Origin of the sequence: Streptomyces sp. NBC_00076 (genome assembly GCF_045041235.1) — a bacterium.
In the GTDB taxonomy this organism is placed as follows: Bacteria; Actinomycetota; Actinomycetes; order Streptomycetales; family Streptomycetaceae; genus Streptomyces.
The window spans coordinates 1,777,082-1,817,500 of sequence record NZ_CP108242.1; the positions used below are offsets into that span (position 1 = coordinate 1,777,082).

The window sequence follows — 40,419 nt, forward strand, 5'->3', positions numbered from 1 at the left end:
ACGATCAGATAGGAAAGGCCTCGCCCGATGGGCAGGCCGACAGTGGCATTCGACACGCGTTCTCTCCGCAGACGCGCCCGAGCGCGGTGGCCAGGGCGCGGAAGTTCGGGAAGGACGCCCGCTCGGCGGGGTCCACGGACTTCGTCCGCGGGCAGCACCGTGACGCCCGGCAGGACGGCCGGGCGTGCTTTTCGGAGGCCCGCCTCAGGCGGCGGGCGGCGGCAGGACGAGTGCGCGGGAATGCATGATCGGCAGCCTAGGCCGCGGTACCGCGGGCCGACCATTCCTTTTCGCCGCCACCGCCGGCCACCGGTTCGGCGGAGTTCTTGGCGGGCGCGGACGACTGCGCGATGAACGCGCCGGCCAGCACGACCGCGCCACCGACGATCTGCGGCACCGAGAGGTGCTCGCCGAGCAGGATCCAGGCGAGCACGGTCGCGACGACCGCTTCGAGGCAGGCCACGACGCCGGCGACCTGCGGAGAGAGCCGGCGCACCGACAACACCCCGGTGACGTACGCGAGGACCGTGGCGACGAGCACGATCCAGCCCAGCAGCACACCGGCCGCGACCGGGGTGCCGTCCATGTCCGTGGTGCGCGCGAGGACGGACCAGTCCATGGTCCAGGGTCGCGCGACGACGGTCAGCACGGCGGTGCCGACGAGGAGGCCGTACGCGATGACCCCGAGCGGGTCGGGTGCCTGGTCGCCGGAATCGCCGCCCTGGTCGGACAGCACGAAGTAACCGACCTGGCAACATGCGGCCCCGAGCGCGAACAGCAGGCCGAGGGCGTCGAAGCTCAGGCCGGACCAGACCTCGACGACACAGGCGAGCCCGCCGACCGCGAGGACCACCCCGAGCGCGGCGGCCCGCGTCACCGGACGCCGCTGCACGAGCCGCACCCAGCCGAGCACGAGCGCCGGCGCGAGGTACTCGACCAACAGCGCGACCCCCACGGGGATCCGGGACAGCGCGGCGAAATAGCAGGCCTGGACACCGGCCACGGCGAGCAGACCGAACCCGGCGAGCAGGGCGGGACGGCGACGCGGCAGCGCGCGGTGGCGGACGGCGACCGGCAGCATCAGCACAGCGGCACCCGCCACCCGCAGCCACACCACGTGGAGCGGGTCGAGCCCCGCTTCGATCAACGGTTTGGCCGCGACTCCGGATCCGCCGAAGGCGAGGGCGGACGCCACCGCGAGACCGAGACCGACGCCCCGGCCTCGGTGGCCCTGACTGCTCCCAGACGTGTGCACCGGCACATGATGGCAGGCGATGACATGAGCGTCACACTCGTTGACACCTGTCTCACCGACTGGAACGGGACATGCCCCGGTCGGCCGGTCGCGCAACGGATCCGCTCAGACGGTCCGCCTCAACTGTCCGCTCAGAGGGTCCGCCGCAAGCGACTGTCGACCCGGAGGAACACTCCGTACGGGTCGATCCCGGCGCGGTTCAGCACCTCGACGGCCCGCGCCTGCGGGTCGACGAGGATCGCGGCGAGCAGGTCGACACCGAGGGCGGGGCCGCCGCGGCGGCCGGCCAGCGCACAGGCGTACTCCATGGCTCGGCCGGCCAGCGGCGAGTAGCCGTCCGCGCGGGTCACCACGGGTACGGCACCGGAGTCCTCGACGCTGCCCTGCCAGCGCAGCCCGTAGCCGATGCTGCGCTGCACGAGGTAGCCCATCAGGCGGGCGAGTCGCGGTTCACCGTCGAAGACGGACCGCACCTCGGGGTCCGACTCCAGGAGCGAGTGCAGCAGATGGGCGGTGTCGATCTGTCGGTCCCCGCACCTGACCGCCCTCCGGCGGGCGCCGGAGACCACCGCCGCCAGCTCGGCACTGAGCCTGACGTCGTCGTCCGGGTGGGCCCGGGACCGGCTGTCGGGCTCGTGGGCCGTCAGCCGGGGGATACGGGGTTGCACATCCCCATCCCATCAGTCGCCCCCTGCCGGGACATCCGCGAAAGGAAGCATCTTCGTGTCCCACGGGAAGGGGACGCCGCGCGCCGGAATCTCCTCCTCACGGATGAGATCCGAATTTCCTGACGGTTCATCAGTATTGAATGTTCCAGGCCCTGCGGCTACGTTCCGCGACACCGTAGCCCGACACGAAGAGGTGGTCGCATGGCCGAAGTCAGCGCGGAGGCACGTATCGAGGCACCTGCGGAGAAGGTCTGGGCCCGGCTGACCGACTGGTCCGCGTACGGCGAGTGGAACGCGACCCACACCAGCTTCCCCAAGGGCGGCCCGGAGACCCTCGCCGTGGGCGGGACGTTCGAGGAGAACATGAAGCTCATGGGGTTCCCGGCCGAGATCGAGTGGACCATCGAGGAACTGGAGCCTGCCCGGCTGTTCGCCGTCCGCGGCAAGGGACCGATGGCGGTGACCGTGGCCAACCGCTACACCCTGACCCCCGAGGGCGACGCCACGACCGTGCGCATCGACGGCGAGTTCACCGGTGCCGCGGTCTCACTGATGGCGGGCAAGCTCAAGGACTCGGCCACGGCCGCCCTGAACGAGTCGTTGCGCAAGCTGGCAGGCCTGGTGACCTGAACTGCGAACCGGCGCCTGACGGCAGGATCGGCGCCTGACGGCCGCGCCTTTCGGGAACGCGAAGGCGCCCCGCGGATTCCTCCACGGGGCGCCCCCTGCTTCGCCGTACGACGTCAGTCCTCGTCGGCGAGGATCAGATACAGCTTCTTGCGGGACTCGTTGATGACGGCGAGCGCCTTCTCGCGCTGCTCCTTGCTGCCCGTCTTCCAGACCTGCCCGAAGGCCTCCATCAGACCGAAGCCGGCCTGACGGATCTCACCGAGCGCCTCCCAGTCGACACCGCGGGAGGCTTCCTCCCAGGGCGCGTCGGGGCCCTCGTCGGCCGCGGTGCGACCGGCGTCGGTGAGGGCGAACAGCTTCTTGCCGCCCTCCGACTCACTGACGATCAGCCCCTCGTCCTCCAGCAACTGGAGGGTGGGGTACACCGAGCCCGGGCTCGGCTTCCACGCCCCGCCGCTGCGTTCGGCGATCTCCTGGATCATCTCGTAACCGTGCATCGGCCGGTCCCTCAGCAGGGCGAGGATCGACGCGCGCACATCACCGCGCCGCGCCCTCCCCCTCGGTCCGCCGCGGCCCCTGTGCCCCCAGGGGCCCGGTCCGAAGCCCGGACCGCCGAAGCCGGGGCCACCCGGGCCACCCGGCCCGAAGGGCCCGAAAGCCGCCCGCCGCCCGTCGAAGTCGTCCCGGCCACGGCGGCCCGGACCATCCTGTCGACGTCCATGTCCACGCTCGTATCCGTGGGTACGCATCGCAATCACTCCATTCCATCGTTGATCTGTCGCGATGCCTCAACGATATATCGGGAGTGTTCGCATGACAACCCCTCCACGCAACGCACCCCGGGCGTAACGCGTCAGGTGGACTAGTAGGGCCTGGTCAGGTTCGTATGGGGGTGGGTATGTCGCGGTGGCAGGTGGGGCAGGCACCGTTCCAGGTGGCGAGGAGTGTCTGGAGGTCGCGGACGACCTGGTAGAGGCTCAGACCTGCACGGCGTCTTTTGGGTCTCGTGCCAGTCGTTGCAGGGTGCAGAAGGCGTGGGCGGCGGAGACGAGGGTGACGTGGTGGTGCCAGCCGTTCCAGGTGCGGCCCTCGAAGTGGGCAAGTCCCAGGGCCTGTTTCATCTCGCGGTAGTCGTGCTCGATGCGCCAGCGCAGCTTGGCCAGCCGCACCAAAGTGGCCAGCGGCATCCCGGAGGGCAGGTCTGAGAGCCAGAACTGCACCGGTTCGGGTTCGGTGGCGGGCCACTCGGCCAGCAGCCAGCGTTCGGGCAGTTCAGGACCGTCGCTGGTCTTGCGGACGCCTCGTCCGGCGGGTCGCACGCGTAGGGCCACGAACCGCGAGTACATGCGTTTGAAGGCGCTGATCCCCTTGCCGGGCCGGGAGCCTTCCCTCCAGGACACCGGCCTGGCAGCTGCCCGCCCGGCTGCGATGACCAGCTCTTTCATGGTCTGCGCAGGCTCGGGGTACTGCATTGCCGGTGGCCGGCCGGTGCCCGCGTAAGCGGGCTGGACGGGCCGGGCGTCGGCCGGATGAGCGGTGTGGCGGGAGGAAATGCCCACCACATAGGACAGGTTGCGTTCTTCCAGGCCGTGGCGGAAAGCGGCGGCATCCCCGTAACCGGCGTCCGTGACGACCAGGGGAATGTCGATGCCCCACGACCGGGTCTCGTCGATCATGTCCAGGGCCAGCTGCCACTTCTCCACATGCCCCACCCGGTCGGGGATGCCGCAGCGGGTGCGGCGGGCGACCTTGTCCGGGTCCGCCTCCGCAGAGGCCGGATCCCAGGACGCGGGCATAAACAGCCGCCAGTTCACCGCGGCCGAGGCATGATCCCGGGCCAGATGCAGCGACACCCCGACCTGGCATTTGGTGACCTTGCCCGCGGTGCCGGTGTACTGCCGCGACACACACGCCGAGGCGTCCCCGTCCTTCAAGAAGCCGGTGTCGTCGACGATCAACGCCTCCGCCCCGATCGCCTCCTGCATTCTCCAGGCCGTCCGGGCCCGCACATGCGCCGGATCCCACGGGCTCGTCGTCACAAAGTGGGCCAGCGCCTGCCGGTTGCCGTCCTCACCGAGGCGGGCCGCCATCGGCTCCACCGACTTGCGCCGGCCGTCCAGTAGCAGCCCGCGCACATACGCCTGCCCCCACCGCCTCTGGTCCGCACGGAAGAACCCGTCGAACAACTCCGCCGCGAATGCCTCCAGGTCCTCCCGGACCGAGGCCATCTCCTCAGGTGTCACACCACCCCAACGACCCTCATGGACCAGCGGACACTCCACCCACGAGTGAAGGTGACCAAGCCCTACTAGGGTCCGCCCTAGATCCGCGCTCGGCGGCGGGCGCCGGGAGGACGGGTCGCTCATCCGCCTGACGGAGGCCGTGAATCGGGCCAGTGTCCGGGAATTGGCCTTGGTCCGGGGAGCCGCCCGGCCTCTAGCGTCGAGGCATGCGCATCCGAATCGTCGACGCCTTCACCGACCGCCCCTTCACCGGCAACCCGGCCGGGGTCATGCTCCTCGACACCTTCCCGGACGACGACCGGCTTCAGCAGGTGGCCCTGGAGGTCAATCACGCCGAGACCGCGTTCGCCCACCGACTGCCCGAGGACGGCCCGGCCGACTGGGCGCTGCGCTGGTTCACCCCGGCGGCAGAGGTCAACATGTGCGGCCATGCCACGCTCGCCACGGCCCACGTCCTGCACACCACCGGCGCCCACGAGGGTCCGGTGCGGTTCGCCACCCGCAGTGGCGTCCTGATCGCCACGCCTCGCGAGGACGGCTCGATCACCATGGACTTCCCGACGGCGCCGCTCACCCGTGTAGAGCTCCCGGGCAAAGTGGCCGAGGCCCTCGGCACCGAGCCACTCGCCGTCTTCGACACCGGCCCCAACATCGGGGACCTGCTGGTCGAGGTCGCCGACGAGGAGACGGTCCACGCCCTGAGGCCGGACATCAGGTCACTGGGTGCCCTCTCCGAGCGCGGCGTCATCGCCACCGCCCGTGCCGAAGACCCCGCCCGAGGCTACGACTTCGTCTCCCGCTGTTTCTTCCCGAACCTCGGCATCGACGAGGACCCCGTCACCGGAAGCGCCCACACCGCCCTCGCCCCGTACTGGTCCGAGCGCCTCGGCCGCGCCGAGCTCACCGGCCTGCAGGCCTCCCCCCGCTCCGGCCGCGTCCACACCGAACTGCGTGGCGAGCGCACACTGCTGAGCGGCCACGCGGTCACCGTCATTGAGGGGGACCTGCTCCCCTGACGCCTCACCCCGTCGGCAGCCAGCCCACCTTCCCGGCCAGCAGGGCGTAGCCGACGAACGCGCCGATGTCGAGCAGGGAGTGCGCCACCACCAGTGGGCCCACCCGGCCCCAGCGGCGGTACAGGTACACGAACACCACGCCCATCACCATGTTGCCGATGAAGCCGCCGATGCCCTGGTAGAGGTGGTAGGAGCCGCGGAGCACGGAACTGGCCACCAGGGCCGTGCCCGGCGTCCAGCCCAACTGGCCCAGGCGGCGCAGGAGATAGCCGACGACGATGACCTCTTCGACGATCGCGTTCTGCATCGCCGACAGGATCAGCACCGGGTACTTCCACCACACGTCGGGCAGCGCCTCCGGCACCACCGTGAGGTTGAAGCCGAGACCGCGCGCGGCCAGGTAAAAGGCGATCCCGCTACCGCCGATCACCGCCGCGACCGCGGCCCCTCGGCCCAGGTCCGGCCATGGCCGCGTACGGTCGAAGCCGAGGGTTCTGAGGCCATGCCCCTCGCGCAGCAGCAAGTGCGCGACCAGCGCCACGGGCACCAGTGCCGAGGCGATCCCGAACAACTGCCAGGCGAGATCGAGCCAGGGACGACCCGGCGCGGCCGAGGCGTTGAGGGTGGCCGCCTGGTCCTTCAGACCTCCCGGTTTGGTGACCGATCCGACAAAGCTGATCAGCGCGGACACACCACTCGCACCGAGCGAGAGCCCCAGAACGAGCAGGGTCTCATCGCGGAAGATCCGTCGTGAGAGCCGCTCCGGGGGAAAAGAATCGGCCACCGGGCCCGCCTCCGACTGCACGCCTGCCTCCAGTTGAGTGTCTCCCGCCGCATCCCCACCGCCGCCCCACTGCGGCGCCCGCCCCCGACGGCGTACTTCCCTTTCCGTCTGCAGTACGGCCGGATTCCGGCACGTGACTCAGCAGGACGGCAGGGAGAGGCGCCACCGTCATGGGACGTCACAGCTTGCCTGATCAGTATGGGGCGGGCGGCAGCGACCCCCCGCGCGCACGCCCGCCGCCGGACGGCGGCCGGACGCGTACAAGGTCACGAACCGACTGTCGGCGGGCGAGAAGCCCGGCCGTGCGGTGAGTATGCCGAACTCGGACCCGTGGGCCTGACGCCGACAGCCGGCAGTGGCGCGGCCGATCTGCCCCGGTGGGCAGGTGTCGGTGGCCCCACGGCGTCACTGGGGTGGCCGCGGCAGACGTACGCCGGCCGGCCCCCGGACCGGCGTCTCGCCCTCAGCCCAGCGGCGCCGGCTCCGGCAGTCCCACCGGCCAGGCGTGCACCGGCTCACCTTCGTGCATCAGCTCACGGTACCGGCGGGTCGTGGCGGCCAGCGCCGCCTCCCTCGACAGCCCGCCCTCCATGGCCCGGTGGAAGGTCGCGGACTGCCAGGACGCGCCGTTCACCCGGCGCCGGCACCGCTCCTCGATCACCCCGAGATACAGGTCGCGGTCGGCGGGTTCAACCCCCCACGCCTCCAGCCCGGCCTCGGCGAGCGGCAGCAGTTCGTCGCGTACGAGGCTCACCGCGTCGATCTCTGTCGTACCGCCGTAGCGGCCGCGCCTGGGCCACGTGAAGCGGGCGTCGATGCCGTGCCGGCACGCGGCGTCGAAGTTGGCGGCGGCGTCCTCGAACGGCAGCCTGGTCCACACCGGCCGGGACTCCTCGGCAAGGGCGCGGACCACGCCGTAGTAGAAGGCCGCGTTGGCGATGACGTCGGTGATCGTGGGGCCGGCGGGCAGCACGCGGTTCTCGACGCGCAGGTGCGGGACCCCGTCGGCGATGCCGTAGACCGGGCGGTTCCAGCGGTAGACGGTGCCGTTGTGCAGGACGAGCTCGGCGAGTTTCGGGACACCGCCCCCGTCGACGACGGCGAGCGGGTCCTCCTCGTCGCAGATCGGCAGCAGGGCCGGGTAGTAGCGCAGGTTCTCCTCGAAGAGGTCGTAGGCGGAGGAGATCCACCGCTCACCGAACCAGGTGCGCGGGCGCACGCCCTGGGCCTGGAGTTCGGGCGGGCGGGTGTCGGTGGACTGCTGGAACAGCGGCGGGCGGGACTCTCGCCACAGTTCGCGGCCGAACAGGAACGGCGAGTTGGCGCCCACGGCGATCTGCGCGGCGGTGACGGCCTGGGCGGCGTTCCACACGTCGGCGAAGCGATCCGGGGTGACCTGGAGGTGGAGTTGTACGGAGGTGCAGGCGGCTTCGGGTGCGATGGACTTCGAGGTGCAGGTCAGACGCTCCACGCCGTCGATGTCGAGGGTGAAGTCCTCACCGCGGGCGGCCACGATCTGGTCGTTGAGCAGGGCGTAGCGGTCGACGTCGGAGAGGTTGGAGGAGACCAGGTCGTCCCGGTCCAGAGTCGGCAGAATGCCGATCATCACGATTCCGGCGTCGAGCTCGCCCGCTTTTCGGTCGGCATATGCCAGAGAAGTTCGGAGCTCTTCGGCGAGCTGGTCGAATACCCGCCCACCCAAACGGTGTGGGGCAATGTTGACTTCCAGGTTGAACATGGCGAGTTCTGTTTGGAAATCTCGACTTGCGATACGTTCGAGCACCTGCGCATTGAGCATTTTCGGCATGCCATCCGAACCCGTGAGATTCAATTCGATCTCGAGCCCCATGAGGTTCTTCGGGCGATCGAACCGCTTCTCGGCCAGGAGTCGCTCGAGTCCCGTCAGGCACTGACGGAGCTTGTCGCGGTAGCGCTGGCGATCGGACAGGTCGAACTGGCCTGCCACGACCTTCTCCCCCATCGAAGCGTCCCTCCTCGATTGGGCGGGCCGACGAGCCGGCCGCCGGTGTCCGGGTCAGGTGAGATGATGCCCAGCCAAGACGATCGATAACGTCCCGGACGGGCCTGACAGCCGCTACTCTTGCGGGATGTGACCGGTGGCACATTCGCCAGGCATGGTTACAGTGCAGTTTCGAGTTCCCTGAGAAACTCGTGAAAAACGCCGACGACAATGAGCCGTCCGCCGTCCGGGCATTTCCCGAGGTCACCGTCGTGCAGTCATCCGGGAATCGGGATGTTTCCCGCGAATCGCCGACCGGATGAGCCCTTGCCGTACTCCCGGGAAACAGCTAGATGAAACACCGTAGGAACATATGTCGTATAAACTCGCGAACAAGGCAGAAGGCTGGCGCCCGCGGCCCTCGACCCTGCCGTCAGGTGATGTGCGGCAGGCCTCAGCCCCGGTTTCACCGGACCGGGACCCCCGCCTCTCCTGCCTCGCGAGCTGACAGCGCCGTCCGCCACGCCACGCCCCGCCCTCGCGCCACTGTGCCTGTCGAATGAGAGGCGACCCACCATGCCGCTGAATGTCCCTCCGGCTCCCGCGCCAGCCCTTCGTTCCGTTCTCACCGCCCTCGGTTCTCCCACCGCGGTCCGCGAGGCCCGCACTCCCTCGCTGCTGCACGCCCAGGGAACTGTCACGCCCGAGCTGCCGCTACCCGTACACGTTCTGGAGGGGATCGACTCCGCGGGCGCCCCCGCCACCCGGCTGGCCGGCTGGCGTTTCCTGATCCGCTGCGGCGACCGCGCGGTCGCCGCGGCCGAGACCATGCTGACGCCCGACGGATGGGCGTTCTCCCGCTTCTTCGAAGGCCCGTACATCGCCTCCACCGAACAGGCGCTGCGCCAGGCGGAGAGCATCAAGCAGCCCTACCAGGCGCGCCTGCTGTCGATCCCCGGCCTCTACATGCTCACGCTCTGGCTGCACGGCGACTGCACCGCCGACGGCGCGACCGGTCACCCCGCCGCCGACGATCTGCTGGTCCCGCTGGCGCCCGCCCCGCCCGGCATCGCGGCCCACCGCCCGCACCGGGTGGCCGACCTGCTCCCGGTCCTCACCCATCGGGTGACTCCCGCACCACTGCTCAGCTCTCCCGCCTGACATTCCACGCCTCGGCGACCTTCGTACCCCGCCCCGAATTCCGGGTAGCGGGGTACGACGCCGTTTCCGGCCGCCGTCTGACGCGCGTACCGGGATTTCCAGCGACCTTTCGCTCGTACGAGCACTTTATGGCTCGTACGAGCCGGAACGGATCTCCGCCCCGTCCGGCCCATCCCCATCTGACTACTGCGAACCATCCGAAGTGACGGTGCAGTTGGAGTGAACCGTCCGGGCGAGTGATGCGTCATGAACCTGTGAGAAGCGGTGCCGCTAAATCCCTGCGGATTGACGTCCGTGGGGCAACACTGGGTTCGGACCGACTTATCCAACGGGGGGCGGCCATGAACGACGCTTCAAGCCGCGAGACTGACACCACGTCCATCTCATCCGTCACGACAGAGCGAAAGATCCCATCAATGTGCCAGCACCAGCCACCGTGCCCGACAGCCGACTCCGCCGACCGGGAATCCGCCCGCCTTGCGGCGCACCACCCGGAACAGGGATGGAGCCTGCTGTGCAACGGCGTCCTGCTCTTCGAGGACACCGGTGAGCTCCTGCCGGACGGCCGGGTCATCGCCCCGCACCGTCCGCTGGCCGGCCAGGTACTGAAAGTCGCCTGAGCCTGACCGGGCGGTCCACCGCGCCGCCCGGAGTACTTGAGGGGCCGGCTCGCAGCCTCGACTGCGCACCGGCCCCGATCCATGTCCGGGGTCGGTCACTCCCCGTAGCCCCTCGTGTGTGCTGCGGTCCCGCAGGTGCCGTCCCGCGCGCGTTGCGGGTGCGCTCTTCCCACGGCCCACCTCTTTCCGGAAGACTTCTGGAAGTTTCGTGGATCCGTCCGGTGCGCAGAGGGCCGACGGGGCCACCGTCGACGGAGGTGGGGAAGTGGCAGCAGGGGAGGCCGACGCCGAGACGGCGCCGCCGGCGCGGGGCAAGGTCACGATCACGGAGATCGCCCGGCAGGCCGGGGTCTCGGTGCCGACCGTGTCGCGGGTGGTCAACGGCCGGTCCGACGTCTCGCCGTCGACCCGAGCCCGGGTCGAGGACCTGCTGCAACGGCACGGCTACCGCAGGCGCCCCGCCGCCCCCGGCACCCGGGCCGCCCTGCTCGACCTCGTCTTCAACGACCTCGACTCCCCGTGGGCGGTGGAGATCATCCGGGGCGTCGAGGAGGTCGCCCACGCGGCCGGGGTGGGCACCGTGGTCTCCGCGATCCACGGGCGCACCGGCGACGCACGGGAGTGGCTGCGCAATCTGCGGGCCCGCGCCTCCGACGGCGTCATCCTGGTCACCTCGGCGCTGGAGCCGGTGCTGCACGAGGAACTGCGCATCCTCGGCGTCCCGCTGGTGGTCGTCGACCCGGCGGGTTCCCCCGCCCTCGACGTGCCGACCGTGGGCGCCGCCAACTGGGCGGGCGGCATGGCGGCCACCGAGCATCTGTTGTCGCTGGGGCACCGCAGGATCGGCCTGATCTCCGGCCCGCCCCGGCTGCTGTGCTCCCGGGCCCGCTTCGACGGCTACCGCGCGGCGCTGGAGGCCGCGGGCCTCGCGGTGGACGACTCTCTCGTCGTCCCCGGCGACTTCCGTCCGGAGTCCGGGTTCACCGGCTGCAACACGCTGCTGGACCTGTCCGAGCCGCCGACCGCGGTGTTCGCGGCCAGCGACCAGATGGCCCTCGGCGCGATCGAGGCGCTGCGTCGGCGGGGGTTCAGGGTGCCGGAGGACATGAGTGTGGTCGGTTTCGACGATCTTCCGGAAGTCCGGTGGTCGGCACCGCCGCTGACCACCGTGCGCCAGCCTCTCGCCGACATGGGCAAGCTGGCTGTCCGTACGGTGCTGCGGATGACCCGCGACGAACAGCCGGATTCCCCGAGGGTGGAGCTCGGCACCGAGCTGGTGGTCAGGGCCAGCACGGCACCGTTGACCGGGGCGTAGTGGTGGACGTTCCCGGGCACCCCCCCTCGCAGGCGCCCGGGAACGGGTTCCTGAGCCGGCGGTCGCCCTACTTCAGCGCCTTGCGGATCGCGAAGTACGCCGGTTTCGGCGCCAGTTGCTCGTCCCACGGCAGCGCCGCGCCCTGGCCCTCGAAGAACGCCGGGATCCACGAGTACTTGTCCGTGTAGTCCCACAGCGTGATTCCCACGCAACGGCGCACCGCGAGACAGTCCTCGGTCATGTCCCGGTACCACTCGGCCTGCGTGGCCAGCTTCGCCTCGTCCGCGGGCACGTACATGCGGATGTCGACCTCGGTGAGCGCGGTGTCCAGACGGAGCCGTGAGAAGCGGCGGAGGTTGTCCTCCAGGGTGGTCGGATACCCGTACTGGAGGGCGAGGTGCGCCTGGAGGCCGATGCCGTCGAGCGGGACGCCCTGGGCTTTCAGTTCCTGGGCCAGCTTGTAGTAGGCGTCGCTCTTCGGGCCGATCGCCTCGATGTTGTAGTCGTTGAGGTAGAGCTTGGCCTTCGGGTCGGCCTGGTGGGCCCAGCGAAGGGCGTCGGCGATGTAGCCGGGGCCGAGCGTGTTGTAGAAGACGGTCTCGCGGTAGGTGCCGTCCTCGTTGAACGCCTCGTTGACCACGTCCCAGGCGTAGATCTTGCCCCGGTAGTGGCGGACCTCCGTCTGGATGTGTTTCTTCAGGACGGCCCTGAGCTCGGGCGCCGTCCAGGTGCGGTCGGTGAGCCAGCCGGGCAGCTGGCTGTGCCAGACCAGGGTGTGGCCGCGCACCCGCTGGTGGTTGGCGCGGGCGAGGTTCACTATCTCGTCGCCCTTGGACCAGTCGAAGACGCCTTGCTGGGGTTCGGTGGCGTACCACTTCATGCCGTTGCCGGGCGTGATCATGTCGAACTCGCTGCCGAGGACGGCCTTGTACGGCTCGTCGGTGAGCTCGGGATTGTCGGTGGCGCTGCCGAAGTAGCGGCCGTGGCGCTGGGCGAGGTCAGCGAGGGTCGGCTGCTTGGCGTGCTGCCTGCCGTGCTGTTCGCCGGCCTGGGCCGCCGGGCCGGTGGCGATCCCCGCCGCGACCAGGAGGGCCGCGAGGGAACCGGCGAGTCTGAGTCGGGTGCGGGAGCGAGTGGTCGTACTGCGCATGGTGCGACTCCTCACGTGCGGATGGAGTGCCCCGGATCGAGGGAGGTCCAGGGCTGGGGAGGGTGAGCCGTACGGCCGCGGATGCCGGTCATCCCTTCGTGGCACCCGCGGCGAGGCCGCCGACGAGCTGGCGCTCGGCGACCGAGTAGAAGGCGAGGGCGGGGACCATGGCGAGCACCAGGTAGGCGAAGACCTTGGCGTAGTCCGCGGAGTACTGCCCCTGGAACTGCTGCACGCCGATCGGGATGGTCCACCAGGTGGAGTCGGTGAACACCAGCAGCGGCAGGAAGAAGTTGTTCCAGCTGGCGACCACGGCGAGGACCGAGACGGTGCCGAGCGCGGGCCGGGCCATGGGCAGCAGGATCCGCCAGAAGAACCCGAACGGGCTGCACCCGTCGAGCGTGGCCGCCTCCTCCAGCTCGCCGGGGATCTGCCGGAAGAACCCTCGCAGGATGATGATCGTCATCGGCAGCCCGAACGCGGCCTGCGGCAGGATCACGCCCAGCGGGTTGTCCAGCAGGCCCAGGGAGCGCAGCAGCAGGAACAGCGGCAGGGCCGCCACCGCGAAGGGGAACATCAGCCCCATCGTGAACAGCGTGAACAGCAGCTCCCGTCCGCGGAAGGCGAACCGGGCGAAGGAGAAGGCGGCGAGCGCGGAGACCGCGACGACGATGACGGTCGTCCCGATCGCGATGAGCGTGCTGCTGCCGACCAGCTGCCAGAACGAGCCCGAGCCGAGGATGCCGGTGTAGTTGGAGGTCACCCACGGGTCGGGCAGCCCGATCGGGTTGCGGGAGAGCTGGTCGGTGGACTTGAAGCCGGAGATGATCGCGTAGAGCAGCGGTACGGCCATCACGGCACCGACCGTGACGAGCACGGCGTGGACCGGGAGCGTCTTCCCGCGGGGCTTCCTCGTGGGCGCCTTCCGCGGCGGTGAATTCCGTGTCGGCGCCTTCTGGGTGAGGGTCACTTCCCGCCTCCTCGCATGGTCGTGGTGGCCCCTTCCAGGTCGCGGCGGAGCACGAACCGCTGGTAGGCGAGGGCGAAGACGAGGCTGATGCCGAACATGACCACGCTGATCGCGCTGGCGTAGCCGACCTGGTAGCGCTTGAAGCCGTACTGGAACATGGTCACGGCCATGGTCTCGGAGTGGTGGTCGGGGCCGCCCTGCGTGATCACCCACACCAGGTCGAAGAGCTGGATCGCGCCGATGACGGCCAGGAACACGCTGATACGCAGGGTCGGCGCGAGCAGCGGCAGGGTGACGTTGCGGAAGCGCTGCCAGGCGCTGGCGCCGTCGATGAGTGCCGCCTCGGTCAACTCGGCCGGGATGGACTGCAGTCCGGCCAGGTAGAGCATCATGTGGAAGCCGAAGTACTTCCAGGTCATGACGAGGAAGAGGGTCGCCATCACGGTGGAGGGGTCGGCGAACCAGGTGCTGCCGAGCCCGTCCAGGCCCACGCTGCCCAGGACCTGGTCGGCGAGACCGTCGTCCGGGGCGAAGATCATGCTGAACAGCACGCCGGTGATGGCCTCGGACAGGATGTACGGCGCGAAGAACAGCATCCGGTAGACCGCCCGGCCCCGCAGCCGCTGGTTCAGCAACACCGCCATGCCGAGCGCGAACGGCAGTTGGAGGGCCAGCGACAGCAGGATCAGGACCAGAGAGCGCCACAGGTCGCCCAGGAACACCGGGTCGTCGAAGAGCCGGTCGAAGTTGTCGAGGCCGACGTAGTCGGAGGGCATGCCGAAGCCGCCCCACCGGAAGAACGCCGCGTACAGCGCGAACAGCATCGGCAGCAGCACGAGCCCGATGAACAGCACCAGGGCGGGGATCTGGAAGGCCGTCGCGGTGAGCCAGTGGAGCACGCGCCGCCGGGCCCGCCCCCGGGCCGCGCCCGCGGCCGGGGGCGGGAGATCGACGTCGGGGCCGGTCCGCTTGTCCGGAAGGATGGGGGTTGTGGAGGACACGTCGGCTACTGCTCTTCCTTCGTGGCCTGCGTGATCGACTGGGCGACCTGCCCGGGGGACTTGGAGCCGGCGATGAGCGCGGCCACGCTGTCGTTGACCTCCTGGCCAACGGCGGGGGCGTACGCCTGGTCGAGGTAGAGCTGGAAGCCGGTGGCGCTGTTCAACTGCGCCTGTACGGCCTTGAAGTTGGGGTCGGTGATGGCGCTCTCGGCCCCCGGCACGACCGGCAGCACATTTGTCTTCTTGACCAGTTCCAGGTCGGTCGGCTCGGAGGCGAAGAACTTCAGGAAGTCGACGGCCGCCTGCGGGGCGCCCCTGCGCAGCGCGTGCCCGCCGCCCCCGCCGAATACCTCGGTGATGGTGCCCTTGCCGCCCGCCACCGCGGGGAAGGGGAAGAAGCCGAGGTCGTCCCCGAGGCCCTTGCCCGCGTCTTCCTGCACCGAAGGAGCCCACTGGCCCATGAGTTCCATCGCCGCCTTGCCGTTGCCGACGGCTGCGGCCTGCCCGGTGGGACTGGAGTAGGCGGCGTTGAGGAACCCCTTCTGGAAGGGCTGGAGGTCCACGAGTTCCTTGAGGTGCTCGCCGGCCGCGACGAAGTCGGCTCCGGTGAAGTCCTTGTCGTCGTAGGCCTTCTGCAGGGCCTCGGCGCCCGCGGTGCGCATGGCGAGGTAGGCCCAGTAGTACATGCCGGGCCACTTCTCCTTGCCCGCGAGACCGATGGGGGTGACGCCCTTGGCCTTGAGCTTGCCGACGGCGTCCAGGAAGTCGCTCCAGGTCGTCGGCGGCGTGCTGACCCCTGCCTGCTTGAACAGCGCCTTGTTGTACCAGAAGCCGATCATGCCGATGTCGAACGGAATGCCGTACACCTTGTCGTCGAGCAGGTACGGCGCCTTCGCGGCCTTCAGCAGACCGTCGGCCCACGGCTTGGTCCGGTCGGTGAGGTCCTCGATCAGCCCGGCGTCGACCTGCTGCTTCAGGACACCTCCGCCCCAGGTGTGGAAGATGTCGGGCAGCTTCCCGGAAGCGGTCAGCGCCGTCATCTTCGACTTGTAGGCGTCGTTCTCCAACTGGACGATCTTTATCTTGACCTTGGGGTTCTGGGCCTCGAACTTCTTGGCCAGAGCTGCCCAGACGCCCTTCGCCGGTTCGATGGTGGAGATGTTCCACCACTCGATGGTGGTCGTCCCGGACGATCCTCCGTCCGAGTCGCCGCCGCAGCCGCTCAGTGCCGTCACGCTCACACCGGCCGCGGCGGAGGCCGCCAGGAAGCCGCGGCGGGACAGTGCCGGGTCGCCCATCATGCGCTCCTTGGGTACGGGAGGGCGCGTCCACGCCCACCCTTGGACCGAAAGTTTCGGAGATAATTCAGAAAGGTTCGTTGATGCCGCACCCTAGAGACAGCTGCCAAACGGTGGCAACCCCTTGTACGCGGGGAATCTTGGCGGAAGCCCTCGTCAACTCGCCCCGGAAAGCCGCCGGTTCACGAGCCGGCTGCGTGCAGGCGAACCTGGCGGGCGGCCGACGTCGGGGGCCGCGCGCGCACCGGGTCGACGCGCGGCCGGTCGTCCGCCCACTCCACTGGGACGGGAGGCCTCCCGGTCGAGCCGCCGGAAGGAGAGGCGGGTTGCCGGGTGCCGGTTCGTAGCGCTTCGCGGGGAGCGACGGGAGCGCGGGCGGCGATCGAGACGCTGCCACCGCGCGCGGAACCGCAGTCAGCGAGGATCAGACCGGTGCGGTGGAGATGCGGCGCCTCGGGGCAACGGCCTACGGGTCCGGGCCACACCGGAGCGGCCACTCCAGCGCCTGGCCCGGCGCGGGGTCGTCGCGATGCCCTTGCGTGCCACCCGGACTCCGTACGTCCGCGTGCGCGCCAGTCCCATCGAGCGCCGCGATGGTGCGAAACTTTCGGATGATTCGGCGAACGTTACGGAGTCGCACTGCAGGCGGCCTCGACGACCGCGCGAGACGCGGTGAGGGCACGCGGGGACGGCCTTCAGCCGACCCCGGGCAAGATCAAGCCCTGCCGCCCGCCCCGCCGGCCTCAAGACGCCCGCCCCGCCAGTCTTAACGGAAGCTTGACGCCCTCGGCGTCCCCATCCGTGGGCCCGGATGTCACTGTCTGCTTACGCTGGTCCCGTCGTATACGTGATGGCCGGAATTAGACGCTGAGCCGCACCTCAGGAGCACCCTCACATGGCCACCACCGAACACCCTCCTCCCAGCCGTCTGCGCACGTGGATGCTGGAGGGGCTGTCCGACATGGGAAAGGGCGGCGGCCACCAGGGACCACACGCCGAACCGGAACCCGCACACAAGGGCCAGCGCTGGTGGCGGGTCATGTGTCTGACCGGTGTCGACTACTTCTCCACCCTCGGTTACCAGCCAGGCATCGCGGCCCTCGCCGCCGGCCTGCTGTCACCCGTAGCGACCATCGTGCTGGTGATCGTCACCCTCGCCGGCGCTCTGCCCGTGTACCGGCGAGTGGCCGAGGAGAGCCCGCGCGGCGAGGGTTCGATCGCGATGCTGGAGCGGCTGCTGTCCTTCTGGAAGGGCAAGCTCTTCGTCCTGACCCTGCTCGGCTTCGCCGCCACCGACTTCCTGATCACCATCACCCTCTCCGCGGCGGACGCCTCGACCCACCTGATCGAGAATCCGCACCTGACGAGCACCCTGCACGACCAGAAGATGCTGATCACCCTCGTCCTCGTGGCGCTGCTCGGCGCGGTGTTCCTGAAGGGCTTCCTGGAGGCGATCGGTGTCGCGGTCACCCTCGTCGGCATCTACCTCTCGCTGAACCTCGTCGTCGTGTTCGTCGGCCTGTGGCACGTGATCACCGCGGGCCACGTCGTCACCGACTGGTCCAGCGCCCTGACCGCGGAGCACGGCAACGTCTTCGCCATGGTCGGCGTGGCCTTGCTCGTCTTCCCCAAACTCGCCCTCGGTCTCTCCGGCTTCGAGACCGGGGTGGCCGTCATGCCGCACGTACAGGGCGACCCCGACGACACCGACGAACGGCCGAGCGGACGGATCCGGGACACGAAGAAGCTGCTCACCACCGCCGCCCTCATCATGAGCGGCTTCCTGATCGCCACCAGCTTCATCACCACCCTGCTGATCCCGGAGAAGGAGTTCGAGCCGGGCGGAGCGGCCAACGGACGCGCGCTGGCCTACCTCGCGCACGACTACCTGGGCAACGCCTTCGGCACGGTCTACGACGTCTCGACCATCGCCATCCTCTGGTTCGCCGGCGCCTCCGCGATGGCCGGACTGCTCAACCTGATGCCCCGCTATCTGCCCCGCTACGGCATGGCTCCGCACTGGGCCCGCGCGGTGCGTCCCATGGTCATCGTCTTCACCCTGATCGCCTTCCTGGTCACCTGGATCTTCGACGCGGACGTCGACGCGCAGGGCGGCGCCTACGCCACCGGTGTGCTGGTCCTGATCAGCTCCGCCGCGATCGCGGTCACCATCGCCGCACGCAAGGCCGGCCAGCGGAATTGGACCGTCGCCTTCGCGGTGATCTCGGCGGTCTTCCTCTACACGACCGTCATGAACGTCATCGAGCGCCCCGACGGCGTGAAGATCGGCGCCTGCTTCATCGCCGGCATCATCCTGGTCTCCCTGTTGTCCCGGCTGGCCCGTGCCTTCGAGCTCCGCGTGACCAGCGTGACGCTCGACCGCATGGCGGAGCGTTTCGTCCGTGACATGGCAAGCCGCAAAATACGGTTCATCGCCAACGAGCCGGACCGGCGGGACAAGGCCGAGTACCGCGACAAGATCGAGCAGATCCGGCAGGACAACGACATCCCCGGGGAGGACTTCGTCTTCGTCGAGGTCACGGTCGTCGACCCGTCAGAGTTCGAGGCGGGCCTGACGGTACGCGGCGAGGTTCTGCACAACCGGTACCGCGTCCTGACGCTGGAGTCCTCCTCCATACCGAACGCCCTGGCCGCGCTGCTCCTGCACATCCGCGACGCGACCAGGTGCACCCCGCACATCTACTTCGAGTGGACCGAGGGCAACCCCTTCGCCAACTTCCTGCGTTTCTTCCTCTTCGGCCAGGGCGAGGTCGCCCCGGTCACCCGAGAGGTCCTCCGGGAGGCCGAACCGGACCGCGCACGACGTCCGCGGGTCCACACGGGCTGAGGAGTCCTTACTCCGCTACCTCCCGAACCTTCCCGGCGGACGCACCACGACCTGCCCGTAGTGCAGCTCGCCGGCCACCTCCACACGCAACACCACAGACGTCTCCGGCGCAGCCGACCGCCGCGCCTTGATCTTGGCGTAGTGGGTCACCAGGTCGTCCGTGTCCACGACGACGCCCGGGCGCGTCAGCAGTTTCAGGGAGCCGCCACGTATGTCGAGGTCGAGGCGCAGCCTGTCGTGTGTGATCACGGCCTGGGTGAAGTCGAGTACCACCTCGCCCCACATGGAACGGATCTCCATCCGCCGCGGCACCACCCAGCCCTCGCCGCGCCGCGTGGAGGCACCCTCCTGTTCGATCCGCACCAGGTCCTTGACCTCGGCCGCGCCCCGACTCGCCGACGTCACGGTCGGCAGATCCGCCGTCAGATCGGCCAGCTCCCCCATCGTGCGCGCGGTCAGCGCGGCCCCCACCCTCTCGTCGAGTTCCTCCGCGGTCAGCCGCCCGTCCCCAGCGGCGACCCGCAGCACGTCCACGACCTGGTCGCGGTCTTCGTGCGAGGCCCTCAGCCCGAGCTCCGTGGCGACACCAGGCAGCCCGCTGTCCCGTGATGGCCCACCCGCCATGCGCCTCATCCCCTTCACCGTCACACTAAAGCTATATCGCGTTATACCCAACGGCCAACCCCCCACCCGCGGTTCCTGGTCGGCGCCCTATCGTGACCGGCATGCAGTCCTACACAATCGGCCAGGCAGCGCGACTGCTCGGCGTGAGCCCCGACACCGCGCGACGCTGGGCGGACGCCGGCCGGGTGGCCACCCACCGCGACGACAGTGGCAGGCGGCTCGTCGACGGACGGGACCTTGCCGCCTTCTCGGTGGAACTCGCCAAGACCGGGAGCAGCGAGGAGGACACGCCGTACACCTCCGCCCGCAACGCCTTCCCCGGCATCGTCACCGCGATCAAGCTCGGCGATGTCGCCGCCCAGGTCGAGATCCAGGCCGGCCCGCACCGACTCGTGTCCCTCCTGACCCGGGAGGCGGTCGAGGAACTCGGTCTGGAGGTCGGCATGGAGGCCACGGCTCGCGTGAAGTCGACGAACGTACACATCGACCGCGTCTGATCCACCGGACGACACACTCCGACGCATTCCGACGCATTCCGACGCATTCCAGCGAAACGCACATGCGCGCCTTCAGCGCCGCATACGCCAGCGCATGCGGCGCACCAGGAGCCTTACCCCTCGCACATGCGGAAGTATGATCGGCGCATCGGAAGGGTCCGATGGGCTCTTCTCCAGGCAGACCGAGGGAGTGGACCCGTGATGACCCGTTCCGTGCGCCGGACCCGCCGTACGCTGCAGGTGGCCGGTGCGGGAGTGGCCGCGCTGCTGGCGCTGTCCGCCTGCTCCTCGTCCGACTCCGACTCGGCCTCGGGCGCGCCGGGCTCCGACTCCTCGGCGTCCGCGTCGTCGAAGTTGTCCGGCGAGGTGACCGTCTTCGCCGCCGCCTCGCTCAAGGAGAGCTTCACGACGCTGGGCAGGCAGTTCGAGAAGGATCACCCGGGCACGAAGGTCACCTTCAACTTCGGCGGCAGCGACACCCTCGCCGCGAGCATCACCAGCGGCGCACCGGCCGACGTCTTCGCCTCCGCCAGCCCGAAGACGATGGCCGTCGTCACCGACGCGAAGGACGCCACCGGCACCCCGAGCACCTTCGTCCGCAACCAGCTGGAGATCGCCACCCTTCCGGGCAACCCCGACAAGATCGCCACCTTGAAGGACCTCACCGACACGAAGCTGAAGGTCGTCCTGTGCGACAAGGAGGTGCCGTGCGGCGCCGCCGCCCAGAAGGCACTGGACGCCGCCAAGCTCAAGCTCACCCCGGTCTCCTACGAGCAGGACGTCAAGGCCGCCCTGACCAAGGTCGAGCTGAAGGAGGCCGACGCCGCCGTGGTCTACAAGACCGACGTGCACGCGGCGGGCGACAAGGTGCGGGGGGTGGACTTCCCCGAGTCGGCCGACGCCATCAACGACTACCCGATCACCCTTCTCAAGAACTCCCAGAACCCCGGAACGGCGAAGGCGTTCATCGATCTGGTCAACTCCGCCGAAGGCCAGAAGGTCCTGACCGAGGCGGGGTTCCTCAAGCCGTGACCGGCCCGGACCAGGCGACGCCCGACGCCACCGGACCCGGCAGGACCACCCTTGGTCCCAGCGGGTCCGGCGAGGCCCGGCCCACCCTCGCGGCCGTCACTTTGCGAGGCGGCTCACGGCGTAAACGTGCCCTCCGGTCCCGAAGCGGCCACGACGCACCCCGGCGTCACCGAGGGGGCCGCGGCGTCCCGCTGCCTCTCCTCCTCCCCGCCCTGGCGGGTCTGGCGTTTCTGCTCCTCCCCCTGATCGCCCTGCTGGTACGTGCCCCGTGGCGCACCCTCCCCGAGCAGCTGACCAGCGTCGAGGTGTGGCAGGCCCTGCGCCTGTCAATGGTGTGTGCCACGGCGGCGACCGCGCTGAGCCTGGTCATCGGCGTCCCGTTGGCCTGGCTGCTGGCCCGCACCGACTTCCCCGGACGTGGTCTGGTCCGTGCCCTGGTCACCCTGCCCCTCGTGCTGCCCCCGGTGGTCGGCGGTGTGGCCCTGCTGCTCGCCCTCGGCCGCAACGGAGTCGTGGGCCAGTGGCTGGACTCCTGGTTCGGCATCACACTCCCGTTCACCACGACGGGCGTCGTCCTCGCGGAGACGTTCGTGGCGATGCCGTTCCTCGTCATCAGCGTCGAGGGCACCCTGCGGGCCGCCGACCCCCGCTACGAGGAGGCGGCCACCACCCTCGGTGCCTCCCGCTTCACCGCGTTCCGCCGGGTCACCCTCCCGCTGATCGCGCCGGGCATCGCGGCGGGCTCGGTGCTGGCCTGGGCGCGGGCGCTGGGCGAGTTCGGGGCGACGATCACCTTCGCCGGCAACTTCCCTGGCCGTACCCAGACCATGCCGCTGGCGGTCTACCTGGCCCTGCAGAACGACCCGGCGGCCGCGATCGCCCTCAGCCTGGTCCTGCTGGCGGTCTCCATCGCCGTACTGGCGGGCCTGCGGGACCGCTGGATGACCACATCCTGAGCCGATGCCGAACTCCCCCAAGCCCCCGCCACCGACGCTGAGGAAATGCCCCGACGCCCGCCCACCAGCCCACCACCCCCGAGCCGAAGACACTGCAAACCGAGTGGCACCACCGCAGAACAAAGCCCCACCACCCTGGCGCCACCCCACGGCCCCACCCCACCCGCTCCCAAGACCCGAGCTGGACGCCCCTCATGACCGACGCCACCGCAGCCGCCCCCGTCACCGAGGACGGACGTGAGCCGGGCCTCGACTCCCGTCTCGTCGTCGAACGCGGAACGTTCCGGCTGGACGTCACCCTCACCGCGGCCCCCGGTGACGTCGTCGCCCTGCTCGGTCCGAACGGCGCCGGCAAGACCACCGCCCTGCGTGCCCTCGCCGGTCTCGTCCCGCTCACGGGCGGCCATCTGCGCCTCGACGGCGCCGCGATGGACCGTACGCCGCCCGAGTCCCGCCCGGTCGGCGTGGTCTTCCAGGACTACCTGCTCTTCCCGCACCTGTCCGCGCTCGACAACGTGGCCTTCGGTCCGCGCTGTCAGGGCGCCACCAAAGCGGAGGCCCGTGCTGAGGCCGCCGAGTGGCTGGACCGCATGGGCCTCACCGAACACGCCGCCGCCAAGCCCCGCAAGCTCTCCGGCGGTCAGGCCCAGCGCGTCGCCGTCGCCCGCGCCCTGGCCACTCACCCTCGCCTGCTCCTTCTCGACGAGCCCCTCGCCGCCCTGGACGCCCGCACCCGCCTGGAGGTTCGCGCCCAACTCCGCCGTCACCTGGCCGAGTTCGAGGCTGTCGCCGTACTGGTCACCCACGACCCGCTGGACGCCATGGTGCTCGCCGACCGACTCGTCGTCGTCGAGCACGGCCGGGTCGTCCAGGAAGGCACTCCCGCCGACATAGCCCGCCATCCTCGTACGGACTACATCGCGCAGCTGGTCGGCCTGAACCTCTACAAGGGGCAGTCCGAAGGCCACACGGTCCGTCTCGACGCCGGCTGTGCCCTCACCACCACCGAAGTCCTCGTCGGCCCGGTGTTCGTCGCGTTCCCACCGAGCGCCGTCACCCTCTACCGGGACAAACCCACAGGGTCCAGCGCCCGCAATCTCTGGCGCTGCGAAGTGGCGGGCCTGGAGACCCACGGCGACCAGATCCGCGCGGACCTCACCGGTGAACTCCCCCTCACCGCCGACCTCACCACGGTTGCCGCGGCCGAACTCGACCTGCACCCCGGGGCATCGGTCTGGGCGACCGTCAAGGCAACGCAAACACACGCATACCCGGCATAAGGCATCGGGACGGCTACGGTGGGAGACCTCGGACACCCCCACCCCAGCCACCCCCAGTGAGGCCTCCCATGAGCCTGAGCATCCGCAACCAGCTCTCCGGCATCGTCACCGCCAGCACGCCGGGAGAGGTGATGGCCACGGTCAAGGTCCGCCTCACCGGCGGCCAGAACCTCACCGCGGCGATCACCCTGGAGGCCGCCGAGGACCTGGGCCTCGCCGCGGGAACAGCCGTACGCGCCCTGGTGAAGTCGACCGAGGTGTCCCTCGCCACCGCACCGGTCGACGGCCTGTCCATCCGCAACCAACTGCCCGGCACGATCAGCGACATCGCGACCGGCGGCGCCATGGCCGCCGTCAGGATCGGCATCGAGGGCGCCGACCTGACCGCGGTGATCACCATGGACGCCGTCACGGAACTCGGCCTCACGACCGGCATCCCGGTCGTCGCCCTGATCAAGTCGACCGAGGTCTCCCTGGCAACCGCGTGACTGGCACCACCCGCGTCGCACCGCACGCCCCATGACCGACGCGGAAGGGCTCCGTGACACGGAAGGGCTCCGCCCGGTGCCGACCGGACTGAGCCCTTGCCGTCTACGTCAGATCAGTCCTCGTACGCGTCCAGCGGCGGGCAGGAGCAGACCAGGTTCCGGTCGCCGAAGGCCTGGTCGATGCGGCGCACCGGCGGCCAGTACTTGTCCGCCACCGCCACACCGGCCGGAAAGACGGCCTCCTCACGCGTGTACGCGTGTTCCCACTCCCCGCCGAGCGTGCCCGCGGTGTGCGGCGCGTTCCGCAGCGGGTTGTCGTCCGCGGGCCACTCGCCCGAGCCGACCTTCTCGATCTCCGCACGTATGGCGATCATCGCCTCACAGAACCGGTCGAGTTCGATCAGGTCCTCGGACTCGGTCGGCTCGATCATCAGCGTCCCCGCCACCGGGAACGACATCGTCGGCGCGTGGAACCCGTAGTCGATGAGCCGCTTGGCGACGTCGTCGACGCTCACACCGGTCGCCTTGGTCAGGGGCCGCAGGTCGATGATGCACTCGTGCGCGACCAGCCCGGCCGGGCCGGTGTAGAGCACCGGGAAGTGCGGTTCCAGCCGCTTGGCGATGTAGTTCGCGGAGAGCACCGCCACCTGCGTGGCCCGCCTGAGTCCTTCACCGCCCATGAGCCGCACATACGCCCACGAGATGGGCAGGATCCCGGCGGATCCCCAGGGAGCGGCCGAGATCGGTCCGACACCGGTCTCCGGCCCGGCCGCGGGCTGCAGCGGGTGGTTCGGCAGATACGGCGCCAGGTGCGCGCGCACCCCCACCGGCCCGACGCCCGGACCGCCGCCGCCGTGCGGGATGCAGAAGGTCTTGTGCAGGTTCAGGTGCGAGACGTCCCCGCCGAAGTGCCCCGGCTTGGCCAGCCCCACCAGGGCGTTGAGGTTGGCACCGTCGACATACACCTGACCGCCGGCCTCGTGCACCTGCGCGCAGATGTCCGCGACATGCTCCTCGAACACACCGTGCGTGGAGGGGTACGTGATCATCAGCACCGCCAGCTCGTCGCGGTGCTGCTCGATCTTCGCCCGCAGGTCCTCGACGTCGATCTCGCCGTCCTCGGCGGTCTTCACCACCACGACCTTCATCCCGGCCATCACGGCACTGGCGGCGTTGGTGCCGTGCGCCGACGACGGGATCAGGCACACGGTCCGCTGCTCGTCACCGTTGGCCCGGTGATATCCGCGTACGGCGAGCAGTCCCGCCAACTCGCCCTGCGAACCGGCGTTGGGCTGCAGCGACACCTTGTCGTACCCGGTGACCTCGGCGAGACGCTCCTCCAGCTCGCGGATCAGCACGAGGTAGCCCTCGGCCTGCTCGGCGGGCGCGAAGGGGTGCAGCTGACCGAACTCGGACCAGGTGACCGGCTCCATCTCGGTGGTCGCGTTGAGCTTCATGGTGCAGGAACCCAGCGGGATCATGCCGCGGTCGAGTGCGTAGTCCCGGTCGGCCAGCCGACGCAGGTAGCGAAGCATCGCGGTCTCGGAGCGGTGCTGGTGGAAGACCGGGTGAGTGAGGTAGTCGTCGGTGCGCAGCAGCGCGGCCGGAAGGGAGTCGTCGGTGGCCGCGTCCAGCGCCTCGATGTCGCCTTCGACCCCGAACGCGGCCCACACGGCGGCCAGTTGGGCTCGCGCGGTGGTCTCGTCGCACGCGATCGACACCAGGTCGGCGTCCACGAGCCACAGGTTGACGCCGTTCTCGCGCGCGGCCGCGACGACCTCGGCGGCCCGTGAGGGCACCCGGGCGGTCAGCGTGTCGAAGTACGAGCCGTGCACCACCTCGACCCCGCCGGCCGTAAGCCCCGCGGCGAGGATCGTGGCGTATCGGTGGGTGCGCCGCGCGATCCCCTTGAGGCCCTCGGGCCCGTGGTAGACGGCGTACATGCCGGCCATCACGGCGAGCAGCACCTGCGCGGTGCAGATGTTGCTGGTCGCCTTCTCGCGCCGGATGTGCTGCTCCCGCGTCTGCAGGGCGAGCCGATAGGCCTTGTTCCCGTCGGCGTCGACGGACACTCCGACGAGCCGCCCGGGCAGGCTGCGCGCGAACTTCTCTCGCACCGCCATGTATCCGGCGTGCGGCCCGCCGAAGCCCATCGGCACACCGAACCGCTGGGTCGTCCCGACGGCGATGTCCGCACCGAGCTCCCCCGGGGACTTCAGCAGCGTCAGCGCCAGCAGATCGGCGGCGACCGTCACGAGCGCACCGAGTTCGTGGGCCTGCTCGACGAGCGGCTCGATGTCGCGTACGGCACCGGAGGCGCCCGGGTACTGGATCAGCACGCCGTTGATCTCACGCCCGGCGATCTCGGCCGGAATGCCGTCACCGAGGTCCGCGACGACGACCTCGACGCCGGTCGGCTCGGCCCGCGTCCGGATCACGGCGACGGTCTGCGGCAGCGTGTCCGCGTCGACCAGGAAGAGGCCCTTCTTGTTCTTGCCCATGCGCCGCGACAGCGCCAGCGCCTCGGCCGCCGCGGTGCCCTCGTCGAGCAGCGAGGCACCGGAGGTCGGCAGCCCGGTGAGCTCGGCGACCATGGTCTGGAAGTTCAGCAGCGCCTCCAGGCGCCCCTGGGAGATCTCGGGCTGGTAGGGCGTGTAGGCCGTGTACCAGGCCGGATTCTCCATCACGTTGCGCAGGATGACGGGCGGCGTGAAGGTCCCGTAGTACCCGAGGCCGACCATGGAGTCGAGAACCTGGTTTCGGTCGGCCAGCGAACGCAGCTCGGCCAGCACCTCGGCCTCGGTACGCGCACCCGGCAGATCGAGCGCCTCGGCGTTCTTGATCACGTCCGGCACGGCGGCGGCGGTGAGCTCGTCCAGCGAGCCATACCCGACCTGGGCGAGCATCTTCGCCCGCGCTTCCTGGTCAGGCCCGATGTGGCGCTGTTCGAACGGAATTCCCTGCTCCAGCTCGGAGAGCGGACTGCGATGGGCGGTCATTGCGGAGGCCTCCTGGTCTGACGCGACCTTCGAGGGGCACCACGGCACGGGTACCCGAACGGCCTCCCCCTCTGTCATCTCGACCTGAGAGCTTCACCGGGCCCCCCGAGGGTGCCCGGCTTTCACCGTCGGTGAGAGCGGAAGCCGTTTCGACACCCACTCTGCTTTCCAGAGTGACCTCGTCCATGCGGTACGGGGGCCTGAGAGATTCCGGGGAGGATTTGCTCCTTCGGCGCCTCCGGATGGTGTCCGAAGGACTCTCCCGCACGGGGTCAGCAGCCGTTTGCCAGCGTACCAGCGAGGTCAGCGATTGAGCGTTCGAGTGGCCACCTCCCTGAATGTGCTCTTTCGTAGTGCTTACGGATGAGTTGCGACCAAATGGAGGACCCGTGCAGACCGACATCGATCCGCGCAACCTGATCGGCCGCAAGGCGTTCGACCGCAAGGGCACCAAGATCGGCACGATCGACGAGATCTACCTCGACGACGCGACCGGTGTACCGGAGTGGGCGGCCATACGCACGGGTCTGTTCAGCAGGGACGCCTTCGTCCCCCTGGAGCCCAGCGAACTGATCGAGGGCACCCTGCGCGTCCCCTTCGACCGGGCCCTGATCAAGGATGCCCCCGACTTCGGCGTGGGCCGCCACCTCTCCCCCGAACAGGAACTGCAGCTCTACCACCACTACGGTCTCGACCTGTCCGCTCCTCCGCCCCTCCCGGACCACGACTTCGGCAAGCTGGCAAACACGGACGAGTCCTGACCCCCACCTCATCCGCACACCCCCTCGCCGACACCTCGCCCCCGACCCCACCGGCCGACACATCCGGCCCCGTCCCAGCCGATCCGCCACGCGTATACAGCCCCCGCGACACGCCCATCCGGCCCTGCCGCCCCGCACGCACAGCCGCCGCGACACCCCAGCGTGGATGGCGGCCTTCCGGCTCACGCCCCCGACCCGGCAACCCGGCAGTACCGTCACATCGCACCGCCGCCGTCACAGAGCCGAGCAACGCCACCAGGCGGCGTCCCCCTGCACGGCAAGTCACCCCGGCACGCGACCGCACTCGCCGACCCACGTAGCCGACCCGCTCGTAATCGCCCGTCCGACCCCTCCGGACGGCGCGCAGTCATCCGCAGACCGCCGACATCCGCCCCCGCCCAACAGGCGTCAGCCCGCCCCACCACCGGGACGGCACGGCCGGCACCAGGCAGTCCGCACCGTCAGCCCTCCTGCGCCGAGTGCCCCACCCCGCCCCCGCCCCCGCCCGGTCGAAACCACCACACACCCGACCTACGTCCACCCCAGGCCCAACCCCACCCGCACCCGCACGCACCCGGTCCCGAGCCCCGCCCACCAAAGCCTTACCCGGCCTCAGAACGCACCCGCACCAGGGGCAGCGGCTCCGCCGGTTCCAGTTCCGGGTCCTCCATCCGGAACGTCCGCACCCGCCCCGGCCCCGAGTCGGGCGTCTCGAACCGCACGGTCACCCGCCCGAGCCCGCTTCCCTGCACCCACCCGTGCCCGTACTCGGAGTGCCGCACATCGTGTCCCGAGGGCCACCGCCGCTCGACCGGAGCCTTCGGCTCCGCTTCGGGCGCGTCATCGGCTTCCTCGACCGCGCCGGAGTCCATCCGCTCCCCCGCCGCCTGCGCGAACAGGTCCTCCTGCGTGTAGTCGGCCAGTCCGCTGACCCCCACCCCCAGCAACCGCACACCCCCGGTCGTGTCCACGGAGTCCAGCAACCGCGCGGCCGCCTCCCGCACCACCCCCGGATCGTCCGTGGGCCCCCGCAAGGTCTCGGACCGGGTCAACGTGGAGAAGTCGTACCGTCGCACCTTCAGCACGATGGTCCGGCCGGACAGCCCCGCCTCCCGCAGCCTCCGCACACACCGGTTCGCCAGCCGCTGCACCTCCAGCCCCACCCGAACACGATCATGGATGTCGACGTCGTACGTGTCCTCCACCGACACCGACTTCGTCTCCCGCTCCGCCACCACGGGCCGCTCGTCGAGCGCCAGCGCCATCGCGTACAGCGACTGTCCATGCGACTTGCCCAGCAGCCGCACGAGCTCGTCCTCACCCGCCTCGGCGATCTCCTCGACGGTGTGGATCCCCGCCCGCCGCAGGTGGTCCCCGGTCGCAGGCCCCACCCCTGGCAGCGTCCGCACCGACATCGGCCCCAGCAGCCCCCGCTCGGTCCCCGGCTCGATCAGCACCAGCCCGTCCGGCTTGGCCTGCTCAGAGGCGATCTTCGCCAGCATCTTGGAGGCGGCGAGCCCCACCGACCCCGTCAGTCCAGTCACCGCCCGTATGTCCGCCCGCAGCTTCACTCCGGCCAGCCGCGCCGACTCAGCGTCCCAGGCCGCTCCCCCGGCCTCCAGATCCACGAACGCCTCATCCAGGCTCAGCGGCTCCACCAGCGGCGACAGCGCCCTCAACAGCTCCATCACCTGTTCGCTGATCGACCGGTAGAACGCGAAGCGCGGCACGAGATACGCGGCGTTCGGCGCGAGCCGCCTCGCCTGGGCCATGGGCAGCGCCGAGTGCACCCCGAAGACCCGTGCCTCGTACGACGCCGTGGCCACCACTCCGCGCGGTCCCAGCCCACCCACCACGACGGCCTTTCCCCGCAGACTCGGCTTGGACGCCTGCTCCGCCGAGGCGAAGAAGGCATCCATGTCGAGATGCAGGATCGTGGGCGCGGTTCTCACACATCCGATGCTGCCCTACGCCACTGACAATGCCCCACTCGAAGAGCCGAAGAGCGGGGACGGCGCTCAGACCGCCCGGTTGCGGCGCCGCGCCAGCTCGTCCGCGGGGTTGTGCCCGACGAGCGTCTCCCCGGTGTCCACCCGCTCGCCGTGCAGTTGTGAGAGGGCACTCTCCACGTCCCGCCACACCACACCGACAGCGATCCCGAAGACACCCTGGCCGCCCTGGAGCAGTGCGTGGACCTCGTCGGGCGTGGTGCACTCGTAGACGGTGGCACCGTCGCTCATCAGCGTCATGCGCTCCAGGTCCCGGAATCCACGCTGCCGCAGGTGCTGGACCGCCGTGCGGATGTTCTGCAGCGACACACCGGTGTCCAGGAAGCGCTTGACGATCTTCAGGATGACGACGTCCCGGAAGCTGTAGAGACGCTGCGTCCCGGAGCCGTAGGCGGGTCGAACGCTCGGCTCCACGAGGCCCGTGCGGGCCCAGTAGTCCAGTTGGCGGTAGGTGATACCGGCGGCCGCGCAGGCCGTCGGACCGCGGTAGCCGATCTGCTCGGACGCCATGGACGTCGTCCCTCCGCTGCTCGGCACGGCCGTCGGTCGCTGCGGAGCGTGATCGGCCGCGCTGCTGTGAAGCGGGTACGGCCCGCTCGCCCCGAGACTCCGTCCGGGGGCACCCCCAGCCGTACCGTCGCCGCTGCTTCTCACGCCGACCTCCGTCCTTGACCTGCCCTCTCGACGGTAGGCAGTCACCAGGGGCGCGTCAACGATCGCCACACTCGGCACGCCGAGTGATAATCACCCTAGGAGTGGTTTCCCGTACCCCGTCGCGGGGAAAGGCTAGCCGAATGCGCTCGGCGCAGGCCGTGGGACGCTCTCCCGAGCCGCCTCAAATGCCGGTATTTAGGCGTCAACGGACGTGGGCGAGCCCGGCGGCACTGCTCATCCGCCGGGCCCGTCGCTGCTCACTGGCTGCTGGTGCCGAAGTCCTCGGGCGAGATCTGGTCGAGGAACTCGCGGAACTTCTCCACCTCGTCCTCCTGCTCGTCGGGAATGGCGATACCCGCGTCGTCGAGCACTCCGTCGCTGCCGTAGATCGGCGTTCCGGTGCGCAGGGCCAACGCTATGGCGTCGGACGGCCGGGCGCTCACCTCGACTCCGCTGGCGAACACCAGCTCCGCGTAGAAGACGCCCTCACGCAGGTCCGTGATGCGCACCTCGGTGAGCTCCTGGCCAACGGCCTCCAGCACGTCCTTGAACAGGTCGTGGGTCAGCGGTCGAGCGGGGGCCATGCCCTGCTGCGCGAAGGCGATCGCCGTTGCCTCCCCAGGCCCGATCCAGATGGGGAGGTAGCGGTCGCCTCCCACTTCGCGCAGGAGCACGATCGGTTGGTTGGAGGGCATTTCCACCCGGACACCTACGACATCGAGCTCGTTCACACAGCAACCCTAGGCCGTGCCCGGGACGTTTGGGTAGTCGGGCAGGAAACGGGGGGCCGATCCTGCCTCCGCGCCACAGCCCCTTTCAGGGCAGTCGCACCCCGAGAGCGATCTGCACCAACGCCGCGTGCAGCTTCACCGTGAGTCCTGCCAGTTCCTTCGCACGGGCTTCGGCGTGCACCCTGGTCTGCGGGTTGCGATGGCGCTTCAGCGGGGCCACCACCTGGTCCACCAGACCGGCCTCGCGGTCGGCGGCGGCCTTCATCACCCGCAGGTGCCGCGGCTCGATCCCGAACCGGCCCAGTTCGGCGACCAGCGAGGCCACGGTGACGGCCTCGGCGTCGTACGCCCCGTCCGGCAACGGAGCGAGGAGCCCGTACGACTCCCACTCGTGCAGTTCTTCCTCACCGATCTCCGCGGCGGCGAGCAGCTCGGCCCGTCCGATGCGGGCCGCCGTGGGCCCCTCGAAGACGTCAGGGACGGCCTCGCCGTCCCGTTGACGCCCCAGAACCGGCAGCTGTACGGCCTCACCGCGCTCCATCGCGTCCAGGTGGTCCCGGATCACCTTGAGCGGCAGATAGTGGTCCCGCTGCATCCTCAGGACGTGCCCGAGGCGCTCGACGTCGTCGGCAGTGAACTTGCGATACCCCGAGGGTGTCCGCTGCGGCTCGATGAGCCCCTCCGACTCCAGGAAACGGATCTTGGAGATGGTCACTTCGGGAAACTCGTCGCGCAACACGTTCAGCACCGTGCCGATGCTCATCAGCCCACTGTCCGCGGCGGCGGTACCGTGCCCGGCACCGCCGCTCGGTGTATGAAGCATGGACCTTCCCTGGGGGTCCCCCCGGACAACGTCCGGAGGAGGGTCAGTAGCCCCGCTGGCTCGCGTAGAAGACCAGCCGGTACTTGCCGATCTGCACCTCGTCACCGTTGTTCAGAGCGACCTGGTCGATCCGCTCGCGGTTCACATACGTGCCGTTCAGGCTGCCCACATCGGCCACCGTGAACGAACCGTCCGGACCACGGCGGAACTCCACATGCCGACGAGAGACCGTCACGTCGTCCAGGAAGATGTCGCTCTGCGGGTGCCGGCCGGCCGTGGTCAGGTCGCCGTCCAGCAGGAAACGACTGCCCGAGTTCGGGCCACGTCGCACCACCAGCAGCGCGGAGCCGAGTGGCAGCGCGTCGACGGCCGCCTGTGCCTCCGGGGAGAGCATGGGCATCGGCGTCTGGCCGGTGGCCTCGGAATCATAGGCCTCAAGCCCCGAGATGGAGATCGTGGACGTGGTCTCGGAGGGCCGCTCGGGCGTCGCACCGGGCCGCAGCGGCGCACCGCAGTTGGAGCAGAAGCGGCTGTTCTCCGCGTTGCGGTTACCGCACCTCGTACACACCAGGGCCGACATGGACGGATCCTCCTGCCGCGGCTGCCCCCCAGGGGCATGGGAAGCGTACGGGTCGCCGGAAAACCCTCCACCCGCACTTGAGGTTGACGGTTGCCCGAAACCTATGCCTCCGGCCTGGGCAGGGTCAACAGACGGCGCGCCCTGACCTCCGGGAACGTCACCACCCGGGCCACCGACCTGGTCCCGGTACAGCGGGCGCTGGCCCTCCGCGTCAGGCTGTGCGCGATGGCGGGCAGTCGCATTGTCGCTGCCCTCTCGCGCGCTCTTGCCGAACAACTTCGCAAACAACTTCACGGGCGATTCCCCTTGACCGAAACAGACCCGCCCGTGGGGCAGGACGAACCCTGATTGAACACACCGGTCGACCCGGACACCCTCACAACGTCCGTATCCACCAGACAGTTTCCACCACGCACCACCCATTCGGTGCGCCGACCCCCCGCAACCTCATGCCCTGGCCGGACGTCCCCCATGCACCTGCGGTTCACTGCGAGGACGACCGAGCGTAGTCAGGCCGCTTCGCCGCTCGCAAGGCGTCCACGACGATCTTGTCCGACCGCTCGACGGTCGCGGTGGCCTGCTCCTTCTCAAGAGTCTGCACCACGCCTCCAGGGATGTTGAGCGCCGGTTCGAGGTCCTGCGGCTTGCCGATGACCTTGAAACGATAAGGAGTGTTGATCTTGTTCCCGTCGACGCTCACGCCCTTGCCGGAGTTCGTCAGATAGGTCCCCGCGACGACTCGCACGCCGTTCACCTGGATCGCCTCCGCGCCGGCCGCGCGCAGCTCCTGGATCGCGTCGAGCAGCATGTCCGCCTCGACCGTTCCCTTCGTGTCGTCGATGGTCATCGTGATGCCGGGCCCCTGCGCGGCCACCGTGCCCGCGAGGATCCCGAGCTGCCTCTCCTTCTCGATCGTCTGCTTGCGGGCTTCCTCGGCCTGGTCCGAGCTGTTCTCCAGCTCGTCACGCTGGTTCTCGAGGCCCTGCTTCTCGTCTTCAAGACGCTGAGTACGGTCGTCCAGTTCATCAAGGATGCGCACAAGATCTTCCTGGCGCGCGCCCCGCAGCGCACTGTCACTGTCGCTGTTCGACGCGACCTGCACGGCCAGGCCGAAGCCCAGCCCGAACAGCAGCACGGCCACGATCAGTTGGGCCCGGGTGACGCGCGGTGGCCACAGTCCCTTCGCCAGCCGCTGGCGCCCGGTCAGCCGTGGCGACCCTTGAGCGTCGGCCCCGGCCGCCTCCGGCGCGACCCCTGCGGGCGCTTCCTCGGGGAGTTCCTTGCGCAGCCTGTTGTCGGGGGTCTCGTCCTGATTGCTCATCGGCCTCACGCCCGGAAGACGTGCCGGCGGATCGCCGCAGCGTTCGAGAAGATTCGGATCCCGAGCACGACGACCACACCCGTCGACAGCTGGGCCCCCACACCCAACTTGTCGCCCAGGAACACGATCAGCGCCGCGACGACGACGTTCGACAGGAACGACACGACGAAGACCTTGTCGTCGAAGATCCCGTCGAGCATGGCCCGCAGGCCTCCGAAGACGGCGTCCAGTGCCGCCACGACGGCGATCGGCAGATACGGCTCGACGACCGCCGGAACCTCGGGCCGGACCAACAGGCCGGCCACCACTCCCACGACGAGGCCCAGTACGGCGATCACGATGTGCCCTTCTCAGTTCTCGGCTGTGCTGTACGTACGATCACACTCGGTGCGGCGGGCAGCCGGAGGTCCTCCTCCACGGAGATGGCGGTCCGGATGCCGAAGTTCTCCTGAAGGGCGTGCAGATACAGCCCGTCGGGGCTGTTCTGGAACCTGGTGCTCAGCCGTTTCCCGTCCCCCACGGCAAGCACGGTATACGGCGGCACGAGCGGCTTGTTGTCGACCAGTATCGCGTCCCCCGCGGCGCGGATCGCCGACAGAGCGGTCAGCCGCTGCCCGTTGATGGAGACAGCCTCGGCGCCCGACGCCCACAGCCCGTTGACCACGCGCTGCATATCGTGGTCGCGCACACGACCGGTGTCGGAGAACCCCGCCGTTTCGCGCGGGTCGCCGTCACCTCCCGACGTGGCTTCCTTGGCGTCGTCCACAACCAGTTTCACGCCCGGACCGTGCACCTCGGTGGCTCCCGACAGGAGGTCCATGAGTTCGGCCTGGTCGCTCTCGCCCGTCTTCTTGAGCGCTTCGCGCTGCCGCGTGCTCACGTCGTCACGCAGTTTGTCGACGCTGTCCTCGAGCTTGTCCGCGGCCTGGGTCTCCCGATCGATCCGGTCGACCAGTTCCTCGCGCTCCTTGGCGACCACGGGCGCCGCCACCCGCGCCTGGGCCGCTCCGACGGTCACGACGAGGGCCGCGAGCACGAGACCGGCGGCGAGCCCGAGCTTCGCTCGAAGGGTCTTGGGCATGCCGCCCGTACCGTCGGCCTTCTTCCGCGCGGCGGCCTCTGCGTACCCCTCGTCGAGGCTGTGATCCATGACGTTGGTGAGCAGCGACATGGACGCGTCCGGACGCGACGCGCGCGTGGGAGTGCTCCGAACGGGGGGCTGCTGCGGCATGCCGCACATCGTCGCACGTCGCGACCACTACCTCCGAATGGCCCCACCGGCGTGCCGGACAGGCCCCCTTGGGGACACTTGTCCGGCACGCGCGTGTGTCAATGCCTTTCAGCGCCCTGCGCTGTCCACGACCGCCGCCCACTCGTCGAGCAGGGCCTGCGCGGAGGCGTCGTCCGGCCCCTCAGCCCACAGGTGCGTGACGGCCTCGGCCGGGTCCGGCAGCACCATCACCCAACGCCCGTCGGTCTCCACCACCCGCACCCCGTCGGTGGTGTCCACGAAACGGTCTCCGGCCGCCTCGACGACTCGTCGCATCACAAGTCCCTTGACGGCCCAGGGAGTCGCCAGATCCCGTTTGAGGACGTGCGCCCGCGGAATGCGCGCATCGATCTGGCTCAGCGTCAGCTGCGTCCGCCCCACCAGCCCGATCAACCGTACGAAAGCCGCGGTGCCGTCGAAGACACTGCTGAACTCGGGGACGATGAAGCCGCCCTTGCCGTCACCACCGAAGATCGTCGAGTCGTCGCGCCCGACCCGGGTCAGATCGTCGGGAGAGGTCGTCGTCCACTCCACCTGCGTACCGTGATACGCCGCCACCTGCTCGGCGATCCTTGTGGTGGTCACCGGCAGGGCCACCCGACCACTGCGCCGCTCCGCGGCCACAAGATCGAGCAGGACGAGCAGTGCCCGGTCGTCCTCGATGATGCGGCCCTTCTCGTCCACCAGGGACAGCCGCTCGCCGACAGGATCGAAACGCACTCCGAAGGCGGCACGCGAGGACGCCACGATCTCACCGAGACGCACCAGACCCGACCGACGCATGTCCGCCGTCTCCGTCGGCCTGGACTCGTTGAGACCGGGATTGACGGTCAGCGAGTCCACTCCGAGCTTGCCGAGCAGGCTGGGAAGCACCAGCCCCGCACTGCCGTTGGACGCGTCGACGACGACCTTGAGTCCCGACTCGGCGATACCCGACGTGTCGACGTTCCGCAGCAGCGATCCGGTGTACGAGTCGAAGACACTCGCCGGGAAATGCAGGTCCCCGATCTCACCCGGGAAGGCTCGCCGGTACTCCTGACGTGCGAACACCCGGTCCAACTTCCGCTGGCTGCCCTGCGAGAGGTCAGCCCCACGCCCGTCGAAGAACATGATGTCCACCGAATCCGGCACCCCAGGCGTGGTCCGGATCATGATCCCGCCGGCACTGCCCCGCGCGGTCTGCTGCCGTGCGACCGGCAGCGGTACGTTCTCCAGGTCTCGTACGTCGATGGCGCTGGCCTGCAGCGCTGAGATGACCGCCCGCTTGAGCGCACGGGCGCCACGGGAGTGGTCTCGAGCCGTGGTGACGGTCGAGCCCTTCTTGAGCGTGGTGGCGTAGGCGCCGGCGATACGAACCGCCAACTCTGGTGTGATCTCCACATTGAGGATCCCGGAGACCCCGCGCGCGCCGAAGAGGTGCGCTTGTCCCCTGGACTCCCAGATGACAGAGGTGTTGACGAACGCACCGGCCTCGATGGTCTTGAACGGGTAGACCCGTACGTTGCCCTGCACGATCGATTCCTCGCCGATCAGGCACTCGTCCCCGATGACCGCGCCGTCCTCGATCCGAGCCGCACGCATGATGTCGGTGTTCTTTCCGACGACACAGCCCCGCAGATTGCTGTGCTGTCCGATGTACACGTTGTCGTGGACGACGGCCTTGTGCAGAAAGGCCCCGCTCTTCACAACGACGTTCGAACCGACGACGGTGTGCTCACGAATTTCCGCACCGGCCTCGACCTTGGCGTAGTCCCCGATATACAGGGGCCCGCGCAGATCTGCGTCGGGATGCACCTCGGCACCCTCGGCCACCCACACTCCCGGGGAGATCTCGAAGCCGTCGATCTCGACGTCTACCTTGCCCTCCAGGACGTCGGCCTGGGCCTTGACATAGCTCTCGTGAGTACCGACGTCCTCCCAGTAGCCCTCCGCGATGTAGCCGTAGACCGGCTTGCCCTCCTTCATCAACTGCGGGAAGACATCGCCGGACCAGTCGACGGGCACATCGGGCTCGACATAGTCGAAGACCTCGGGCTCCATCACGTAGATGCCGGTGTTCACCGTGTCCGAGAAAACCTGACCCCAGGTCGGCTTCTCGAGGAAGCGCTCGACCTTCCCCTCCTCGTCGACGATGGTGATGCCGAATTCGAGGGGGTTGGGCACACGCGTCAGACAGACGGTGACGAGCGCGCCCTTTTCTTTGTGGAAATTAACGAGCTCAGTGAGATCGAAGTCGGTCAGGGCATCACCGGAGATGACGAGGAAAGCATCGTCCTTCAACGCCTCTTCGGCGTTCTTGACGCTTCCGGCGGTACCGAGTGGCTTCTCCTCATTGGCATAGGTGAGCTCCATACCGAGCTCCTCACCGTCACCGAAGTAGTTCTTGACCAATGAGGCCAAGAACTGGACGGTAACGACGGTCTCGTTGAGCCCATGCCTTTTGAGCAGCCGCAGAACGTGCTCCATGATCGGCCGGTTGACCACCGGCAGGAGCGGCTTGGGCATGCTTGAGGTCATAGGGCGAAGGCGTGTGCCTTCGCCTCCGGCCATCACGACGGCCTTCATGTCGGAAGCGTCCTCCTCTAAGAGATGACGGTCTAGCCGACTTCACCCGTCCAGATTGTCCCGCACTTTTCCACCGCGGGCCATCGGGCAGATACAGCCACGGCTAGGGGCGAGTTCAGTCGGCCATGGCGTCCGCACGAACCAGGCGGCGGACCTGTACCACGTAGAGGACTCCTGCCCACCAGTACAGCGTTGTACCCCATCCGGCGAACGCCCATCCGAAAATAGCAGCGAGTGACGGGAGCCAGCCACTTCCGTCACTGAGCAGAAGCAGCGGGAACGCGTACATCAGGTTGAAGGTGGCGGCCTTGCCCAGGAAGTTCACCTGCGGCGGCGGATAGCCGTGACGCCTGAGGATGCCCACCATCACCAACAGGACCAACTCTCGCGCCAGAAGTGCAGCGGTCAACCAAATAGGCAGAATCTCGCGCCAGGTGAGACCGACCAGAGTCGAGAGAATGTAGAGCCGGTCGGCCGCGGGGTCGAGGAGCCGGCCGAGGCTGCTGATCTGGTTCCATCGCCTGGCCAGCTTCCCGTCCAGGTAGTCACTCACGCCGCTCAGCGCCAGCACCAGGAGCGCCCAACCGTCACTCTCGGGACCGCCGAACTCAGGCCTGAGAATCAGCCACAGGAAGAGCGGTACGCCGGCAAGACGCGCCATGCTGAGGATGTTGGGGATGGTGAGGACCCGGTCCGTCTGTACGCGGGTCTCCTGGACCTCCACCCGGGGGCCTCCTGTGGGAAACGTGCCAACGATGCTCCCTGACCTTACCCCAACGCAAAAAAGCTCTGGCTCTTGGGCTTGTGTGCCCAAGAGCCAGAGCTCTAAAAGAAGTTCGGCGGCGTCCTACTCTCCCACAGGGTCCCCCCTGCAGTACCATCGGCGCTGTAAGGCTTAGCTTCCGGGTTCGGAATGTAACCGGGCGTTTCCCTCACGCTAAAACCACCGAAACACTATGAAACTGAACTGCCGCACCACACCCGTGGCCCTGGGTATGGGGCTGTTCGTGGTTTCAGAACCAACACAGTGGACGCGAGCAACTGAGGACAAGCCCTCGGCCTATTAGTACCGGTCACCTCCACACGTTACCGTGCTTCCAGATCCGGCCTATCAACCCAGTCGTCTACTGGGAGCCTTAACCCCTCAAAGGGGGTGGGAATACTCATCTCGAAGCAGGCTTCCCGCTTAGATGCTTTCAGCGGTTATCCCTCCCGAACGTAGCCAACCAGCCATGCCCTTGGCAGAACAACTGGCACACCAGAGGTTCGTCCGTCCCGGTCCTCTCGTACTAGGGACAGCCCTTCTCAATATTCCTACGCGCGCAGCGGATAGGGACCGAACTGTCTCACGACGTTCTAAACCCAGCTCGCGTACCGCTTTAATGGGCGAACAGCCCAACCCTTGGGACCGACTCCAGCCCCAGGATGCGACGAGCCGACATCGAGGTGCCAAACCATCCCGTCGATATGGACTCTTGGGGAAGATCAGCCTGTTATCCCCGGGGTACCTTTTATCCGTTGAGCGACGGCGCTTCCACAAGCCACCGCCGGATCACTAGTCCCGACTTTCGTCCCTGCTCGACCCGTCGGTCTCACAGTCAAGCTCCCTTGTGCACTTACACTCAACACCTGATTGCCAACCAGGCTGAGGGAACCTTTGGGCGCCTCCGTTACTCTTTAGGAGGCAACCGCCCCAGTTAAACTACCCATCAGACACTGTCCCTGATCCGGATCACGGACCCAGGTTAGACATCCAGCACGACCAGACTGGTATTTCAACGACGACTCCACCTGAACTGGCGTCCAAGCTTCACAGTCTCCCAGCTATCCTACACAAGCCGAACCGAACACCAATATCAAACTGTAGTAAAGGTCCCGGGGTCTTTCCGTCCTGCTGCGCGAAACGAGCATCTTTACTCGTAGTGCAATTTCACCGGGCCTATGGTTGAGACAGTCGAGAAGTCGTTACGCCATTCGTGCAGGTCGGAACTTACCCGACAAGGAATTTCGCTACCTTAGGATGGTTATAGTTACCACCGCCGTTTACTGGCGCTTAAGTTCTCAGCTTCGCCAAGACGAATCCTGACTAACCGGTCCCCTTAACGTTCCAGCACCGGGCAGGCGTCAGTCCGTATACATCGCCTTACGGCTTCGCACGGACCTGTGTTTTTAGTAAACAGTCGCTTCTCGCTGGTCTCTGCGGCCACCCCCAGCTCGAGGAGCACGTCCTCTCACCAGTGATGGCCCCCCTTCTCCCGAAGTTACGGGGGCATTTTGCCGAGTTCCTTAACCATAGTTCACCCGAACGCCTCGGTATTCTCTACCTGACCACCTGAGTCGGTTTAGGGTACGGGCCGCCATGAAACTCGCTAGAGGCTTTTCTCGACAGCATAGGATCATCCACTTCACCACAATCGGCTCGGCATCAGGTCTCAGACTATTGCCAGGCGGATTTACCTACCTGACGTCCTACACCCTTACCCCGGGACAACCACCGCCCGGGATGGACTACCTTCCTGCGTCACCCCATCACTCACCTACTACAAGTCTGGTCCGTCGGCTCCACCACTTTCCTTTCCCCGAAGGGTCCGGAACGGCTTCACGGACTTAGCATCGCCTGATTCAATGTTTGACGCTTCACAGCGGGTACCGGAATATCAACCGGTTATCCATCGACTACGCCTGTCGGCCTCGCCTTAGGTCCCGACTTACCCTGGGCAGATCAGCTTGACCCAGGAACCCTTAGTCAATCGGCGCACACGTTTCCCACGTGTGTATCGCTACTCATGCCTGCATTCTCACTCGTGAACCGTCCACCACTCGCTTACACGGCGGCTTCACCCGGCACACGACGCTCCCCTACCCATCACAGCGGGCGTTGGCCCTCATGCTGCAATGACACGACTTCGG

At 68.6% G+C, this 40,419-nt stretch carries 35 protein-coding genes, 2 rRNA genes and 1 riboswitch (2 of these 38 only partly in view); of the genes, 12 read left to right on the top strand and 25 right to left on the bottom strand.

Features of this window, described 5'->3' with window-relative positions; all coding sequences use genetic code 11:
* The 3 genes from OHA64_RS08205 to OHA64_RS08215 form a co-directional block, all read right to left on the bottom strand.
* Positions 1-56 carry the beginning of a DMT family transporter gene (locus OHA64_RS08205; protein ID WP_405610137.1) on the bottom strand. Its footprint begins 907 nt before the window's first position, so the window shows 56 of its 963 coding nt (coding positions 1-56); its start codon is at positions 54-56; the stop codon falls past the left edge of the window.
* Between the two features lie 200 nt (positions 57-256).
* On the bottom strand, positions 257-1,261 hold the full coding sequence (locus tag OHA64_RS08210; protein ID WP_405610140.1) for an EamA family transporter: 1,005 nt from the start codon (positions 1,259-1,261) through the stop codon (positions 257-259).
* 125 nt (positions 1,262-1,386) lie between these two features.
* A complete protein-coding gene (locus OHA64_RS08215) occupies positions 1,387-1,923 on the bottom strand; it encodes a Clp protease N-terminal domain-containing protein (RefSeq protein WP_405610143.1) in 537 nt (178 codons plus the stop codon).
* 201 nt (positions 1,924-2,124) lie between these two features.
* On the opposite strand from OHA64_RS08215, the gene OHA64_RS08220 reads away from it, so the two are divergent.
* Entirely contained in the window at positions 2,125-2,553 is a 429-nt protein-coding gene (locus OHA64_RS08220) for an SRPBCC family protein (protein WP_405610146.1), read from the top strand.
* 113 nt (positions 2,554-2,666) lie between these two features.
* On the opposite strand, the gene OHA64_RS08225 is transcribed toward OHA64_RS08220, so the two are convergent.
* A complete protein-coding gene (locus tag OHA64_RS08225; RefSeq protein WP_405610149.1) occupies positions 2,667-3,302 on the bottom strand; it encodes a PadR family transcriptional regulator in 636 nt (211 codons plus the stop codon).
* A 228-nt stretch (positions 3,303-3,530) separates the two neighbouring features.
* The gene (locus OHA64_RS08230) at positions 3,531-4,781 is read right to left on the bottom strand and encodes an IS701 family transposase (RefSeq protein ID WP_405623899.1); all 1,251 of its coding nucleotides are present in this window, start codon (positions 4,779-4,781) and stop codon (positions 3,531-3,533) included.
* 221 nt (positions 4,782-5,002) lie between these two features.
* On the opposite strand from OHA64_RS08230, the gene OHA64_RS08235 reads away from it, so the two are divergent.
* On the top strand, positions 5,003-5,812 hold the full coding sequence (locus OHA64_RS08235; protein WP_405610152.1) for a PhzF family phenazine biosynthesis protein: 810 nt from the start codon (positions 5,003-5,005) through the stop codon (positions 5,810-5,812).
* Positions 5,813-5,816: 4 nt separating this feature from the next.
* Here the strand turns inward: OHA64_RS08235 and OHA64_RS08240 are convergent, their stop codons facing one another.
* Together OHA64_RS08240 and OHA64_RS08245 are read right to left on the bottom strand one after the other, a co-directional pair.
* Positions 5,817-6,617 (bottom strand): CPBP family intramembrane glutamic endopeptidase, encoded by an 801-nt coding sequence (locus tag OHA64_RS08240; protein ID WP_405610155.1) that lies wholly within the window; start codon positions 6,615-6,617, stop codon positions 5,817-5,819.
* A 442-nt stretch (positions 6,618-7,059) separates the two neighbouring features.
* Positions 7,060-8,577, bottom strand: coding sequence for a glutamate-cysteine ligase family protein (locus OHA64_RS08245; RefSeq protein ID WP_405610157.1), 1,518 nt, complete (start codon positions 8,575-8,577; stop codon positions 7,060-7,062).
* 555 nt (positions 8,578-9,132) lie between these two features.
* Between OHA64_RS08245 and OHA64_RS08250 the strand changes: the two genes are divergently transcribed.
* From OHA64_RS08250 to OHA64_RS08260, 3 genes are all read left to right on the top strand, one after another.
* On the top strand, positions 9,133-9,717 hold the full coding sequence (locus OHA64_RS08250) for a hypothetical protein (RefSeq protein WP_405610159.1): 585 nt from the start codon (positions 9,133-9,135) through the stop codon (positions 9,715-9,717).
* Between the two features lie 416 nt (positions 9,718-10,133).
* On the top strand, positions 10,134-10,337 hold the full coding sequence (locus OHA64_RS08255) for a DUF5999 family protein (RefSeq protein WP_405610161.1): 204 nt from the start codon (positions 10,134-10,136) through the stop codon (positions 10,335-10,337).
* A 265-nt stretch (positions 10,338-10,602) separates the two neighbouring features.
* Positions 10,603-11,652 (top strand): LacI family DNA-binding transcriptional regulator, encoded by a 1,050-nt coding sequence (locus OHA64_RS08260; protein ID WP_405610163.1) that lies wholly within the window; start codon positions 10,603-10,605, stop codon positions 11,650-11,652.
* A 67-nt stretch (positions 11,653-11,719) separates the two neighbouring features.
* On the opposite strand, the gene OHA64_RS08265 is transcribed toward OHA64_RS08260, so the two are convergent.
* The 4 genes from OHA64_RS08265 to OHA64_RS08280 all read right to left on the bottom strand — a co-directional run bounded on the left by OHA64_RS08265 (position 11,720) and on the right by OHA64_RS08280 (position 16,071).
* The gene (locus OHA64_RS08265; protein ID WP_405610166.1) at positions 11,720-12,802 is read right to left on the bottom strand and encodes an endo-1,4-beta-xylanase; all 1,083 of its coding nucleotides are present in this window, start codon (positions 12,800-12,802) and stop codon (positions 11,720-11,722) included.
* 88 nt (positions 12,803-12,890) lie between these two features.
* Positions 12,891-13,655: a carbohydrate ABC transporter permease gene (locus OHA64_RS08270; protein WP_405623900.1), complete on the bottom strand. Its 765-nt coding sequence runs from the start codon at positions 13,653-13,655 to the stop codon at positions 12,891-12,893.
* Positions 13,656-13,768: 113 nt separating this feature from the next.
* Complete coding sequence (locus tag OHA64_RS08275; protein WP_405610169.1) at positions 13,769-14,773, bottom strand: carbohydrate ABC transporter permease; 1,005 nt, start codon at positions 14,771-14,773, stop codon at positions 13,769-13,771.
* A gap of 5 nt (positions 14,774-14,778) precedes the next feature.
* A complete protein-coding gene (locus OHA64_RS08280) occupies positions 14,779-16,071 on the bottom strand; it encodes an extracellular solute-binding protein (protein ID WP_405623901.1) in 1,293 nt (430 codons plus the stop codon).
* 895 nt (positions 16,072-16,966) lie between these two features.
* Here OHA64_RS08280 and OHA64_RS08285 point away from each other — a divergent pair.
* On the top strand, positions 16,967-18,919 hold the full coding sequence (locus OHA64_RS08285; RefSeq protein WP_405610172.1) for an amino acid transporter: 1,953 nt from the start codon (positions 16,967-16,969) through the stop codon (positions 18,917-18,919).
* A 15-nt stretch (positions 18,920-18,934) separates the two neighbouring features.
* Here the strand turns inward: OHA64_RS08285 and OHA64_RS08290 are convergent, their stop codons facing one another.
* On the bottom strand, positions 18,935-19,543 hold the full coding sequence (locus OHA64_RS08290) for a DUF1707 domain-containing protein (RefSeq protein WP_405610175.1): 609 nt from the start codon (positions 19,541-19,543) through the stop codon (positions 18,935-18,937).
* A gap of 101 nt (positions 19,544-19,644) precedes the next feature.
* Between OHA64_RS08290 and OHA64_RS08295 the strand changes: the two genes are divergently transcribed.
* The 5 genes from OHA64_RS08295 (at position 19,645) to OHA64_RS08315 (ending at position 23,796) form a co-directional block, all read left to right on the top strand.
* Complete coding sequence (locus OHA64_RS08295) at positions 19,645-20,040, top strand: molybdopterin-binding protein (RefSeq protein ID WP_405610178.1); 396 nt, start codon at positions 19,645-19,647, stop codon at positions 20,038-20,040.
* Positions 20,041-20,241: 201 nt separating this feature from the next.
* A complete protein-coding gene (gene modA / locus OHA64_RS08300) occupies positions 20,242-21,072 on the top strand; it encodes a molybdate ABC transporter substrate-binding protein (RefSeq protein ID WP_405623902.1) in 831 nt (276 codons plus the stop codon).
* A gap of 101 nt (positions 21,073-21,173) precedes the next feature.
* Entirely contained in the window at positions 21,174-22,028 is an 855-nt protein-coding gene (gene modB, locus OHA64_RS08305) for a molybdate ABC transporter permease subunit (RefSeq protein WP_405623903.1), read from the top strand.
* A 194-nt stretch (positions 22,029-22,222) separates the two neighbouring features.
* A complete protein-coding gene (locus OHA64_RS08310; RefSeq protein ID WP_405610181.1) occupies positions 22,223-23,308 on the top strand; it encodes an ABC transporter ATP-binding protein in 1,086 nt (361 codons plus the stop codon).
* 68 nt (positions 23,309-23,376) lie between these two features.
* Positions 23,377-23,796: a molybdopterin-binding protein gene (locus OHA64_RS08315; RefSeq protein WP_405610184.1), complete on the top strand. Its 420-nt coding sequence runs from the start codon at positions 23,377-23,379 to the stop codon at positions 23,794-23,796.
* Between the two features lie 113 nt (positions 23,797-23,909).
* On the opposite strand, the gene gcvP is transcribed toward OHA64_RS08315, so the two are convergent.
* On the bottom strand, positions 23,910-26,795 hold the full coding sequence (gene gcvP, locus OHA64_RS08320; protein ID WP_405610187.1) for an aminomethyl-transferring glycine dehydrogenase: 2,886 nt from the start codon (positions 26,793-26,795) through the stop codon (positions 23,910-23,912).
* A 178-nt stretch (positions 26,796-26,973) separates the two neighbouring features.
* A riboswitch (glycine riboswitch) is annotated at positions 26,974-27,070 on the bottom strand.
* Positions 27,071-27,184: 114 nt separating this feature from the next.
* Between gcvP and OHA64_RS08325 the strand changes: the two genes are divergently transcribed.
* Positions 27,185-27,556, top strand: coding sequence for a PRC-barrel domain-containing protein (locus OHA64_RS08325; protein WP_405610190.1), 372 nt, complete (start codon positions 27,185-27,187; stop codon positions 27,554-27,556).
* Positions 27,557-28,158: 602 nt separating this feature from the next.
* On the opposite strand, the gene OHA64_RS08330 is transcribed toward OHA64_RS08325, so the two are convergent.
* The 12 genes from OHA64_RS08330 to OHA64_RS08385 all read right to left on the bottom strand — a co-directional run.
* On the bottom strand, positions 28,159-29,508 hold the full coding sequence (locus tag OHA64_RS08330; RefSeq protein ID WP_405610193.1) for a DNA polymerase IV: 1,350 nt from the start codon (positions 29,506-29,508) through the stop codon (positions 28,159-28,161).
* Between the two features lie 66 nt (positions 29,509-29,574).
* Positions 29,575-30,219 (bottom strand): MerR family transcriptional regulator, encoded by a 645-nt coding sequence (locus OHA64_RS08335; protein WP_405610196.1) that lies wholly within the window; start codon positions 30,217-30,219, stop codon positions 29,575-29,577.
* Positions 30,220-30,476: 257 nt separating this feature from the next.
* Positions 30,477-30,950, bottom strand: coding sequence for a bifunctional nuclease family protein (locus tag OHA64_RS08340; protein ID WP_004002801.1), 474 nt, complete (start codon positions 30,948-30,950; stop codon positions 30,477-30,479).
* Positions 30,951-31,035: 85 nt separating this feature from the next.
* Positions 31,036-31,773: a MerR family transcriptional regulator gene (locus tag OHA64_RS08345; RefSeq protein WP_405610199.1), complete on the bottom strand. Its 738-nt coding sequence runs from the start codon at positions 31,771-31,773 to the stop codon at positions 31,036-31,038.
* Positions 31,774-31,816: 43 nt separating this feature from the next.
* Positions 31,817-32,776 carry an FHA domain-containing protein gene (locus OHA64_RS08350; RefSeq protein ID WP_405610202.1) on the bottom strand — a complete coding sequence of 320 codons (960 nt, stop codon included), beginning with the start codon at positions 32,774-32,776 and terminating at the stop codon, positions 31,817-31,819.
* 61 nt (positions 32,777-32,837) lie between these two features.
* Positions 32,838-33,674 carry a DUF881 domain-containing protein gene (locus OHA64_RS08355; protein ID WP_405610205.1) on the bottom strand — a complete coding sequence of 279 codons (837 nt, stop codon included), beginning with the start codon at positions 33,672-33,674 and terminating at the stop codon, positions 32,838-32,840.
* A gap of 5 nt (positions 33,675-33,679) precedes the next feature.
* Positions 33,680-34,012, bottom strand: coding sequence for a small basic family protein (locus OHA64_RS08360; protein ID WP_003988855.1), 333 nt, complete (start codon positions 34,010-34,012; stop codon positions 33,680-33,682).
* Positions 34,009-34,914, bottom strand: a complete 906-nt coding sequence (locus tag OHA64_RS08365; protein ID WP_405610208.1) for a DUF881 domain-containing protein — start codon at positions 34,912-34,914, stop codon at positions 34,009-34,011. Before OHA64_RS08365 ends, OHA64_RS08360 begins: the two co-directional genes overlap by 4 nt.
* 99 nt (positions 34,915-35,013) lie before the next feature.
* Positions 35,014-37,509: a sugar phosphate nucleotidyltransferase gene (locus tag OHA64_RS08370; protein WP_405610211.1), complete on the bottom strand. Its 2,496-nt coding sequence runs from the start codon at positions 37,507-37,509 to the stop codon at positions 35,014-35,016.
* 115 nt (positions 37,510-37,624) lie between these two features.
* The gene (locus tag OHA64_RS08375; RefSeq protein WP_405610214.1) at positions 37,625-38,233 is read right to left on the bottom strand and encodes a CDP-alcohol phosphatidyltransferase family protein; all 609 of its coding nucleotides are present in this window, start codon (positions 38,231-38,233) and stop codon (positions 37,625-37,627) included.
* Positions 38,234-38,343: 110 nt separating this feature from the next.
* A 5S ribosomal RNA gene (gene rrf, locus OHA64_RS08380) occupies positions 38,344-38,460 on the bottom strand.
* A 92-nt stretch (positions 38,461-38,552) separates the two neighbouring features.
* Positions 38,553-40,419, bottom strand: a 23S ribosomal RNA gene (locus OHA64_RS08385) (it continues 1,256 nt past the right edge of the window).

Bases quoted from the DNA above. Each gene is read 5' to 3' on its own strand.
- OHA64_RS08220 (WP_405610146.1), top strand. From the start codon at position 2,125: ATGGCCGAAGTCAGCGCGGAGGCACGTATCGAGGCACCTGCGGAGAAG.
- OHA64_RS08225 (WP_405610149.1), bottom strand. From the start codon at position 3,302: ATGCGTACCCACGGATACGAGCGTGGACATGGACGTCGACAGGATGGT.
- OHA64_RS08230 (WP_405623899.1), bottom strand. From the start codon at position 4,781: ATGGCCTCGGTCCGGGAGGACCTGGAGGCATTCGCGGCGGAGTTGTTC.
- OHA64_RS08235 (WP_405610152.1), top strand. From the start codon at position 5,003: ATGCGCATCCGAATCGTCGACGCCTTCACCGACCGCCCCTTCACCGGC.
- OHA64_RS08245 (WP_405610157.1), bottom strand. From the start codon at position 8,577: ATGGGGGAGAAGGTCGTGGCAGGCCAGTTCGACCTGTCCGATCGCCAG.
- OHA64_RS08250 (WP_405610159.1), top strand. From the start codon at position 9,133: ATGCCGCTGAATGTCCCTCCGGCTCCCGCGCCAGCCCTTCGTTCCGTT.
- OHA64_RS08255 (WP_405610161.1), top strand. From the start codon at position 10,134: ATGTGCCAGCACCAGCCACCGTGCCCGACAGCCGACTCCGCCGACCGG.
- OHA64_RS08265 (WP_405610166.1), bottom strand. From the start codon at position 12,802: ATGCGCAGTACGACCACTCGCTCCCGCACCCGACTCAGACTCGCCGGT.
- OHA64_RS08270 (WP_405623900.1), bottom strand. From the start codon at position 13,655: ATGGCCGTACCGCTGCTCTACGCGATCATCTCCGGCTTCAAGTCCACC.
- OHA64_RS08280 (WP_405623901.1), bottom strand. From the start codon at position 16,071: ATGGGCGACCCGGCACTGTCCCGCCGCGGCTTCCTGGCGGCCTCCGCC.
- OHA64_RS08285 (WP_405610172.1), top strand. From the start codon at position 16,967: ATGGCCACCACCGAACACCCTCCTCCCAGCCGTCTGCGCACGTGGATG.
- OHA64_RS08290 (WP_405610175.1), bottom strand. From the start codon at position 19,543: ATGGCGGGTGGGCCATCACGGGACAGCGGGCTGCCTGGTGTCGCCACG.
- OHA64_RS08295 (WP_405610178.1), top strand. From the start codon at position 19,645: ATGCAGTCCTACACAATCGGCCAGGCAGCGCGACTGCTCGGCGTGAGC.
- modA (WP_405623902.1), top strand. From the start codon at position 20,242: ATGACCCGTTCCGTGCGCCGGACCCGCCGTACGCTGCAGGTGGCCGGT.
- OHA64_RS08310 (WP_405610181.1), top strand. From the start codon at position 22,223: ATGACCGACGCCACCGCAGCCGCCCCCGTCACCGAGGACGGACGTGAG.
- OHA64_RS08315 (WP_405610184.1), top strand. From the start codon at position 23,377: ATGAGCCTGAGCATCCGCAACCAGCTCTCCGGCATCGTCACCGCCAGC.
- gcvP (WP_405610187.1), bottom strand. From the start codon at position 26,795: ATGACCGCCCATCGCAGTCCGCTCTCCGAGCTGGAGCAGGGAATTCCG.
- OHA64_RS08345 (WP_405610199.1), bottom strand. From the start codon at position 31,773: ATGCTTCATACACCGAGCGGCGGTGCCGGGCACGGTACCGCCGCCGCG.
- OHA64_RS08350 (WP_405610202.1), bottom strand. From the start codon at position 32,776: ATGGGTGGTGCGTGGTGGAAACTGTCTGGTGGATACGGACGTTGTGAG.
- OHA64_RS08355 (WP_405610205.1), bottom strand. From the start codon at position 33,674: ATGAGCAATCAGGACGAGACCCCCGACAACAGGCTGCGCAAGGAACTC.
- OHA64_RS08365 (WP_405610208.1), bottom strand. From the start codon at position 34,914: ATGTGCGGCATGCCGCAGCAGCCCCCCGTTCGGAGCACTCCCACGCGC.
- OHA64_RS08370 (WP_405610211.1), bottom strand. From the start codon at position 37,509: ATGAAGGCCGTCGTGATGGCCGGAGGCGAAGGCACACGCCTTCGCCCT.